At 73.4% G+C, this 46,110-nt stretch carries 40 protein-coding genes and 1 riboswitch; of the genes, 25 read left to right on the top strand and 15 right to left on the bottom strand.

Translation table 11 applies throughout. The features are described 5' to 3' along the window. Positions 1 to 528: 528 nt before the first annotated feature. Complete coding sequence (locus tag ACH0A8_RS10180; RefSeq protein ID WP_066653656.1) at positions 529 to 1,851, bottom strand: MFS transporter; 1,323 nt, start codon at positions 1,849 to 1,851, stop codon at positions 529 to 531. 141 nt (positions 1,852 to 1,992) lie between these two features. Here ACH0A8_RS10180 and ACH0A8_RS10175 point away from each other — a divergent pair, with 141 nt between their 5' ends. Further along, complete coding sequence (locus tag ACH0A8_RS10175; RefSeq protein WP_311205268.1) at positions 1,993 to 2,850, top strand: LysR substrate-binding domain-containing protein; 858 nt, start codon at positions 1,993 to 1,995, stop codon at positions 2,848 to 2,850. 3 nt (positions 2,851 to 2,853) lie between these two features. Here the strand turns inward: ACH0A8_RS10175 and ACH0A8_RS10170 are convergent, their stop codons facing one another. Then, a complete protein-coding gene (locus ACH0A8_RS10170) occupies positions 2,854 to 4,116 on the bottom strand; it encodes a hypothetical protein (RefSeq protein WP_406907120.1) in 1,263 nt (420 codons plus the stop codon). 174 nt (positions 4,117 to 4,290) lie between these two features. Then, a complete protein-coding gene (locus ACH0A8_RS10165) occupies positions 4,291 to 5,040 on the bottom strand; it encodes an NADPH-dependent F420 reductase (protein ID WP_406907119.1) in 750 nt (249 codons plus the stop codon). Here ACH0A8_RS10165 and ACH0A8_RS10160 point away from each other — a divergent pair. From ACH0A8_RS10160 to ACH0A8_RS10145, 4 genes are all read left to right on the top strand, one after another. Next, entirely contained in the window at positions 5,039 to 5,335 is a 297-nt protein-coding gene (locus ACH0A8_RS10160) for a GNAT family N-acetyltransferase (protein ID WP_066653669.1), read from the top strand. The two genes, ACH0A8_RS10165 and ACH0A8_RS10160, sit on opposite strands and share 2 nt — an antisense overlap. A 56-nt stretch (positions 5,336 to 5,391) precedes the next feature. Then, a complete protein-coding gene (locus tag ACH0A8_RS10155; RefSeq protein WP_066653671.1) occupies positions 5,392 to 5,853 on the top strand; it encodes a VOC family protein in 462 nt (153 codons plus the stop codon). 87 nt (positions 5,854 to 5,940) lie between these two features. Continuing rightward, on the top strand, positions 5,941 to 6,477 hold the full coding sequence (locus tag ACH0A8_RS10150) for a MarR family winged helix-turn-helix transcriptional regulator (protein ID WP_066653673.1): 537 nt from the start codon (positions 5,941 to 5,943) through the stop codon (positions 6,475 to 6,477). Further along, complete coding sequence (locus tag ACH0A8_RS10145; RefSeq protein WP_066653676.1) at positions 6,474 to 6,983, top strand: metallophosphoesterase; 510 nt, start codon at positions 6,474 to 6,476, stop codon at positions 6,981 to 6,983. Before ACH0A8_RS10150 ends, ACH0A8_RS10145 begins: the two co-directional genes overlap by 4 nt. A 124-nt stretch (positions 6,984 to 7,107) precedes the next feature. Here ACH0A8_RS10145 and thiD read toward each other — a convergent pair whose 3' ends face one another. From thiD to thiM, 3 genes are all read right to left on the bottom strand, one after another. Further along, on the bottom strand, positions 7,108 to 8,715 hold the full coding sequence (gene thiD, locus ACH0A8_RS10140; protein ID WP_406907118.1) for a bifunctional hydroxymethylpyrimidine kinase/phosphomethylpyrimidine kinase: 1,608 nt from the start codon (positions 8,713 to 8,715) through the stop codon (positions 7,108 to 7,110). Continuing rightward, the gene (gene thiE / locus ACH0A8_RS10135; protein WP_251160140.1) at positions 8,712 to 9,380 is read right to left on the bottom strand and encodes a thiamine phosphate synthase; all 669 of its coding nucleotides are present in this window, start codon (positions 9,378 to 9,380) and stop codon (positions 8,712 to 8,714) included. The genes thiD and thiE overlap by 4 nt, the downstream gene beginning before the upstream one ends. After that, a complete protein-coding gene (gene thiM / locus ACH0A8_RS10130; RefSeq protein WP_406907117.1) occupies positions 9,377 to 10,285 on the bottom strand; it encodes a hydroxyethylthiazole kinase in 909 nt (302 codons plus the stop codon). The genes thiE and thiM overlap by 4 nt, the downstream gene beginning before the upstream one ends. Continuing rightward, a riboswitch (TPP riboswitch) is annotated at positions 10,274 to 10,369 on the bottom strand. It overlaps the preceding gene by 12 nt. A gap of 68 nt (positions 10,370 to 10,437) precedes the next feature. Here thiM and ACH0A8_RS10125 point away from each other — a divergent pair. After that, entirely contained in the window at positions 10,438 to 11,382 is a 945-nt protein-coding gene (locus tag ACH0A8_RS10125; protein WP_251160138.1) for an NUDIX domain-containing protein, read from the top strand. Positions 11,383 to 11,477: 95 nt separating this feature from the next. On the opposite strand, the gene ACH0A8_RS10120 is transcribed toward ACH0A8_RS10125, so the two are convergent. Together ACH0A8_RS10120 and ACH0A8_RS10115 are read right to left on the bottom strand one after the other, a co-directional pair. Continuing rightward, positions 11,478 to 12,731 carry an MFS transporter gene (locus ACH0A8_RS10120; protein WP_200884138.1) on the bottom strand — a complete coding sequence of 418 codons (1,254 nt, stop codon included), beginning with the start codon at positions 12,729 to 12,731 and terminating at the stop codon, positions 11,478 to 11,480. Further along, positions 12,728 to 13,369 carry a GntR family transcriptional regulator gene (locus ACH0A8_RS10115; RefSeq protein WP_066653683.1) on the bottom strand — a complete coding sequence of 214 codons (642 nt, stop codon included), beginning with the start codon at positions 13,367 to 13,369 and terminating at the stop codon, positions 12,728 to 12,730. The genes ACH0A8_RS10120 and ACH0A8_RS10115 overlap by 4 nt, the downstream gene beginning before the upstream one ends. Before the next feature lie 213 nt (positions 13,370 to 13,582). Between ACH0A8_RS10115 and ACH0A8_RS10110 the strand changes: the two genes are divergently transcribed. Then, on the top strand, positions 13,583 to 14,272 hold the full coding sequence (locus ACH0A8_RS10110) for an aminoglycoside phosphotransferase family protein (RefSeq protein ID WP_066653685.1): 690 nt from the start codon (positions 13,583 to 13,585) through the stop codon (positions 14,270 to 14,272). 447 nt (positions 14,273 to 14,719) lie between these two features. Next, entirely contained in the window at positions 14,720 to 15,661 is a 942-nt protein-coding gene (locus ACH0A8_RS10105) for a J domain-containing protein (RefSeq protein WP_400337747.1), read from the top strand. 23 nt (positions 15,662 to 15,684) lie between these two features. Here ACH0A8_RS10105 and ACH0A8_RS10100 read toward each other — a convergent pair whose 3' ends face one another. Then, a complete protein-coding gene (locus ACH0A8_RS10100) occupies positions 15,685 to 16,047 on the bottom strand; it encodes an RNA-binding S4 domain-containing protein (RefSeq protein WP_066653687.1) in 363 nt (120 codons plus the stop codon). 97 nt (positions 16,048 to 16,144) lie between these two features. Here ACH0A8_RS10100 and ACH0A8_RS10095 point away from each other — a divergent pair, with 97 nt between their 5' ends. Next, entirely contained in the window at positions 16,145 to 16,435 is a 291-nt protein-coding gene (locus tag ACH0A8_RS10095; protein WP_235426549.1) for a hypothetical protein, read from the top strand. Positions 16,436 to 16,648: 213 nt separating this feature from the next. Continuing rightward, entirely contained in the window at positions 16,649 to 17,806 is a 1,158-nt protein-coding gene (locus ACH0A8_RS10090) for a hypothetical protein (protein ID WP_406907116.1), read from the top strand. Positions 17,807 to 17,882: 76 nt separating this feature from the next. Here ACH0A8_RS10090 and ACH0A8_RS10085 read toward each other — a convergent pair whose 3' ends face one another. Next, on the bottom strand, positions 17,883 to 19,403 hold the full coding sequence (locus tag ACH0A8_RS10085; protein ID WP_406907115.1) for a S1C family serine protease: 1,521 nt from the start codon (positions 19,401 to 19,403) through the stop codon (positions 17,883 to 17,885). Between the two features lie 189 nt (positions 19,404 to 19,592). Between ACH0A8_RS10085 and ACH0A8_RS10080 the strand changes: the two genes are divergently transcribed. The 7 genes from ACH0A8_RS10080 to ACH0A8_RS10050 all read left to right on the top strand — a co-directional run bounded on the left by ACH0A8_RS10080 (position 19,593) and on the right by ACH0A8_RS10050 (position 28,380). Beyond that, entirely contained in the window at positions 19,593 to 20,645 is a 1,053-nt protein-coding gene (locus ACH0A8_RS10080) for an iron ABC transporter permease (RefSeq protein WP_209683112.1), read from the top strand. Further along, positions 20,642 to 21,622, top strand: coding sequence for an iron chelate uptake ABC transporter family permease subunit (locus ACH0A8_RS10075; protein ID WP_251154921.1), 981 nt, complete (start codon positions 20,642 to 20,644; stop codon positions 21,620 to 21,622). Before ACH0A8_RS10080 ends, ACH0A8_RS10075 begins: the two co-directional genes overlap by 4 nt. A gap of 590 nt (positions 21,623 to 22,212) precedes the next feature. After that, positions 22,213 to 24,648, top strand: coding sequence for a glycosyltransferase family 2 protein (locus tag ACH0A8_RS10070; protein WP_251160133.1), 2,436 nt, complete (start codon positions 22,213 to 22,215; stop codon positions 24,646 to 24,648). Continuing rightward, positions 24,648 to 26,246, top strand: coding sequence for a chitinase (locus ACH0A8_RS10065; RefSeq protein ID WP_406907114.1), 1,599 nt, complete (start codon positions 24,648 to 24,650; stop codon positions 26,244 to 26,246). The genes ACH0A8_RS10070 and ACH0A8_RS10065 overlap by 1 nt, the downstream gene beginning before the upstream one ends. A 190-nt stretch (positions 26,247 to 26,436) precedes the next feature. Then, positions 26,437 to 26,916, top strand: a complete 480-nt coding sequence (locus ACH0A8_RS10060) for an FHA domain-containing protein (protein WP_406907113.1) — start codon at positions 26,437 to 26,439, stop codon at positions 26,914 to 26,916. Next, complete coding sequence (locus tag ACH0A8_RS10055; RefSeq protein WP_066653699.1) at positions 26,916 to 27,620, top strand: MerR family transcriptional regulator; 705 nt, start codon at positions 26,916 to 26,918, stop codon at positions 27,618 to 27,620. The genes ACH0A8_RS10060 and ACH0A8_RS10055 overlap by 1 nt, the downstream gene beginning before the upstream one ends. 199 nt (positions 27,621 to 27,819) lie before the next feature. Beyond that, complete coding sequence (locus tag ACH0A8_RS10050; RefSeq protein WP_066658032.1) at positions 27,820 to 28,380, top strand: MerR family transcriptional regulator; 561 nt, start codon at positions 27,820 to 27,822, stop codon at positions 28,378 to 28,380. Between the two features lie 783 nt (positions 28,381 to 29,163). Here the strand turns inward: ACH0A8_RS10050 and ACH0A8_RS10045 are convergent. Further along, on the bottom strand, positions 29,164 to 29,976 hold the full coding sequence (locus ACH0A8_RS10045; protein WP_058729211.1) for a ParA family protein: 813 nt from the start codon (positions 29,974 to 29,976) through the stop codon (positions 29,164 to 29,166). 60 nt (positions 29,977 to 30,036) lie between these two features. Between ACH0A8_RS10045 and ACH0A8_RS10040 the strand changes: the two genes are divergently transcribed. The 3 genes from ACH0A8_RS10040 (at position 30,037) to ACH0A8_RS10030 (ending at position 34,267) form a co-directional block, all read left to right on the top strand. Beyond that, a complete protein-coding gene (locus ACH0A8_RS10040) occupies positions 30,037 to 33,447 on the top strand; it encodes a pyruvate carboxylase (RefSeq protein ID WP_406907112.1) in 3,411 nt (1,136 codons plus the stop codon). 1 nt (position 33,448) lies between these two features. Further along, positions 33,449 to 33,952, top strand: coding sequence for a peptide deformylase (locus ACH0A8_RS10035; protein ID WP_209683100.1), 504 nt, complete (start codon positions 33,449 to 33,451; stop codon positions 33,950 to 33,952). A 189-nt stretch (positions 33,953 to 34,141) separates the two neighbouring features. Beyond that, positions 34,142 to 34,267: a hypothetical protein gene (locus ACH0A8_RS10030; protein ID WP_268746771.1), complete on the top strand. Its 126-nt coding sequence runs from the start codon at positions 34,142 to 34,144 to the stop codon at positions 34,265 to 34,267. A 112-nt stretch (positions 34,268 to 34,379) separates the two neighbouring features. Here ACH0A8_RS10030 and ACH0A8_RS10025 read toward each other — a convergent pair whose 3' ends face one another. Next, the gene (locus ACH0A8_RS10025) at positions 34,380 to 36,227 is read right to left on the bottom strand and encodes a long-chain fatty acid--CoA ligase (RefSeq protein ID WP_066653704.1); all 1,848 of its coding nucleotides are present in this window, start codon (positions 36,225 to 36,227) and stop codon (positions 34,380 to 34,382) included. 233 nt (positions 36,228 to 36,460) lie between these two features. On the opposite strand from ACH0A8_RS10025, the gene ACH0A8_RS10020 reads away from it, so the two are divergent. From ACH0A8_RS10020 to ACH0A8_RS10010, 3 genes are all read left to right on the top strand, one after another. After that, positions 36,461 to 37,414: an ROK family glucokinase gene (locus ACH0A8_RS10020; RefSeq protein ID WP_066653706.1), complete on the top strand. Its 954-nt coding sequence runs from the start codon at positions 36,461 to 36,463 to the stop codon at positions 37,412 to 37,414. Between the two features lie 41 nt (positions 37,415 to 37,455). After that, on the top strand, positions 37,456 to 38,178 hold the full coding sequence (locus ACH0A8_RS10015) for a 1-acyl-sn-glycerol-3-phosphate acyltransferase (RefSeq protein ID WP_066653708.1): 723 nt from the start codon (positions 37,456 to 37,458) through the stop codon (positions 38,176 to 38,178). A 187-nt stretch (positions 38,179 to 38,365) separates the two neighbouring features. After that, positions 38,366 to 39,709, top strand: coding sequence for a class II 3-deoxy-7-phosphoheptulonate synthase (locus ACH0A8_RS10010; protein ID WP_406907175.1), 1,344 nt, complete (start codon positions 38,366 to 38,368; stop codon positions 39,707 to 39,709). Positions 39,710 to 39,947: 238 nt separating this feature from the next. On the opposite strand, the gene pknB is transcribed toward ACH0A8_RS10010, so the two are convergent. After that, positions 39,948 to 41,990 (bottom strand): Stk1 family PASTA domain-containing Ser/Thr kinase, encoded by a 2,043-nt coding sequence (gene pknB, locus ACH0A8_RS10005; protein WP_251160130.1) that lies wholly within the window; start codon positions 41,988 to 41,990, stop codon positions 39,948 to 39,950. 112 nt (positions 41,991 to 42,102) lie between these two features. Beyond that, on the bottom strand, positions 42,103 to 43,368 hold the full coding sequence (locus ACH0A8_RS10000; protein WP_406907111.1) for a LysM peptidoglycan-binding domain-containing protein: 1,266 nt from the start codon (positions 43,366 to 43,368) through the stop codon (positions 42,103 to 42,105). A gap of 171 nt (positions 43,369 to 43,539) precedes the next feature. Between ACH0A8_RS10000 and ACH0A8_RS09995 the strand changes: the two genes are divergently transcribed. Continuing rightward, positions 43,540 to 43,896: an Rv2175c family DNA-binding protein gene (locus ACH0A8_RS09995; protein WP_251160128.1), complete on the top strand. Its 357-nt coding sequence runs from the start codon at positions 43,540 to 43,542 to the stop codon at positions 43,894 to 43,896. A 153-nt stretch (positions 43,897 to 44,049) separates the two neighbouring features. On the opposite strand, the gene ACH0A8_RS09990 is transcribed toward ACH0A8_RS09995, so the two are convergent. Further along, complete coding sequence (locus ACH0A8_RS09990; protein ID WP_406907110.1) at positions 44,050 to 45,168, bottom strand: polyprenyl synthetase family protein; 1,119 nt, start codon at positions 45,166 to 45,168, stop codon at positions 44,050 to 44,052. Positions 45,169 to 45,293: 125 nt separating this feature from the next. Here ACH0A8_RS09990 and ACH0A8_RS09985 point away from each other — a divergent pair, with 125 nt between their 5' ends. Beyond that, positions 45,294 to 45,695, top strand: coding sequence for a DUF3040 domain-containing protein (locus tag ACH0A8_RS09985; protein ID WP_066653735.1), 402 nt, complete (start codon positions 45,294 to 45,296; stop codon positions 45,693 to 45,695). The last annotated feature ends 415 nt before the right edge of the window (positions 45,696 to 46,110 follow it).

Genomic DNA, 46,110 nt, shown 5'->3' with positions numbered 1-46,110 from the left:
CGTGGCGCGACGTGCTTTCGGTTGTGCCGCGCCCCTGCGCGTGTTCCGTTGCCGGACGGGAGGCGCGGTGCGGGGTCGGCCCGTGCCTCCCGTCCGCTACGTGGTGCGGCGTGCTCCTGCACAACGGAACGCACGTCGCGCCGTGTGTTTCCGTGGCGCGACGTGCTTTCGGTTGTGCCGCGCCCCTGCGCGTGTTCCGTTGCCGGACGGGAGGCGCGGTGCGGGGTCTGCCCGTGCCTCCCGTCCGTTGCGTGGTGCGGCGTGCTCCTGCACAACGGAACGCACGTCGCGCCGTGTGTTTCCGTGGCGCGACGTTCGCTCGGTTGTGCCGCGCCCCTGCGCGTGTTCCGTCGCCGGACGGGAGGCGCGGTGCGAGGTGGCACCGTGCCTCCCGTCCGCCTCGTGGTGCCGCGTGCTCCTGCACAACGGAAAGCACGTCGTGCCACGTGATCCCGTGGCGCGACGTGCTTCCGGTTGTGCTCCAGCCCCGCGCCCCGCAGCCGCGCCCCGCGCGCCCCGCGCCGCGCGCTACCGCGCCTCGATCGCGGGCAGCGGCACGTGGTGCCGCATCCGCACCGCCAGGTGCAGCCCGCCCCGCCGTGCGAGCACGACGCCGGCGACGACCGCCGCCACCGCGGGGACGCCCCCGGCGACCACCATGCCGACGTGCGCGCCGAAGTGGTCGACGACCTGCCCCATGACCGGCCCGCCCACGGCCTGGCCGCCGAGCAGCACGAGCACGTAGAGCGACATCACCCGGCCTCGGATCGCGACGTTCGACGACAGCTGCACGAGCGAGTTCGACGCCGTCATGAACAGCAGTTGTGACATCCCGACCGCGACGAGCGCCACGGTGAACGGCGCGATCACCGGGATCGAGCCGCTCACGACGAGCAGCACGCCCGTCCAGAACACCCCGCCGACGATCGTCCGCAGCCGCACGGTCGCGCGCCTGGTCGAGAGCAGCGCCCCGGCCAGGGCTCCGACCGCGACCGCGGAGTTGAACACCCCGTAGCCGCCCGCGCCCACGTCGTAGACCTCCGACGCGAAGGCCGAGAGCAGCACCGGCATCGTCAGGGCGAACACCGAGAAGAACGCCATGAGCACGACCGGCACCAGGATCGTCGGCTTCCGGACGGCGTAGCGCAGGCCCTCGACGAGCTGTCCCTTGGCGCGCGGCATCGGCGGGGTCCGGTGGAGCTCCGAGGTCCGGAGGAACCCGAGCGTCACGACCACGGCGACGCAGGCGATCGCGTTCACCCCGAACGACCACCCCGCCCCGACGGCGACGAGCAGCGCTCCGGACAGCGCGGGCCCGATCATCCCGCCGAGCTGGAACACGCTCGAGTTGACGCTGATCGCGTTCCGCAGGTGCTGGTGCCCGACGATCTCGGTGACGAAGACCTGCCGCGCGGGGTTGTCGATGACGGTGACCATCCCGACCAGGAACGCGATGACCCAGATGTGCCACGCCTCGACCACGCCGGTGAGGGTCAGGACGGCGAGCAGTGCGGAGAGCACCGCGAAGGCGCCCTGGGTGAGCATCATGAGCGCGCGCTTCGAGAACCGGTCGACGAGCACCCCGCCCCAGAGCCCGAAGAACAGCATCGGCGCGAACTGGCACGCGACGGTGATGCCGACCTGCGCGACGGAGCCGGTGAGCTGCAGGACGAGCCAGTCCTGCGCGATCCGCTGCATCCAGCCCGCGGTCATCGCCACGAGGTTGGTTGCGGTGAACAGCCGGAAGTTGGGGACCGACAGGGCGATGAGGGTGTGCCGCCACGGTGGACGCTCGGCCTGGATCGGGAGTGGTTCGGTGGGTGGAGGGAGGGTCGTCGATGACGCACTCACGGTGGTGGGGCTCCGGATCGTCGGGGGTGGAGTCGGTACCCGTTCGAAACTACGTGGCGCCGGGCCATTCGACACCCCTATGGTGGCTATCACTCCATTGCGATGTCGAATGGCGGCGGCCCGTCCGCCGGAGGAGGTCACGTGCTCGACCCGGTGCTGCTCCGCACGTTCCTCGCCGTCGCCGAGACCGGCAGCTTCACGCTCGCCGGGCAGCGCCTCGGCATCAGCCAGCCGACCGTCTCGCAGCACGTGCGTCGGCTCGAGACCGCGGTGGCGAGGACCCTCGTGGCCCGGGACACCCGCGGGGTGGCGCTCACCGACAACGGCGACGCGATGGCCGGGTTCGCCCGCTCGATCCTCGCCGCGCACGCGACCGCCGACGCCTACTTCTCCGGGGCCGCGACCCGCGGCCGGCTCCGCTTCGGTGCGGCGGACGACCTCGCGATCACGCAGCTGCCGCGCATCCTGCGGGACTTCCGCCGGCTGCACCCGCAGGTGAACCTCGAGCTGACGGTGAACCAGTCCGCGCCGCTCCTCCGCCGGGTGCACGCGGGTCAGCTCGACCTCGTGTTCATCAAGCAGACCGCGGGGGAGTCCGCCGAGGGCACCCGCGTCGCGACCGACCAGATGGTGTGGATGGCGCAGGACGGCTTCGCGCTCGAAGCCGACGAGCCCGTCCCGCTGATCGCGTACCAGGCGCCGAGCATCAGCCGGCAGATGGCGATCGACGCCCTCGAGTCCGCCGGGCGCACCTGGCGGATCACCTGCAACACCCGTGACGTGAACGGCGTGCTCGCGGCGGTCCGGGCGGGCATCGGGGTCGCGGTGTTCCCGCACTCGCTGATCCCGGCCGACCTCGTGAAGGTGTCGCAGCGGCTCTCGCTGCCCGACCTGCCCGCCGTCGACTACGTGCTCATCGCGAACCCGACCGTGCAGCGCGAGCCGATCGACGCCCTGACGAGCGCGATCCTGTCCCGCGGGGTCGTCCGCGCCGTCTGAGCGCTACGGTGCGAGGGTCGGCGTCGTCCCCGTGCCGGTGAGGTCGGGCAGCGTCACGCCGGCGGGTGCCAGCAGCGCCGCGGCGACCGCCCAGAGGAGCACGAGCGTGCCGACACCGCCGAGCACCGCCCCGAGGAGCGCCACCGGTCGCTGCCACGTCGCCGCGGGGGTCCGGAGGGCCGTCACCGACAGCGCGAGTGCGAGCACTCCGAGGACCAGTCCGGTCGCGTGCACCGTCGCCGGCGCCGTGAACCACGAGGCGGCGAGGGCGAGGGCGGCGACACCGGTCACCGCGCCGAGCACGGCTGCCGGGGTCGCCCCGATCGCGGTGCGGCTGCGGTCGCGGGACGCCCGACGGTCGGCCTGGAGGCCCTGCTCACCGTCGTCGTGTCCGCCCACCTCGGCGTCGGTGCCGGTGCGAGCCGCGGCCGGTCCCGACCGGCGACCCCGCCGGTAGGGCGCGGACACACCGCCGGCGACCGGGGCACCGGCTGCCGACGGCCCGGCCACTGCCGTGGGTGCGGCAGCCGCTGCCGTGGGCACGGCGGCCGCCGGCGTCGACGCGGCGGCGGGTCCGCCCGGGAAGACCGACGGTGCCTGGACGGTGGGCGCGGCGGGCGCTGCGATGACGGCGTCGAAGCCGGACGGCGCAGGGTCGACGACGGTCGGCCGCGGTGCCTGCTGCCGGGCGAAGCGCGCCGGCGTGCGGTACCCGATCGGTCCGGAGGGCTCGGGTTCCGCGCCCTCGACCAGGACGTGCTCGAGTCCGGGGACCGAGAAGCGGGGCTGTCCGACGACGGGGGCGGCGGGAGCGGGGGGCTCCACCGGTGCCGGGGCGTGGGCGCTGTGCGTCGGGTCGACCGGCGGAGTGAGGGGGCCGCCCGACTCGGCGGCGTCGACGGGGGACACCGGCAGCGGTGCGGTGTCGAACGGCGGCACCTGCACCGCGGGCGAGGTCGGGGCCGGCGGGAGCAGGTGCTCCTGCGGCGGGTAGTCGGGCACGACGACGTCGACGGCGGGCAGCACGTCGGTCGGGTCCTGCGGCAGCGTCGGACCTGCCGCACCCGGCGTGCCGGAGGTGACCACGGGGACGGCCGCGACCGCGTCGAGGACGGGTGCCTGCGGAGCGGGGGCGCGTGGTGCCTCCCGGCCGACGGCGGTGTCCTCGGGGGGTGCGACGACCCACGCAGGGACCGCTCGACGCGGCCGGTCTCGGTCCGGCATGCGGTGCGACGCCACTCGTGCTCCCTCGCTCTTCTGATCCATCGTCATTTCTATCCGCGTGCATGGACCGCTGCGCAGCCCCAGTTCCGGGGTCGCGCAGTCCACTTCGCGCAGGACACCTCGCGGCCGGGGCTCGCGAGACGCAACGAAGGCGGCTCCGCGCCGAGCTGTACCGCTGCGGGGAACCGCCTTCGTGGCCTGTTGCGGAGGTGGGGGCTACATGTCGCGGTAGCGCTCCGCCTCGGCGAGCTTCGCCCGGAGTTCGTCGGCGGTGTACCGCGTGACGTACCCGGGGGTGTCGCGCTGGATGCGCCAGCCCTCGGCGAGGGGGCCCGCGTCGACCACGTCGAACCCGAACTCGTCGATCAGGTCGGCGACGACCCGCTTGGCGTCGGCGTCGTCGCCCGCGACCACCAGGGCGCGGCGGTCAGGGGTGCCGGCGGGGGTGGCCTCGTCGGTCAGCGCCGTGGCTGCGATGTGGTTGAACGCCTTGACGACCCGGGCACCGCGCAGGTGGTCCTGCAGGAGCTCGGCGGTGGTCGTCGTCTCCTCGTCGAGGGACGCGATGTGGCCGTCGCGCTGCGGGTAGTAGTTGTTGGTGTCGATGACGACCTTGCCGACCAGGGGCTCGACCGGGATCGTCTCGATCGCCGCGAGCGGGGTGGTCACGACGACGATGTCGCCCGCTGCTGCCGCGTCGTCGCGGGTGGCCGCGCGGGCGTGCTCGCCGAGCTCCGAGACCAGGTCCTGCAGGGTCTCGGGGCCGCGCGAGTTGGCGATCACGACCTCGTGGCCGTGCTGCACGGCGAGGCGCGCGAGCTGAGATCCGATGTTGCCTGCTCCGATGATGCCGATCGTTGTCATGCGGTCGTGCAACGCGGCGCCGAGCAGTGCATTCCCACCGGCGGTCGCCCCGGGCCGTCGTCGCCGTGCGGCCGCTGCCCGTCGGGTGCATGATGGCGCCATGGCCCACGAGTTCCGCGACGAAGCCGACCGCGACCGCTACGCGATGTACGTCGACGGCGAGCTCGTGAGCGTGCTCGACTACCGGGCCGCGGAGGACGCCGTGTCGTTCCCGCACACGTACACGGTCCCGAGCCACCGCGGGCACGGCTACGCGGCGGAGCTCGTCGCGCACGCCGTCGCCGACGTCGAGGCGAGGACCACGAAGCGCATCGTGCCGATGTGCTGGTTCGTCGGCAAGTGGTTCGACGAACACCCCGAGAAGGCCGACCTGCTCAGCCGCGGCACCGCGGACTGACCCACCCCACGCTCCGGCCGCAGCGTCGCGGCCGCACCCGAGCACCCGGAGGCACCGTGCCCACGATCACCCCGTTCCTCTGGTTCGACGACCAGGCCGAACAGGCCGCCACGACCTACACGTCGCTCTTCCCGGACAGTCGGGTCGACAGCGTCGCCCGGACGCCGGACGGCACCGCCCTCGTCGTCGAGTTCACGCTCCTCGGACAGCCCTACCGGGCGATGAACGGTGGCCCGGGGCACCCGCACACCGACGCCGTGTCCTTCCAGGTCGACGTCGACACGCAGGACGAGCTCGACCGGGTGTGGGACGCGCTCCTCGCCGACGGCGGCCGACCGCTCGCGTGCGGGTGGCTGCACGACCGCTGGGGCCTGACGTGGCAGGTGACCCCGTCGATGATGGGCGACCTGATGACCGGCGGCGGTGACCCCGAGGCCAACGCCCGGGTGTTCAAGGCGATGCAGGACATGGTCAAGCTCGACATCCCCGCGCTGCAGGCCGCAGCCGCCGGTCACTGAGGGGGAGCAGCCCGTGACCGCCGGTAGGGTGGCGGCACCCACCAGCGCCGAGCACCCGGCGCACGCAGTGACAGGCTGGAGAACGCGATGAGCAGCCCGAGCTCGGCGGTCCGTGACGGCGGACGCCCCGACGACGAGGTCCGCAACGGCGACATCGGACGCGCCTACACCGAACTCGCCCGCATCACGCGACGTGCGAGCATCCGGGCGCGCGGCGACGACCTCGTGCTCAGCGTCGTCGACCAGTCCCTCGTCGACTTCGTCGTGCAGCACCCCGGGTGCATGGCGATCGACATCGCCCGGTACCTGCGGCTCAACCGCTCGACGATCTCGCGGCAGCTGTCCGGCCTGCTCGCGGCGGGGCTCGTGCGGACCACCGACGGCGGCTCCGGCAACGCGAAGCCCCTCGAGGCGACCGACGCCGGCCGTGCCGCCCTCGACCGCTCGGTGCGCCTGCACCGCGACGCGCTCGAGGAACGGCTCGCCGACTGGTCGGACGACGACATCGCGCTCCTCGCCGGGCTGCTCGAACGACTCGGCGCCGCCGACGAGGCCGGCCTGCCGATGCCCGCCCGCGCGACGCCGGACGGCCACGCCGGTACGGACGGTCCCGACGCCCCGTGACCACCTCGTTCGTCCTGCTCTCCGACACCCACCTGCCGAAGCGCGCGAAGGACCTGCCGGCGGGGCTCTGGGCGGACGTCGACGCGGCGGACCTCGTCGTGCACGCGGGGGACTGGGTCGACCTCGCCACCCTCGATGCCGTGCAGGGTCGGTCCCGTCGGTTCGAGGGCGTCCGCGGCAACAACGACGGCCCCGAGTTCGACGACCGGCTGCCGCTGGTGGCCCGCTTCACGGTGGAGGACCTCCGCTTCGCCCTGGTGCACGAGACCGGTGCGGCGACGGGTCGCGAGCGCCGGGCGGACGCCGCGTACCCGGACACCGACGTGCTCGTGTTCGGGCACTCGCACATCCCGTGGGACTCGGTCGCGCCGTCGGGGATGCGCCTGCTCAACCCCGGGTCGCCGACGGACCGCCGCAGGCAGCCCGACTTCACGTGGATGCGGGGCACGGTGGACGGGCGTGCGCTGACGGTCGAGACGGTCCGGCTGCCGCCGGCGGCGCGCTGACGCGACCGCACGACCACCGGACGGGCGAGTCGGCAGACGGAGGATGCACCGGCCGGGACGCACGGCTCGGGTCCGCCCCGAGCCTCCCGTCCGTCCCGTGCCGCGTGCGACGGCCGTGGTCCGGTCAGTCGCGCTGCGCCGGCGGGTCCGCCGGGGCCGACGGGTCCTCCAGGATCGCCGGTTCCGGCGGGTCCGCCGCGTCCGCGGGGTCAACCCGAGCCGACGGGTCCACCTGTCCCGTCGGCATCCGGAAGAACGCGAGCTCCCACTCGGTCGACCGTCGGTGCGCCCGCGCCATCCGCCCCCGCTCGGACGGGTCCGCGGCGGCCGCGAGCGCCTCGACGCGCGCGGTCGCCTCGGCGCTCGCCGCAGCGAACGCCGGGTCGCCGTACGCGCCGAGCCAGTCCGCGAAGGGGTGTCCCTCCGGGGCGCGGCCGAGCTGCGTGCCGACCCAGGCGTAGACCCGGAAGCACGGCAGCACGGCGGCGGCGAGCACCCCGACCGACCCGCTGTCGGCCGCGGCCTGCAGGTGGGCGAGGTACCCGGCGCACGTCGGGTGGACCGGGTCGTCGGCGTGCGTGCCCGCCAGGCGGCGGTGGTGCAGGTCGCGCGCCTCGTCGGCGCAGCCCGCGGCGGCCGAGGCCCAGAACGCCGCGGCGTCGCCGTCCGTGGTGGCGGCCAGCCGTCGCAGGTGCTGCTCGTAGGCCCGCAGGTAGTGGACGTCCTGCGCGAGGTACCGGGCGAACACGTCCCCGTCGAGCGTGCCGTCACGCAGGCCCTCCAGGAAGGAGCACGAGAGCGTCCGGTCGAGGGTCTCGGCGACGTCCGCCCACCACCGGTCCGTCCAGGTCGTCGCGGGGAGCGCGGCACGGGTGAGCGCACCGTGGTCGACCGGTCCGTTGCCCGTCCCGACCCGGAGCGCGTCGGCGCCACGGAGTGCGGCGGTGAGCCACGTCTTCGCCCCGCCGACCGCGAGCTCCCAGTCGCCGTCCCGTGCGGCGAGCGTCGCGATCGCGCTCGACAGGGAGCACCCCGTGCCGTGCGTGTTGGTCGTCGCGATGCGCGGGCCCCGGAAGGTGCGGGCGGAGCCGTCGGGCCGGACGAGCACGTCGTCGGCGGTCGGCCCCGTGTCGTGCCCGCCCTTCGCGAGCACCAGGACGTCCCACCGACGGGCCACGAGCCGTGCGGCCTCGAGGGGCGTCGGTGCGGTGCCCCCGGCGAGCGCGACGAGGTCGGTCAGCTCCGCGCGGTTCGGGGTCACGAGGTCGGCGAGCGCGAGCAGGTCGCCCATCGCGGCGGTCGCCTGCCGGTCGAGCAGCCGGTCGCCGCTCGTGGCCACCATCACCGGGTCCACGACGACCACGGGCGGGCGGTGTTCGCGGAGCCAGTCCGTGACCGTGCGGACGACCTCGACGGTGCCGAGCATCCCGACCTTGACGGCGTCGACCACCACGTCGTCCGACACGGCGTCGAGCTGCTCGCGGAGGAACCCGACGTCGGGGACGTGCACCGACCGCACGCCGTGGGTGTTCTGCGCGACCAGGGCCGTGACGACGCCCATGCCGTAGCCGTCGTGCGCCGTGATCGCCTTGAGGTCCGCGTGGAGTCCGGCGCCGCCCGTCGGGTCGGTGCCCGCGATGCTGAGGACCCGCGGCACGTGCGGCCGCCCCGGCACCGGCACCGGCGGCACCGGCGGCGACGTCGAGCCCACGGCGGGCTCGGCGGCGGTCACGACCCGCTCCAGGCGCGGAGGTACGCCGCCGCTGCCGCGTGCGGGTCGGCGGCGGCGCAGATCCCGGACACCACCGCGACACCGGCGACACCGGCCGCACGCAGCGGCGCGACGTCGTCCAGGGTCACGCCGCCGATCGCGACGCACGGGACCCCGAGCGGGCGCGCCGCACCGGTGATCCGGGCGACGCCGTCCACGCCGAGCGCCGGCGGGTGGTCCGGCTTCGTCGAGGTCGGGTGGACGACACCGACGCCGAGCAGGTCGACGGTGCCGCGGGGCAGCTCCGCGAGGGCCGCCAGGTGGGCCGGGGTGTTCGCGGTGAGCCCCACGTGGGCGTCCGGCCCGAGGAGCGCGCGGGCGGCCGCGACGGGCAGGTCCGACTGGCCGAGGTGCACGCCCGCGACCCGGTGTCCGGCACGTCGGGCGGCGAGCGCGACGTCCGTCCGGTCGTCCACCACGACGGTCGCGCGGTCCCCGACGGCGTCGGCCACCGCGGCGGTGAGGGCGAGGAGGTCGCGGACCGGTGCCTGCTTGTCGCGCACCTGCACGAGCCGCACCCCGGCGTCGACCGCGGCACGGACGACGCCGAGCACGCCCCTGCCGTGCCGGTCGACGAGCACCGGGTCGGTGACCAAGTAGACGCCCAGGTCCGTCGGGGCGCTCACGGTCGGACCACCGTCGGCGCTGCAGCGGACCCCGGGATCGTCGGTGGTGCGGACTCCGTGGTGATGCGCGCCACCCGGAGGACGTCCTCGGGGGTCAGCGTCGCCAGCCGGTCGAGGAACAGCGGCTGGAAGGTCCCCGGGCCGCCGGCGTCACGCGCGGCGAGCTCGGCGGCGACCGTGTGCACCACCGTCCCGGCGACGGCTGCTGCGCCCGGGTCGTCCGGGACCACCGCCGCGAAGGCGGCGACCACCGCGCCGAGCGCGCACCCGCCCCCGGTGATGCGGGTCAGCAGCGGCGACCCGTTCGCGACCCGCACCACGCCGGTACCCGGCGCGACCAGCAGGTCGACGGGACCGGACACGGCCACGGCGCCCACGAGCCTCCCGTCCGACGCCCGGAGCGCTGCCGCCCGCGCCTCGTCCGTTCCGGCGGTGCTGTCGACCCCGCGGCCGCCGTCGGCGTCGCCGAGCAGGGCGAGGACCTCCGACGCGTTCCCGCGCAGCACGGTCGGCCGGAGCGCGAGGAGCTCGCGGGCGAGGGCGGTGCGGACTGGCAGCGCGCCGACCGCGACGGGGTCCAGGACCCACGGTGTGCCGACGTCGACGGCCGCGGATGCCGCCTCGACCGACGCCGCGCGCGGCTCCGGGTGCGGGGTGCCGGTGTTGACGAGCAGGGCGTCGGCGACGCGGGCGAACGGACCGGCCTCGGTGGTGACGTCGACCATCGCCGCGGAGGCGCCGAGGGCGAGCAGGACGTTCGCCGTGACGTTCTGCACCACGGTGTTCGTGATGCACTGCACCAGGGGGCTGCGGGCGCGCACCTCCTCGAGCAGCGAGGCGGTGCGGTCGGCCCAGTCCGGGGACGGGGAGCCGGCGGGTCCGGGTACGGGCGCAGCAGTGTGCATGGACGATCCCTTCGCGAGTACGAGCTCGAGCAGGTTCGACGGGTGTGATCTCAGCCGCTCGGTGCGGCACCCCGTGTCTCGGACGACACCGTACACGACGTCCGACGACCTCCTCCGGGCACTCCGGGGGTGCGGTGTGCCAGTGTTGACGGGTGCCTGACGTGACCCCTCCCGGACCGCCGCCCGGACCCCGCGACCCCGGCGACGCGTGGGCCGTCGGACCGGACGGCACCAAGGCCTGGGGACGCTTCGGCGCGGCCGGCCTGCTCGTCGACGACGGTGCCGGACGGGTGCTCCTGCAGCACCGCGTGGAGTGGAGCCACCACGGCGGCACGTGGGGGATCCCCGGTGGTGCACGCCACCAGGACGAGGACGCCGTCACCGCCGCGCTCCGGGAGTCCGCGGAGGAGGCCGGGGTGCCCGAGGACGGCATCGACCTGCGGCACGCCGCCGTGCTCGACCTGGGCTTCTGGACCTACACGACCGTCGTCGGTCGCGCCCGCCGCCCGTTCGAGCCGGTGATCGCGGACCGCGAGAGCCTCGCGCTGTCGTGGGTCCCCGTCGCCGAGGTCGACGCGCTGCCGCTGCACCCGGGCTTCGGAGCCTCGTGGCCGGCGCTGCGCGGCGCGATCGAGACGGTGCCGCACGTGGTGGTGGACGCGGCGAACGTCGTCGGCAGCGTCCCGGACGGCTGGTGGAAGGACCGTGCGGGCGCGGCGGAACGGCTGCTGTCGTCCGTGGCGGCGCTCGCCGGACGGGGCGTGGGCGCGGGGGAGCTCGGGTTGCCCTTCGCCCGCTGGTGGCCGCGGTGGACGGTGGTGCTCGAGGGCGAGGCACGGGCGGCCGGCGCGGGTGCCGGTGCTGCGGGCACGGCGGCGGGTGCCGTCGGTGCCGGCGACCTCGGCGGTGCGGCCGACTCGGTCGGGGTCGTCCGCGCCGAGGGCTCCGGCGACGACGCGATCGTCGAGGCTGCCCGGTCGGCGCTCGGCGACGGACACGCACCGGTCGTCGTCGTCACGGCGGACCGGGAGCTCCGCACCCGGGTCGAGGCCCTGGGCGCCGAGGTCCGCGGCCCCGGCTGGTTCCGCGAGCAGTAGCCCGCCGCCGCTGCATCGGTCCGCTGCTGCGTCGGCCCACCGCAGCGCCGGTCCGCTGCGGCGGCGGTGCACCGCAGCGCCGGTCCGCTGCGGCGTCAGCCCTCCGGCACGTACCGCTTCGACGACACCAGCAGCGCCACCCACGACACCACCCCGAGCCCGACCACGACGGCCAGGATCACCGACACCGGGACCCCGGCACCGCCCGCGATCGCCGCGATGACCGCCGGCGCCAGGAACCCGCTGTACGCCACCGCGTAGAACGCTCCCGTCAGGCCGGCGAGGTCGCGCGACCCGGCGATCCGCTGGACCTCGAGCAACGAGGACACGAGCGCGGTCCCCATCCCGACGCCGATCACCACGTTCGCCGCGAGCCCGACCCACACCGACTGCAGCTCCACCGCCAGGAGCACGACCCCGATCCCGACGGTCATCACGGCGACGGCGGTGACGAGCCCGCGCGCCGAGGACACCGAGTGCACGCGCTTGGCGAGCGGCTGCACCGCGCTCGAGACCCCGAGGGCGACGACGGTCGCGGCGGTCGCGAACACCAGGCCCCACGGACCGGTCGCTCCCGCGAGCCGGGTCGGCAGGTACCCGTAGCCGATCGCAGCGGACCCGAAGATCCACGGTGCCGCGACGACGACCACCCGCGTGAAGCGTCGGTGCCCGGCACTCGGGATCGCGAGCTGCCGCCACCACGGACCGGCGAGGCCACCGTTCACCGCGGTCTCCGGCGCTCGCCACACGACGAGGGCGAACGGTGCCGCGACGCAGATGTGCACGAGGAACGGCAGGACCTCGGGCACCGGCCCCCACTGCGCGATCCCACCGGCGACGAGGGCACCGATCCCGGATCCCAGCGTGAAGGCCAGCGACGCGCGCCGTGCCCCGGAGCCGGCATCGGCCGAGGGGTCGTGGCGGCCCTGCGAGAGCTCCTTCACCCAGCTGTTGCCGACCGCCATCGCGACGCCGACCGTGATGCCGGAGAACAGCCGGCCGGCCGCGAGGAAGCCGGGTCCGAACGGCCCGAGTGCCAGGAGTCCGCTGCCGACGACGGCCGCGGCGATGCCGACGAGCATGAGTGGCTTCCGCCCGTGCCGGTCCGAGAGCGACCCGGCGACGAGCAGCGCGGGTGCGAGCCCGAGGACGTAGACCCCGAGGAAGACGTTGACGAGCACGGACGAGTAGTGCGCCCGCTCCTCGTACATGAGCAGCAGCGGCGAGAACTGGTTGCCGCCCCACGAGCACACGAAGACCGCGCCCCAGACCATCGCCCACGGGGCGACCCGGCTGACCGGCACCGGCACGGAGCCGGTGGTCGGGATGCTCCCGGTCGCGCCGCTCACAGCGCGCCCCGGTGGGACGCGACGTGCGCTCGGAGGACCGCCGCGTACCGCTCGGCGTCCCCGTCGTCGAGGGCCGCGGCGAGCGCCCGGTGCTCGTCGAGCGACGCCTGCAACTGCTCCGGTCGAACGCGCATCAGCTGGTGCCGCAGCCGCTGCTGCCGGTCGCCGAGCGTCCGCGCGAAGCGGACGGCGATCGCGTTCCGCGACGCCGCGACGACGGCGCCGTGGAACGCCGCGTCCCGCTCGACGAAGCGGTCGACGTCCCCGGCGGCCACCGCCGCCTCCTGCTCCGCCAGCTCGGCCTGGAGGAGCGGTGCCAGTTCCGGCACGCGGCCGTCGGTGACGACGCGGGTCGCCGCGGTCGACTCGATCGCCTCACGCACCTCGAGCACGTCCGCCGCCTCGTTCGGGGACATCGGGCGCACGACGGCGCCCCGGCGGGCGCCGAGCAGGATGAGGTCCTCGGCCGCCAGGCGCAGGAACGCCTCGTGCACGGGTGTCCGCGAGACGCCGATCTCCCGGCAGAGCACGTTCTCGCTGATCGCCGTGCCGCCCGGCAGGTCGCCGCGGATGATCGCCCGCTTGACGTGCTCGTACGCCCGTCCTGCGGCGGAGACCTCGGTGCTGGTGTCGCTCACGGCAGCCGATCCTACGCCTTGCATGCAAGCTTGCACACGTTGTGGAGCGAGATCGTCACGCGGCCGTCGTGACCGGATCGAGACATCGCCCACCCGGCGTCGCTACGCTGACCCTCACGTCAACGGAGACGTACCGATCAGGAGGTCACGATGGAGCGTGTCACCAGAGCCGACGACCGTGTGCACCGCCCTGCGGGGCCTTGGACACCGACGGTGCACCGGCTGCTCGCGCACCTGCACGAGCAGGGCTTCGTCGCGGCACCCGAACCGATCGCCGTCGGGGACGCCCTCGAGACGGTGAGCTTCGTGCCGGGCACGGCGGGCAACTACCCCTGGAGCACCGAGATCGCGAGCGAGGCGGCCCTCGTCACGTCCGCGCGACTGCTGCGCCAGTACCACGACGTCGCGGCGACCTACCCGCGCGACGACGCGGTCGACGTCTGGTCGCAGGCAGAACGGCTGCCGGTCGAGACGATCGTGCACGGTGACTTCGCGCCGTACAACTGCGTGTACGACGGCATCGCCGCGGTCGGGCTCATCGACTTCGACACCGCGCACCCCGGGCCGCGCGTCTGGGACGTCGCGAGCGCGGTCTACCGCTTCGCGCCGTTCACCACCGGTCTCGTCGAGGGCAGCTCGGCGCCGGGACTCGACGAGCGCCTCGACCGCGCGGCGGAGTTCTGCCGCGCCTACGGGCTCGACGACCGTTCCCGCGGGGTGCTCGTCGAGACGATCACGGCCTCGCTCGTCGCCCTCGTCACGACGATGGAGACCGAGGCCGCCGCGGGGAACCCGAAGTTCCTCAGCGACCTCGAGCACGGGCACGCCGACCTGTACCGGGCCGACGTGGCGTGGATCGAGTCCCACGCGGACCTCATCCGCGCGGCCGTCACCGCCGACTGACGTCCGCGCGGACGGGCTGCGCGGGGCACCCGCGTCGGTGCGGGACGCCGCCGTGCGCGTGAGACGCCGGCCTCGGTGCGAGACGCCGCTGTGCACGCGAGACGCCGGCGTCGGTGCCGGACGCCGCAGAGCCGTCGAGACGAAGGCGTCGGTGCCGGACGCCGCAGAGCCGTCGAGACGCCGCCGGATCCCGCGGCGTCTCGACCGGCGGACGGCGTCTCGCACCGACGCCGTCGTCTCGCCGGTGTGGGGCGCGCGTCGGACCACGGCGTCCGGCGCAGACGCCGTCGTCTCGCCGGTGTGGGACGCGCGTCGGACCGCGGCGTCCCGCGCAGACGCCGGCGTCTCGGGGCGCGACGCGCGCGTCGGACGTGCACCGGGCCTCCCGGCAGCTCCCAGCCCGCACGCGGCGGACTCCGATGCTCCAGCGGGTAGTGTCGCAGGGCCATGACCGACAGCCCGGCCGACGCCACCCCGTACGAGGTCCTCGGCGTACCCGCGACCGCCGACGACGACGCGCTCCGCCGTGCGTACCGTCGTGCCGCCCGCGAGACCCACCCCGACCTCGGTGGTGACGCCCGGCGCTTCCGCCAGGTGCAGATCGCGTGGGAGCGCATCGGGACCCCGGCTGCCCGCCGGGCGTACGACGCGGGCTCCCGCACGTCGACCCCCAGCGCGGCGTCCGGTCCGTCCGGGTCCTCGGTCTGGTCGCACGACGGCGAGGGGTTCGCGCCCCCGACGGCTCGGCGCGACTCCCGGCCGCGGGCGCGCTCGTACGGGCACCCGGGTGGTCGTTCCCGCGAGGTCTTCCTGCAGGCCGAACGCGAGTGGGTCGGTCTCGGCGACCCCGTCGAGGACCCGTACGACCCGGCGCTGGTCCGCTCCGCGCCGCGGCACATCCGCCGACTGCTCGCCGAGGCCCTCGCGGAGGAGGCGACGGCGTCGATCATCGCGGGGATGGGCATCGGTGTGACCGTGTGGCACGACCTCGACGCCGGTGCCGAGGGCAAGCTCGACCACGCCGTGCTGACCCCGAGCGGACTCTGGGCCGTCGAGTCGATCGACTGGGGCGCTCCCGTGCGCATCGAGCACGGTGACATCGCCGGCGAGACCCTGGCGCCGGGCGAGCGTCCGGTCAAGGAGCTCGTGCGGGCGGCCCGAGCGGTACAGAAGCAGACCCGCGTGAAGTTCACCGGACGGCTGATGGTCGTGCCGGACTCCGCCGTCGACGAGGACGTCCAGGTCGTCGGGTCGGCGCGCAAGCCCACCGCGCTCGTGGTCCGTCGCAGTGCGCTCGGTCAGGTCCTGAACGGGGTGTTCTCCCCGGAGGGCTCGGTCGACGTGTTCGACGTCCGCGACCGCCTGCAGCAGACCGTCCGCTTCGTCTGACGGCGGCGCGACGCCCGGTCGCGTCAGTGGCCGCGGAGCTTCTCGAGGTCGCGGCGCTCCCGCTTGCTCGGACGACCGGCGCCTCGGTCCCGGGTCGGGACGAACCCGGCCTCCTCGCGGGGGAGCCGGGGCGGGGTCCGGTCCTCGAAGTGCTTCGCCGCCTCGGTCGCGCTCGTCCGCTTGAGGATGATGCCCGTCACGACGACGATGCGGTCGAACCCGTGCTGACGGACCCGCACCTCGTCCCCGGGGGCGATCGGCTGCGCCGGCTTCGCACGTTCCCCGTTCACCCGGACGTGGCCGGCCTTGCACGCACTGGTCGCGGCGGACCGGGTCTTCGTGATCCGCACCGCCCAGATCCAGCTGTCGACGCGCGCCTTCTCCATCCCACCACCCTAGGCGGCGCAGCCCTGCGAGCAGCCCGCGCCGGGGAGCCGAGCGGGCCGACACCCGAGCCGTGCGACCGGGCCGTACGCTCGACGGGTGCAGGAACCGCGGCAGCAGGACCCGGACGGCCGGGCTCCGAGCGAGCAGGATGCCCTCGCCCGGGCGCTGGCGCTCGGCGTCCTGCGTGCGGCGTCCCCCGGCGACCGGCTCGTCGTGCGGGCACGGGTCGGGGACGGCGCTCGCGACGCCCTCGGCACCCTGTCCGCACGGACCGTCGACACGGTCACGATCGAGACGCGACGGGGGCACGTCGACGTCCCGCTCGCCGACGTGGTCGCGGCGAAGCACGTGCCCCCGCCGCCGACACCGCGGACGCGCCGCCCCTGAAGGGCCAGGGGACGCAGCCGCGCGACGCAGCCCGGCAACGCAGCCCGCGACGCGGCCGGCAACGCAGCCCGCGACGCGGCCGGCAACGCAGCCTCGCGACGCAGCCCGCGACGCAGCTCCACCCACCTCGCCCGACGGCGAGCAGGCTCCGCCCGCGCGGCGCACCGGCGAGCCGTCGCCGTCCCCGCAGCCGTCGCCACGTAGCCTCGACCCATGGCCGTCCCCGTCCCGCTCGGTACCGAGGACCGAACCTCCCGCCTGACGCTCCGCCGCCCCGACCGCTGGCGCCGCGAGGACTCCCCGCAGGCCGACCTCCGGCTGACCGGTGACGACGTCGTCCTGACCGTCCGGTCCCGCCCCTCGGAGCGCACCGTCGCCGAGGAGCACACCAGCCTGCTCGAACGCCTGCCCGGGTCGGTCGAGGGCCTGCGGCTCATCGGCTGCGACCCGTGGACGACCGCGGGCGCCCCGGCACGCCTGGTCGAGTACGTCCGCCCCGACGAGGACGGCGACGTCGCGGGCGCCCACCTGCTCTTCGTGACCGGTCGGCACCGGGTCGACCTGACCGTCGAGCGGCCGCTCACCCGGATGCTCGCGACCGACGACCTGGTCTCGACCGTGCTCGAGTCGGTCCGTGCCACCGAGCCCGCACCCGCCCGCCCGCAGCGCGAGCTCGAGGCCCTGCCGGTCGCGGCGCCGGTCCCGCAGCTCGACGGGACGCACCTCGGGCCCGACGCGCTCACGACCCTGCGCAGCCTGGCAGGACGCCGGTGGGACCCGATGCTCCTGCGCTCGCCCGCCGGTCGCGAGCTCGTGCAGACGGGGCTCGTCGGCCGCCTCGGGACGCTCCCCGAGACCACCCAGGAGCTCCTCGCGCCGTGGGCCGACGACACCCGGCCGGTCACCCTCGAACAGCGCCTGCCCGACGGGCGGACCACGCGCCTCCAGGCCTGGTCGGAGACCGTCGTGGACGGGACTGACGAGACGGGCGGCACCGTGGCCCGGCTGCCGGTCGAGCGCGTGGTCGGGCTGGCGGCCGGGAGGCTCGGCATCCGCCCGTCGTGGACCTTCCCCTTCCGCACGGGGTCGCTCCACGCGGACCTGCTGGCCCGCAGGACGGGTGCGGCCGACACCGCGCCGGACCTGCCGGTGGCCGTCGCCGAGGCCGACCCGCGGCTCGCGCGCTTCTGGGCCGCGCCGTGGACGGTCTCGTCGATCCGTCGACCGGGTCGACCGGCCCCTGTCGTCGTCGTGCACGCCGAGGGCATCGGGTTCGCCCGGGTCGGACGCACGGAGGCCGGGGAGACGGCCTTCCGGTCCGACTCCCCGGCGAACGTGTACCGGTCCGTGGTGCGCGCGCTGCTCGGCTGAGGCCGCTGCTGCCGCTGCTGCTGCCGCTGCTGCCGCTGCCGCTGCTGCTGCCGCTGGCGCTCGCGCGGCGCCCTCGCTAGGCGGCGGGGCCTGCGGTCAGGGTCACCGTCACGGTGTGCGCCGTGCCCGATGCATCGGTGTAGCCGACCTGCACCCGGTCACCGACGGCGTGCGAGCGGATCGCGGACGTCAGTGCGTCGTTGCTCGTGACCGCCGTGCCGTCGAGGCTCGTGATGGTGTCGCCGGCGACCAGTCCCGCTGCTGCGGCGCCCGAACCGTCGACGGTCCCGGCGACCGGCACACCCGCGGTGGTCTGCGTCGTCGCGGTCGAGCCGACCTCGACGCCGAGGAACGCCGGCAGGCCGATCGTGACGGTGTCCGAGGACTCCCCGGCGAGGATCTTGTCCGCGATGGCCTTCGCGGTCGTGATCGGGATCGCGTACCCGGTGACCTCGGCGGAGCCCGACGACGCCGCGGTGGCCATGCCGACCACCTCGCCCTCGCTGTCCAGGACCGGACCGCCGGAGTCGCCCGGGACGATCTGCGCGGCGACCTCGATCAGGCCCTGCAACGACTCCGTGCCCGTGCCGGACTCGCTCTGCACCTGGATGTCCTGGTCGAGGGCGGTGACCGTGCCCGCGGCGGCGACGAGGTTGCCCGTGCCCTCCGCGTTGCCGACGTCCGTCACCGCGTCACCCGTCGACGGTTCGCCGTCGTCGTCGAGCGTCACCGTGGACAGGCCGGACGCGTCCTGCAGCTTGAGCACGGCCACGTCGTGCGTGGCATCGGTGCCGACGACCTCGGCCCGGTACTGCTTGCCGGTCGTCTCGTCGGTGACCGCGATGCTCGTGGCGCCCTGCACCACGTGGTTGTTCGTCAGGACGAAGCCGTCCGAGGTGAGGACCATGCCGGTGCCCGCGGCCTGCGACGAGGTGTCGTAGTTCATCACGGTGTCGATCGTCACGACGCCCTTCGTCTGGGCCGCGGTCGCCGGGGTCGCGGCGGTCTGCGTGCCCGTGCCCGTGCCGGTACCGCTGCCGCTGCCGCTGCTGCCGTCGCTGCCCGAGCCGTTCCCGTACCCGGGCACGGTGAAACCGTTCGTCCCACCGCTCGTGCCGGAGCCACCGCCCGGCAGCGTCGTGGTGCCCTGCGACTGGCTCGACGTGGTCGTGGTGCCCTGCGAGGACAGGCCGAGCGCCGTCCCGCCGGCCGCGCCGATGATCGCCAGCGCCGCGACGCCCGAGCCGATGACGAGTCCGAGCCGCCGGGGGCGCTTCGCGCCGGGGTGGTTCGCTGCCGCCGCGCCCGAGGTCCAGCCCCAGGGGGTGCTGCCGGCCGTCGCGCCTGCTGCCGCCGTGCTCGTGCTCGCGGTACCGGGACGCGGGTCCGTGGGACCGCCGAGGGCCGCGCTGCCGAGCAGGTACGGGCCGCGACCGTCCGGGGTGTAGGCGTACGGCCCCGAGCCGTCGGTGCCGTACAGCCACGGGCCGCTGCCGTCGAAGGCGTACGCCGGGCGGAGGGTGTCGCGGTCGGCGTGCGGGGCCTCCCAGCCGGGACGGTCGGTCGCGCGCTGGTCGTCGGCGGGGTTCTCGTTCATGGGTGCTCTCCGGTCGTCCCTCGACCACCCGAGGGGTGGCGGTTCGTTCCTCGACGACCCGGTCGGGCGTCGACGGAGACCAGTACAGGAGCCGAACCCATGACGACCCTATGAACGGACCCTGTGCCGGCTCCGGGCTTCCTCGGGGGCCGCCGAACGAGGGGCGGGATTAGGCTTGCCGCACCTCCCATGCGCGCGTCCTCACCCGTCACCCCTGCAGTCCGGCCCCGCCCGGCACCCGCCTCGCGGTCCCGTCTCGTCGGGGCAGCGCTGCTCGCCGTCGCCGTCCTCGTGGTGGCCGTCGCGCTCTCCGTGGCGTTCGGCTCGCGCCCGATCCCGCTCGGCACCGTCCTCGACGTCGTCCTGCACCCGCACCGGGACGACGAGGTGGGACTCATCGTGCTCGGCAACCGCGTCCCGCGCACCGTCGTGGGGCTGCTCGCCGGCGCCGCGCTCGGGGTGGCCGGTGCCGTGATGCAGGGCGTGACCCGGAACCCGCTGGCCGACCCGAGCATCCTCGGCATCAACGCCGGAGCAGCCCTCGCCGTGGTCGTCGGGATCGCGGTGTTCGGCATCAGCGGGACCGCCGCGTACCTGCCCTTCGCCTTCGTCGGGGCCGGGCTCGCGGCGCTGCTCGTCTACGGCATCGCTGCCGTCGCCCGGCGGGGCCTGTCGCCGGTGGGCCTCGCGCTCGCCGGAGCGGTCGTCGCCGCCGCCCTGTCGTCGGTCACCACGGCGGTCCTCGTGTCGAGCCAGAGCCTGCTCGACCAGCTGCGCTTCTGGCAGGTCGGAGCGCTCGCCGGCAAGGACCTCGGCACCGCCGGCGTCGTGGCCGTCCCCGTCCTCGTCGGACTCGTCGTGGCCGCCGGGCTGGGACGCTCCCTGAACACCCTCGCGCTCGGGGACGAGCTCGCCGCGTCGCTCGGCCAGCGGGTCGTGCTCGTCCGCATCGTCGGCGGTCTCGTGACGGTCCTGCTCGCGGGGTCCGCGGTGGCAGCCGCCGGACCGATCGCGTTCGTCGGCCTCGCCGTCCCGCACGCTGTCCGCCGACTGAGCGGGCCCGACCAGCGCTGGACGATCCTCCTGTCCGCCCTCGTCGCACCCGCGCTCCTGCTCGTCGCCGACGTGATCGGGCGGGTCGTCGCGTACCCGGGGGAGCTGCAGGTCGGCATCGTGACCGCGCTCATCGGTGCCCCGGTGTTCATCTGGCTCGTCCGGTCGCGGGTGGTGACCGGCCTGTGACCGCGGTCCGTCGCGAGCTCGCCGTCCTCGGCGCGGTGGTCGTGCTCCTGGTCGCCCTCGTGCTCGTCGGGCTCGGGGTGGGGGAGATCCCGCTCTCGCCGCTGCAGGTCGCCGGCGCCCTGGTCGGACACGGCGACACCGTCTCGGACTTCGTGGTCGGGCAGCTCCGCGGCCCCCGGGTCGCCGGTGCCGTGCTGGTCGGTGCCGCGCTGGGCGCCGCCGGCGGCATCGTGCAGAGCGTCGTCCGCAACCCGATCGCGAGCCCCGACGTCATCGGCATCACGTCGGGCGCGAGTGCCTCGGGGCTGACGGCGATCGTGCTCTTCGGGGCGAGCGGCGGTGTGCTCTTCGGGTCCGTCGTCGTCGGCGCCCTGCTCGTGTCGGTCGTCATCGCCGCGCTCTCCTGGCGTCGGGGGATCACCGGCAACCGCGTCGTCCTGGTCGGCATCGGGGTGGCGGCGATCTGCCTCAGCATCACCGGCTGGATGCTGACCGCGGGCACCGTCCAGCAGGCGGGCACCGCGCTCCTCTGGCTCTCGGGCAGCCTGAACGCGGTGGACCGCACCCTCGTCGGCATCCTCGCGGTCGCCGTCGTCCTGCTCCTGGCCGCTGCGCTCGCGCAGTCCCGCCGGCTGACGGTCCTCGCGCTCGGGGACGAGGTGGCCGCCGCCCTCGGACTCCGGCCCGACCGCGCGAAGTCGCTCCTGCTCCTCACCGCCGTCGGCCTCACCGCGGGAGCGGTCGCGACGGCGGGCCCGGTCGCCTTCGTCGCGCTGATGGCGGCACCCATCGGACGCCGTCTCGTCGGCAACGGGCGGGTCGCGCTCGGCGTCGTCGCGGCCGTCGGCGCGGTCGTCACGCTCGCGAGCGACCTGCTGGCGCAGTTCGCGATCCCCGGCAACGCCCTGCCGGTCGGTGTGGTCACGGGCGTGGTCGGGGCGCCGTACCTGCTCTGGCTCCTCGCACGCGGGCGGTAGGCGCGGTACCCGGCCCTGCCGGGCGTGCCTGGTCGTGCCGGGCGTACCTGGTCGTTCCGGGCGTACCCGGCCCTGCGAGGCGTACCTGGTCGTTCCGGGCGTACCTGGTCGTTCCGGGCGTACCTGGTCGTCCTGGTCCACCAGGTACGCCCGTTCCCGCAAGGCATCCCACCCGTTCTGGGAAGGAACGGGCGCACGGAACGGGTGTCGGCGATCGACGCACGCATGCACGGACGGACGGGAGGCGCGGTGCGGGCCGGCACCGCGCCTCCCGTCCGTCGCATGGTCGCGCTGGCGGCCCTGGCGGCCCTCGCGGCCCTGGCGGCCCTGGTGGCCCTGGCGGCGCTGGTTGCGCTGGTGACGCGGGGCGGTGCCGGCCGAAGCAGCGGGGCGTGCCCCCCCCCGTGCGGGAAACCGCGCGCGGTCCCGCGATGCCGCACTGCGCTGCGTGATGCCGCACACAACCGCCCGGACCCCCCGTTCGGGTGTCGGCGGCCTGCGGGATCTCTCGTACCGTCGTCCCGACCGACCGGACCCCCGACAGCGCCCGACCCGACGGAGTGCTGGTCCGGAAGGAACGAAGGACTGCCATGCCCGATCCGTCTGCCGGCGCACCGACGCGCCGTCGCCAGTGGGGTGCCGAGCGCCGGACCCGTCCGCTCGACACCCTGCACGCACGCCCCTCCGACCGGAAGCTCGTCTCCGGTCGCGTGGCGATCATCCTGACCGTCGCCTTCTGGCTGGCGTACGTCGTCTACACCGTGATCCGCCAGTTCCTCGACTACGGCACCGAGAGCTTCCGCTTCACCACCGAGGCGATCTCGTACCTCGTCGTCGTCACCTTCCTGACCTTCTCCGCGCTCATGCACCTGGTGGCCCGCCAGGGTGCGATGGAGCGGTTCGCGAGCCACGTGCGGGTCCCGCGCGCCGAGCTCGACCGACACTTCGCCTCCGGCCACGAGGCGCCGATGACCGTCCTCGTCCCGAGCTACGCCGAGGAGCCGGACGTCGTCGCGACCACGCTCTGGTCGGCAGCGCTCCAGGAGTACCCGTCCCTGCGCGTCGTCCTGCTCGTCGACGACGCGCCGTTCCCGACCGACCCGGCGACGCTCGACAAGCTGGAGCGCACGCGCGCGGTCGCGGACCGCATCCAGGCGCAGCTCGAGGTCCCCTCGCGCCGGTTCCAGGAAGCGCTCTTCTCGGCCGAGGTCGAGGCGGACGCTGCACCGTTCGCCAGCACGCACGCGCTCCGGACCCTCGTCGAGCACCACCGCTGGGCCGACGCGTGGCTCCGCCGGAACGCCCGGGAGCACGAGGTCGCCGACCACGTCGACCGGTTCTTCCACGACCAGGTGCTCGTCGGGCTCGCCGACGAGTTCCGGCTGACCGCCGAGGCCCTCGAAGCGGCCATCGCCGACGCCGTCGCCCTCGGTCAGGACTTCAGCGAGGTGACCTCGGCGCGGGCGCTCGAGCTGCAGCGCCGTCTCGCCTGGACCTTCACGGCGGAACTGACCACGTTCGAGCGGAAGCGGTACGTGAACCTCTCCGACGAGGCCAACAAGGCGATGAACCTCAACGCCTACATCGGACTCATGGGCGGGGCGTACGCGTTCGACGAGACCGCGTCCGGGACCGTCCTGCGCACCGTGGACGACGCCGGCGCGGCCGACCTCGTGGTCCCGGCGTCGGACTACCTCCTGACGCTCGATGCCGACTCCGTCCTGCTCCGCGACTACTGCCTGCGCCTGGTCTACTTCCTCGAGCAGCCGGAGAACGCCCGGGTCGCCGTGACGCAGACCCCGTACTCGTCCTTCCGCGGCGCTGCCACGCGCATCGAGCGGCTCGCGGGGGCCACCACCGACATCCAGCACATCCTCCACCAGGGGATGTCCCGGTACGACGCGACGTTCTGGGTCGGGGCGAACGCCGTCATCCGCACCCAGGCGCTCCGTGACATCGAGGAGGTCGAGACCGTCGGCGGCTTCGAGGTGAAGCGCTACGTCCAGGACCGCACCGTGATCGAGGACACCGAGTCGAGCGTCGACCTCGGCATGCACGGCTGGACGCTCGTCAACTACCCGGAGCGGCTCTCGTACAGTGCCACGCCGCCGGACTTCGGGTCGCTCGTCGTCCAGCGCCGCCGCTGGGCGAACGGCGGCCTCCTCATCCTGCCGAAGTACGTCCGCCAGGTCCGTGAGCGCCGGGCACGAGGCGAGCGGGTCGGTCTTGTCGAGATGGCGCTGCGCGTCAACTACATGGCGTCGATCACCTGGGCGTCGTTCGGGCTCGTCTTCCTGCTCGCGTACCCGTACGACTCGCGGCTGCTCAGCCCGATGGTGCTGCTCGCGGCGCTGCCCTACTTCTGGCTGCTGTCGAGCGACCTGCGGTACTGCGGCTACAAGCGCACGGACGTCTTCCGCATCTACGGCTTCAACCTCATCCTCACGCCGGTGAACGTCGCGGGCGTGCTCAAGAGCATCCAGCAGGCCCTCACGGCGAAGAAGATCCCGTTCGCGCGGACGCCCAAGGTGCGGGACCGCACGGCCTCGCCGGCGCTCTACGTCCTCGCGCCCTACGCGATCGTCGCCTTCTCGGTCTTCACCTTCGTCCGCGACTACGGCGCGCAGAACTGGGGGAACGCGGTCTTCGCCGCCTTCAACGCGCTCCTCGCCACCTACGCGATCGTCGCCTACATCGGCGTGTGGAACTCCGTGGTCGACGTCTGGCTGTGGGCCACGCGCTGGATGTACTACGACCCGTCGGCGCGCGCAGCCCGTCGTGCCGCTCGTCGTACCGCTCGTGCGGCCGCCCGTGCCGACCGTCGGCGCGGACGTCGTCGCGGCGGCGTCCGCCCGGTCCCGGAGCCCGTCCTCGAGGACTGGCACGCGGTCCTGTACTTCGGACACGGCGGCGGCAACCTCCCGGTCCGGCACGACGCCGACGTCGTCGGGGCGGCGGGCGCAGGTGGCACCGCGTCCGCCCAGGCCGACGCGACCGGCCCGCGCCAGGAACGGAGCGCAGCCTGATGTCGACGACGAGACGACTCTCCCCGGTCCGGGTCACCATCGCGGTCGTGGTCGCCGCCGCCGTCGCCGTCGCCGGGTACGCCGGCTTCGACCGCTGGCACTCGGCGCAGGCGACCGAACGGCAACCATCGTGGTTCGCCGCCTACACCGACGTCACCGCGACCCCGGTCTTCGCGTTCGAGGACGTCAAGTCGGCCAAGGGACGCAACGTCATGCTGTCCTTCGTCGTCGCCGACCACGACGACGCCTGCTCGCCGACCTGGGGCTCGTACTACTCGCTGCAGGGTGCGGCGGACCAGCTCGACCTCGACCGCCGTGTCGCCCGTCTGCAGCAGCAGCACGGCGAGGTCGGGGTGTCGTTCGGCGGCCTGGCGAACGACGAGCTCGCCACCACCTGCACGAAGGCGTCCGCCCTGCTGGGTGCCTACCGGCAGGTCGTGCAGCGTTACGAACTGTCGACCGTCGACTTCGACGTCGAGGGCGACGACCTCACGAACCGCGCTGCGGGGGAACGGCGTGCCAAGGCGGTGGCGGCGCTCCAGGACGAGCGTCGGGCCGCCGGTCACCCGCTCGCGGTGTGGCTCACCCTGCCGGCCGCGCCCTCGGGGCTGACGTCCGACGGGACCACCGCGGTCGCGCAGTTCCTCGCCGCCGGCGTGGACCTCGCCGGGGTGAACGCGATGACGATGGACTACGGCGAGGCCAAGGGGTCGAGCCAGAGCATGTACTCGGCATCGGTGCAGGCGCTGCAGGAGGTCCAGCGACAGCTCGGTGTCCTGTACCAGCGCGCGGGCACGCCCCTCGGTGACGGCACCCTCTGGCACAAGGTCGGGGCGACGCCCATGATCGGGCAGAACGACGTCCGTGACGAGGTGTTCTCGCTCAGCGATGCCCGGAAGCTCAACGCCTGGGCGCGCGACCGCGGGCTGGGGCGCATGTCGATGTGGTCGCTCAACCGTGACACCACGTGTGGGTCGAACTACGTGAACCTGTCGACCGTCTCGAACTCGTGCTCCGGCGTCGACCAGGACGGACTGCTCTTCGCCGACGTGCTCGGCAAGGGGTTCGGCGGCGGGATCGTCGCGGCGGCCTCCGACGTCACGGAGGCCGAGCCCTCCGCCACCGAGCAGCCCACCGACGACCCGAAGACCAGTCCCTACCCGGTCTGGGACCAGGACGCGTCCTACCTCGAGGGCACGAAGGTGGTGTGGCACCGCAACGTCTACGAGGCGAAGTGGTGGACGTCGGGCGACCTGCCGGACGATCCGGTGCTCAGCGCGTACGAGACGCCGTGGCAGATCATCGGCCCGGTCCTGCCGGGGGAGAAGCCCGTGGAACCGCTGACCCTGCCCGACGGGACCTACGCCGCGTGGTCGGGGACGAAGCAGTACGACACGGGCGCCCGCGTCCTGTTCCACGGCATCCCGTACCAGTCGAAGTGGTGGAACACCGGCGACAGCCCCGAGGCGTCCACGAGCGACCCGGACGGGTCGCCCTGGGTCCGTCTGAAGGATGCCGAGGTGCGTCGGATCCTCGACGGGCTCGCCTCGGGCGAGCCGGCGCCGACCGCCACCGCGACGGCGACGCCGGCTCCGTGACGACGCACCTCGTGATCCGGTCCGGCCTGGAGGCACGGTGCGGGTCCGCCCCGTGCCTCCCGTCCGTCGGCTGGATCACGGCGGTGTGTTCGCTGTGCGCGTGCTCCTGAGTTCTCCCCAGCCCCGTTCGGGGCTCCCGCGAGGTCACCCGTTTCCGATACGCTGGTGCGCCAAGAGGAGGAGGTCCACGATGCCAGAGCCAGTGGTCCCGCAGCCGGGTGGTCAGAAGACTCCGGAACAGCGGCTGGTCGACACGACCCTGACCTTCAGCATGGACATGGGAGCGGCCCTGACGGCCGAGTCCGGTGTCTCGACCGAGGAGCGCGAGGCGATCAACGCCCTGCCCTCGGGTTCGGCGTTGCTGGTGGTCCGGCGTGGTCCGAACGTCGGCGCGCGGTTCCTCCTCGACTCCGACGTCACGACGGCCGGTCGGCACCCCGCTGCCGACATCTTCCTCGACGATGTGACGGTGTCGCGGAAGCACGCGCAGTTCCTCCGCCACGGCACGGCCTTCAGCGTCAAGGACAACGGGTCGCTGAACGGCACCTACTTCGACGGCGTGCGCATCGACGAGGCACTCCTGATTGACGGTGCCGAGGTGCAGGTCGGCAAGTTCCGCCTGACGTTCTACGCATCCCGGGTCGACCTGGCGCGCCTGGCGACCGCGTAGTGGCTGCGCGGTCCGCCGCAGCCCGGGCCGGTGCTGCGGTACCGGACCTGCTCACCATCGGGCAGGTCATCGCCCGGTTGAAGCCCGACTTCCCCGACCTGTCGAGCTCGAAGCTCCGCTTCCTCGAGGAACGCGAGCTCGTCACGCCGATCCGCACCGCCAGCGGGTACCGGAAGTTCTCGGCGGCCGACGTCGAGCGGCTCCGGATCGTGCTCGGTCTGCAGCGTGACCACTACCTGCCGCTCAAGGTCATCAAGGACTACCTCGCCGATCTCGACGCGGGGCGCGAGCCCGTCCTGCCCGGCGGCGGTGACGCCCCGAGACCGTCGATCCTCGGCCGCGAGCGTCGGTACACGCGGGACGAGACCGTCCGCGCTGCAGGTGCCTCGCCGATGCTGCTGACCGACGCGGTCTCGGCGTCGCTGCTGCCCGCGGCCGACACCTACGGCGACGACGCCGTGGCGGTGCTCAAGGCCCTCGTCGAACTGCAGCGCACCGGCATCGAGCCGCGGCACCTGCGTACCATGCGCGGTGTCGTCGAGCGCGAGGTCGGCCTGATCGAGTCGGCCCTCATGCCGGTGTCCCGCCGGGGCGACGCCACCTCGCGGGCCAAGGCGACGGAGCTCGCGCGCGAGATCGCCGGGCAGCTCGAGGTCGTCCGGTCGAACCTGATCCGCACGGCGATCGGCCGACTCGACGCATGACCGGCGACCGGTCGGCGTCCGGACCGGGGCTGCGCCCTGTCGACCGTCGGTGGTCGGGGCGTATCCTCGACACGCCGGACGCGCCGGTGCGGATGTGCCGGGCAGACCGTGTCCGAGTCGCTACCGTGGACCTCGGAACAACTCTCAACCCGTCGTTGAACCTTCTGGTGGGAGCTCGAACGTCGTGGAAGGCATGCACATGAGTGGGACTGACACCCCCGGTACCGAGTCCGAGATGACTCGGTACGACCTCGGCCTGCTCTTCACCGACGGCCTCCCCGAGCACGACGAGCAGAACGGCTACCGCGGCACCGTCGCCGCACGCGCGGCCGGCATCTCGTACCGACAGCTCGACTACTGGGCCCGCACCGAGCTCGTGCAGCCGACCATCCGCGGCGCTGCCGGGTCGGGGTCGCAGCGGCTCTACGGCTTCCGGGACATCCTCGTGCTCAAGCTCGTCAAGCGACTCCTCGACACCGGGATCTCGCTGCAGCAGATCCGCACCGCCGTGAACCAGCTCCGCGAGTCCGGCGTGTCCGACCTCGCCCAGACGACGCTGATGTCCGACGGGGCGTCGGTCTACCTGTGCACCTCGGACGACGAGGTCATCGACCTGGTGTCCCGCGGCCAGGGCGTGTTCGGCATCGCGGTCGGCAAGGTCCTGCGCGAGGTCGAGAGCTCCCTGGTCGAGCTCGACGCCACCCCTGCTGCGGACCCCGCCGACGAGCTCGCCGCCCGCCGGGCGAACCGCGCGTCCTAGCCGTTCCTCGCCCTCCCGCTCGTCCGGCTCCGCCGGACAGTCGTCGGTGCGTCGTCCGGTGCCCTCGACCGGGCCAGATCTGTCACGCTCGCGCCGTCCGACGACGTCCCCGACCCACTCGGCGTCCCACCGGCGGCGTGTCGTGCCCACTCGGCACCCGGCAGAGCCCGCCCGGCGGCCGACGACCCGCGTGTCCTGCTCACTCGGCGTTCGAGCACCGACCTTCGGCTGCTGAGACCCGAGCCCCGACCCCCGGGACGCGAGCCCCGACCCCCGGGACGCGAGCCCCGACCGCGAGCCCCGACCCCCGGGACGCGAGCCCCGACCCCGAGCCCCGACTTCCCGCGCGGGTGGTTCCGGTCGCGCGAACTGCCGCGAGTGTCCGTCTCGGTCGGACGACTTGCCGCTCAGCTCCCGTGCGGACGGCATGTCGTGCGACCAGGACCGTCGACGATTGCATCGAATCGAGCGTGCGACATCTCGGCCGTTCAGCGGATGACGGGCCCGAACGGTCGAGGACTCGCCTCGGTGCGCAGCGGCTTCAGTGGGCGCCGATCCGAGCGAGCACGACATGCCGCGGGGTCGTCACGGCGCGGGCGGGATCCGTCGTCCGGGGACCTCGACCGTGACAGATGTTGCGCGCTCGACGGTCAGCCCAGCGCGAAGCCGGTCCGGGGACCTCGACCGTGACAGATGTTGCACGCTCGACGGCCGGCCCAGCGAGGAGCCGGCCGGGGAGCAGCCGGTCCGGGGGAGGAAGCCGGCCCGGAGAGGCGGCAGCGCCTAGGCGGCGCCGCCCTCGGCGTACGGACCGATCTTGCCCGTGCGCATGATGCGCTCGAGCAGCTGGTCGAAATTCTTCGCCATCTCCTGCGCCGACTCGCCGGGCCACACGTGCAGGGGCTTCGCCGCGCCCTGCGCCTGCTGCAGCGACGTGCGCTCCGGCAGCTGCGGCGAGAGCACGAGCGGGCCGAACATGTCCCGGAGTTCCTTGATGCGGAACTGGTGCTCGAGCGACTGCACGCGCGCCCGGTTCACGATGATGCCGAGCGGCTGCAGGCGGGGGGAGAGCCCGCGGCGGATCTCCTCGATCGCACGGAGCGCGCGGTCCGCGGCGGCGACGGAGAACAGGCCCGGCTCGGTGACCACGGTCACGCGGTCCGAGGCAGCCCAGGCGGTGCGGGTCAGGGCGTTGAGCGACGGGGCGCAGTCGATGAGGACCAGCTCGTAGTCCTGCTCGACGTTCGCCAGTGCCTCCTCCAGCTTCCAGATGTCCCGGATGGAGGGGTGGGGACCGTCGAAGTTGATGGCGGACGGCGACCCGACGAGCACGTCGACCTTGCCCTGCGAGCCCTTCGTCCACCCGGACGGGGCGATCGCCTGGCGGACGATCTTCTCCTTCGGGTTCTCGAGGACGTCGGCGACGTTGAGGTGGCCGGAGATGTCGATGTCGAGGCCGGTCGAGACGTCGGACTGCGGGTCGAGGTCCACCACCAGCGTGCGCAGTCCCTTGGCGAACGCGGCCGATGTCAGGCCGAGCGTCACCGTCGTCTTGCCGACACCACCCTTGAGGGAGCTCACGCTGAGTACATGCACGGTGAGCCACGTTACCGCCAGTAAGGTTGTGACACCTCAACCCGGGCTGAAAGGGACGTCGTGTTCAGCAAGATCCTCGTGGCGAACCGTGGCGAGATCGCCATCCGCGCGTTCCGTGCCGCGTACGAGCTGGGGGCCCGGACGGTGGCCGTCTACCCGTACGAGGACCGCGGATCCCTGCACCGGCTGAAGGCCGACGAGGCCTACGTCATCGGCGAGCCGGGGCACCCGGTCCGTGCCTACCTGAACGTCTCCGAGATCATCCGTGTCGCCCGCGAGTCGGGTGCCGACGCGATCTACCCGGGGTACGGCTTCCTCTCCGAGAACCCGGAGCTGGCCGCCGCTGCCGCCGGTGCGGGGATCACGTTCATCGGGCCGGGCGAGCACGTCCTCGAGATGGCCGGCAACAAGGTCACCGCGAAGGAGCACGCGATCGCCGCCGGTGTCCCGGTCCTCGCGAGCACCCCACCGAGCCGCGACGTCGACGAGTTGCTCGCGGGCGCCGACGCCGTCGGGTTCCCGGTCTTCGCGAAGGCGGTCGCCGGCGGCGGTGGGCGCGGGATGCGCCGCGTGGAGACGAAGGCCGAGCTCCGCGAGGCGCTCGAGGCCGCGATGCGCGAGGCCGACAGCGCGTTCGGCGACCCGACGATGTTCCTCGAGCAGGCCGTCCTGCGTCCGCGGCACATCGAGGTGCAGATCCTCGCGGACGCCACGGGCACGGACGACGGCACGATCCACCTCTTCGAGCGCGACTGCTCGGTGCAGCGCCGCCACCAGAAGGTGGTGGAGATCGCACCGGCGCCCGACCTCGATCCGGCGATCGCCGCCGCGCTCCACCGTGACGCCGTCGCCTTCGCCCGGTCGATCGGCTACGTCAACGCCGGCACCGTCGAGTTCCTCCTCGACACCGAGGGCGAGCGTGCCGGTCAGCACGTCTTCATCGAGATGAACCCGCGCATCCAGGTCGAGCACACCGTGACGGAGGAGGTGACGGACGTCGACCTCGTGCAGTCGCAGATGCGCATCGCCGCGGGGGAGACCCTCGCCGACCTCGGGCTCGCGCAGGACACCGTCGCCGTGCACGGTGCGGCGCTGCAGACCCGCATCACGACCGAGGACCCGACGCAGGGCTTCCGTCCGGACACCGGACGCATCACGACCTACCGCAGCCCGGGTGGCGCGGGGGTCCGGCTCGACGGCGGCACGGTCGCGACGGGTGCGCAGATCAGCCCGCACTTCGACTCGATGCTCGCGAAGATGACCTGTCGTGGGCGGGACTTCCCGGCGGCGGTCGCCCGGGCGAAGCGTGCCCTGGCCGAGTTCCGCATCCGCGGCGTGAGCACGAACATCCCGTTCCTGCAGGCCGTGCTCGACGACCCGGACTTCGCCCGTGGTGACGTCTCGACGCAGTTCATCGAGGAGCGCCCGCAGCTCTTCGGCGGCCACGTGTCGAAGGACCGCGGCACGAAGGTGCTCGGGTGGCTCGCCGACGTGACGGTGAACAAGCCGAACGGCGAGCGTCGCCCGCAGACCGTCGAACCGGTCGAGAAGCTCCCGGCCGTCGACCTGTCCGCCGCGCCGCCGTCCGGGCAGCGCGACCTGCTGCTGCAGGTCGGCCCCGCCGAGTGGGCGCGACGGCTCCGCGCCCAGACCGCGCTCGCGGTCACCGAGACGACGATGCGTGACGCCCACCAGTCGCTGCTCGCCACGCGCGTCCGGACGAAGGACCTGGTCGCCGTGGCGCCGCACGTGGCCCGGCTCACCCCGCAGCTGCTGAGCGTCGAGGCCTGGGGCGGAGCGACCTACGACGTCGCCCTGCGCTTCCTTGGCGAGGACCCGTGGGAGCGCCTGGCGGCACTCCGCGGGGCGATCCCGAACATCCCGGTGCAGATGCTGCTGCGCGGGCGCAACACGGTCGGCTACACCCCGTACCCGACCGAGGTCACCGACGCCTTCGTCGCCGAGGCCGCCGCGAGCGGCGTCGACGTCTTCCGTGTGTTCGACGCGCTGAACGACGTCAGCCAGCTGCGTCCCGCCCTGGAGGCCGTGCTCGCGACCGGCACGGCCGTTGCCGAGGCGGCGCTCTGCTACTCCGGCGACCTCCTCGACCCGGCAGAGGACCTCTACACGCTCGACTACTACCTGCGGCTCGCCGAGCAGATGGTGGAGGCCGGCGCGCACGTCATCGGCATCAAGGACATGGCCGGTCTGCTCCGTGCGGGAGCGGCCGAGCGGCTCGTGGGCGCGCTGCGCGAGCGGTTCGACCAGCCCGTGCACGTGCACACGCACGACACCGCCGGCGGGCAGCTCGCGACGCTCCTGGCGGCCAGCCGGGCCGGCGCCGACGCGGTCGACGTCGCGGCGGCGCCGATGGCCGGGACGACGAGCCAGCCGAGCATGTCCGCGCTCGTGGCGGCGCTGGCGCACACCGAGCGCGACACCGGCCTCGACCTGACCGCGGTCGGCGCGCTCGAGCCCTACTGGGAGGCGGTCCGTCGCGCGTACGCCCCGTTCGAGTCCGGCCTGCCCGGTCCGACCGGCCGCGTGTACCAGCACGAGATCCCCGGCGGGCAGTTGTCGAACCTCCGGCAGCAGGCCATCGCCCTGGGACTCGGCGACCGCTTCGAGCAGGTCGAGGACTGGTACGCCGCGGCGAACCGCATCCTCGGCCGCCCGACCAAGGTCACGCCGTCCTCGAAGGTCGTCGGCGACCTGGCGCTGCAGCTGGCCGCGGTCGGCGCCGACCCCGACGACTTCGAGCAGAACCCGCAGCAGTACGACATCCCCGACTCGGTGATCGGCTTCATGGCCGGCGAGCTCGGCGACCTGCCCGGCGGGTGGCCGGAGCCGTTCCGGTCGAAGGTGCTCGAGGGCCGCGAGGTGCACGTCGGGACGACCCCCGTGCCGGAGTCGGAGCGCGCCGCGCTCGCGACCGCCGGACCCGAGCGGCAGCAGGCCCTCAACCGACTGCTCTTCCCGCAGCCGACCCGGCAGTTCGCCGCGGTGCGGGAGCAGTACGGCGACCTCTCGGTGCTGCCGACCCTCGACTACCTCTACGGTCTGCGTCCCGGGCAGGAGCACGTCGTACCGCTCGGGCGCGGCGTGGAGCTGCTCGTCGGGCTCGAGGCGATCGGCGAGGTCGACGAGCGGGGCATGCGCACGGTCATGACGACGCTGAACGGGCAGCTCCGCCCGGTCGCCGTCCGTGACCGCTCGGTCGAGGTCGCGACGAAGGTCGCCGAGCAGGCGGACCCGTCCGACCCGAAGCACGTCGCCGCACCGTTCTCCGGTGTGGTGACGCTCAAGGTCGCCGTCGGTGACGTCGTCCGGGCTGGTCAGCCCGTGGCGAGCATCGAGGCGATGAAGATGGAAGCGGCCATCACGGCGCCCGTGTCGGGCACCGTCGGCCGTCTCGCGATCCCGGTGACCCAGCAGGTGGACGCCGGCGACCTCCTGGTGGTGCTGCAGTAACGTGACCGTCCGTCCCATCCGCCTGTTCGGCGACCCCGTCCTCCGTTCCCCCGCGGACCCGATCGCACCGGACTCCCTCGGTTCGCCGGGCGTGCGCGACCTCGTGCATGACCTCCTGGACACCGTGCGCGAGCCCGGTCGTGCCGGCGTGGCCGCTCCGCAGATCGGTGTCGGCCTGCGCGCGTTCTCGTACAACGTCGACGGCGAGGTCGGGTACGTGCTCAACCCCGAGGTCGTCGAGGTGCGCGGCGAGGTCGAGCTCATGGACGAGGGCTGCCTGTCCGTCCCCGGGCTCTCCTACCCGACCCCACGCCACCCGTGGGCCAGGGTCCGCGGCGTCGACGTCGACGGCGCCGAGGTCGTCCTCGAGGGCACCGGGCTGATGGCGGAGGCGCTGCAGCACGAGGTCGACCACCTCGACGGCACCGTCTACGTGATGACCCTCGCCCCGGAGGTCCGTCGCGCCGCACTGCGTGACGTCCGCGCCCAGTCCTGGTTCCACTGACCGCGTCCCGAGCACGCGGGCGACCGCGCCCCGGCCGCTCCCGCGATCGACGGCGCACGCGGTCGGGCCGCTTCCGGCGACCAGGGCGTGACACCCCTTCGCGGGATTGTCCGAACGTCCCGGTCGCGAGGTACCGTGTCCGCGTCGGCTTCCCACCGACACGGCTCCCACACCCTCAGGACACCCAGCATGACCGTTCAGAACGACGAGCTCAGCTCGCACCGCACCCGCACCAACCGCCGCCCCGACCCCGCGCCGACGACGTCGTCGGTCGCCGTCCTCGACGCGCCGGAGGTGCAGGCCCCGGAGGCCTGATCCGGAAGCGCGTCCGCGGACCCGGCGACGGGTCGCGCCCCGCGCGCAGACGACACACGGGAGGCCCGGTGTCGGTCCGTCGGACCGGCACCGGGCCTCCCGTCCGTCGTCCCTACGCGCGGCCCCGTCGTCGGGACGCGACCACGGGGGTGGCCGTGGTCTGGACCTTCGACCCCGAGTAGATGTGCTCGACGTCCGCGGCGAAGTCCCGCAGCACGACGGCGCGCTTGATCGTCAGCTTCGGGGTGAGGTGGCCGGAGGCCTCCGTCAGCTCGGTGTCGACGATGGTGAAGGACCGCACGGACTCGGCCCGGGACACCCGCTGGTTCGCGGTGTCCACGGCCTCCTGCACGGCGACGTGCACGCGCTCGTCGTAGGCGGCCTCGCGCGGCGTGAGCGCGGGGGTGATGCCGCGGGCCTCGCACCAGCCGGGGAGCATCTCCCGGTCGAGCGTGACGAGCGCGGCGACGAAGGGCTTGCCCTCGCCGACGACCACCACCTGCCCGACCAGCGGGTGCTCGCGGATGCCGTCCTCGAGCGGCGCCGGCGCGACGTTCTTGCCGCTCGCGGTGACGATGAGCTCCTTCGCCCGACCGGTCACCGTGAGCACCCCGTCGGCGTCGAGCCGCCCGAGGTCGCCCGTGCGGAACCAGCCGTCGCTGAAGGCCTTCGCGGTCGCCTCGTCGTTGTGCCAGTAGCGGTCGAACACGTCGACGCCGCGGATCAGGATCTCGCCGTCCTCGGCGATCCGTACCTCGACGCCCGGGAGTGCTCGACCGACCGTGCCGATGCGGAGCTCGCGCGCCCGGTTCACGGTCGCCGGCGCGGTCGTCTCGGTCAGGCCGTAGCCCTCGAGGATGTGCACGCCGATCGAGCGGAAGAAGTGCGACAGGCGGGGGGAGAGCGGAGCGGAGCCGCTGATCGCGTACTGCACGCGTCCACCGATCGCGTCGCGCAGCTTGGCGTAGACCAGCTTGTCGAACAGCGCGAACCGCAGCTTCAGGCCGAGGGGAACCCGTCCCGCGGCCACCGCCTCGGAGTGCGCGACCGCGACGTCGGCCGCGGCACGGAAGATCCGACCCTTGCCGCCGAGGTCGGCCTTCTGCTCGGCCGAGTTGTAGATCTTCTCGAAGACGCGCGGCACCGCCAGCAGGAAGGTCGGCTTGAAGGTCGACACGGCGCGCATGAGGTCGCGGGTGTCCGGCTCGTGGCCGACGAGCACCCCGGTCGAGATCGACATGACCGCGATGAAGCGGGCGAAGACGTGGGCCATCGGGATGAACAGCAGCGTGGAGGACCCGTCGGCGACGACCTCGGGCATCGCCTCGGTGGCGCCCTCGACCGTCCCGGTGAAGTTGTCGTGCCGCAGGACGCACCCCTTCGGGCGTCCGGTGGTGCCCGACGTGTAGATGATCGTCGCGTCGTCGTGCCCGTGCACGTCCGCCGTGCGGGCGTCGAGCTCGGCGTCGGTGACCGTCTCGCCGAGGCGGACCAGGTCGTCGAGACCGCCGCCGTCGATCGTCCAGTGCTGTCCGAGGTGCGGCAGGTCGGGGGCGATCGACGCCACCCGGCGTGCGTGCTCCTCCTGCTCGACCACGATCGCCACGGTCTCCGAGTCGGAGAGGATCCAGCGCACCTGGTCGGGGGAGCTCGTCTCGTAGACCGGCACGGACACGAGCCCCGCGGTCCAGACGGCGAAGTCGACGAGCGTCCACTCCATGCGGGTGCGGGAGAGGACGGCGACGTGCGCGCCCGGGGCGAGCCCGGCGGCGACGAAGCCCTTCGCGATCCCGCGGACGCGCGCGAGGGTGTCCGCGGCGCTGACGGTCGTCCAGGTGTCGCCGTGCCGCTGGGCGAGGATCGGCCGGTCGGGCGTCCGACGCGCCCGGTCGGAGAGCAGTCGGGCGGCGGAGCCGTGGTCGGGTGCGGAGTTGGGTGCGGGCTGCCGCTGATCGTTCACGGTTGACTCCCTTGTCGGCCGGTGCGATACGAGGACGCCTCGACGATGAGACGTCACCGCCAGCATACGGGCGGAGCGGGACCGGACGGACGGGCTCCGGTGCGGTTCGCAGCACCTCGTCAGCCGTCGGGCGTCGTCGGCCGGCTCCGTGCGGGCAAGCGGTGCCCGGCGCCCACCTCGGTCGCGTTGCCGGCGTTCGGCGTCGCCACGCGGAGACGGTAGGCTCGACCCTCGTGCATGCCATCGGAATCGACATCGGGGGCACCAAGATCGCGGGAGCGGTCGTCTCGGAGCTCGGCGAGATCCTCGCCGAGGACCGCGTCGCCACCAACGCGGCGGACCCGGACGCCATGCTCGACGACGTCGTGACGATGGTCACCCGTCTGCGGGCCGCCCACGACGTGGGAGCGGTCGGTGTCGCGGCACCGGGCTTCATCGACGCGTCGCAGTCGATCGTCTACTACACGCCGAACATCCGCTGGCGGAACGAGCCCCTCCGGCAGAAGCTCCAGGAGCGCCTCGGCGACCTGCACATCACCGTCGACAACGACGCGAACGCCGCCGGCTGGGCGGAGTTCCGCTTCGGTGCCGGTCGCCTCGTGTCCGACATGACGATGCTCACGATCGGGACCGGTGTCGGTGGCGCGATCGTGACCGAGGACCGGCTCTTCCGCGGCGGCTTCGGCACCGGCGGCGAGATCGGTCACCTGCGGATCGTCCCGAACGGCCTGCCCTGCGGCTGCGGCGCCCGCGGCTGCATCGAGCAGTACGGCTCCGGCCGTGCCCTGCAGCGCATGGCGAACGACGTCGCCGACGCCGGCGGCATCGGTTCGGCACTCGCCGACGCGCGCGAGCAGAACGGCGGGCAGCTCGACGGCGCGATCGTCGGCGACCTGATCCTGGCCGACGACCCGGGCGCCCTCGCCGCGCTCCGTCGCCTCGGCCGGCACCTCGGCGAGGCCTGCGCGTCGCTGTCCGCGGTGCTCGACCCGCAGCTGTTCGTCTTCGGCGGCGGTGTCGCGAGCGCCGGCGACCGTCTGCTCGAGCCGATCAAGCAGGCCTACCTCAACAACCTGCCGGCGCGCGGGTACCACCCGGAGCCCGACTTCGTGATCGCCGAGCTCGTGAACGACGCCGGCGTCGTCGGCGCGGCCGACCTCGCCCGCATCCACGCCCGCACGGCGTAGGGTCACCCCGACGGTACGCGCGTCCCGAACTGGAGTCGACGATGACCTACTGGCTGCTCAAGAACTTCCTGCTCGGCCCGCTCATCCTGACGCTCTTCCGACCCTGGGTCGTCGGCCGTGAGCACGTGCCCGCGAAGGGCCCGGTGATCTTCGCGTCGAACCACATCTCGTTCATCGACTCGGTGATCCTGCCGGCGGTGCTCGACCGGCGGATCTCCTTCCTGGCGAAGAGCGACTACTTCACCGGTCGGGGCCTCAAGGGCTGGGCGACGAAGACCTTCTTCAACGCCATCGGGCAGCTGCCCATCGACCGCTCCGGCGGCAAGGCGTCCGAGGCGTCGCTCCACACCGGGCTCCAGGTCCTGGCACGCGGCGAGCAGCTCGGCATCTACCCCGAGGGCACCCGCAGCCCGGACGGCAAGCTCTACCGCGGCCGCACCGGCATCGCCCGGATGATCCTCGAGGGCCGGGTGACCGTCGTGCCGGTCGCGATGGTCGGCACGCGCGAGGTGCAGCAGATCGGCCAGAAGTTCCCCAAGTTCAAGCGCGTCGGCGTCGTCTTCGGCAGGCCGCTCGACTTCTCGCGCTTCGAGGGCTTCGAGACCGACCGGTTCATCCTGCGCAGCGTCACCGACGAGGTCATGCACGAACTCGCCGGACTGAGCCGCCAGGAGTACGTCGACGTCTACGCGACGAGCGTCAAGGAGCGTGCCAGCAGCGCTCGTGAGCAGGTCATGAAGGACCGCCGCACGCCGACCGCCTGACGGGCGACCGCCGTCGTCGCCCCCGCGTCACGCGGGAGCGGTGGGTCGGGCGCGGACGGTAGGATCTGAGGACTCCGGCCCCGGCCGGACCGGCCTGCGCGCAGGCCTCCCGCTCCCGCCCGACCCAGAACACCGAGGTACCGCCTTGATCGAGTCGACCGACGTCGTCGCCCTGCAGGATCCGGACGTGATCGAGGGTCTCGACCACTGGCGCACCCTGCCGATCAAGCAGCAGCCGACCTGGCCCGACCGCGCCGCGGCCGAGGCGGCGTCGGCCGAGATCGCGACGCTGCCGCCGCTCGTCTTCGCGGGCGAGGTCGACAAGCTCCGTGACCGGCTCGCCGCAGCGGCGCAGGGCAAGGCGTTCCTGCTGCAGGGCGGCGACTGCGCCGAGACCTTCGCCGGAGCCACGGCGGACTCGATCCGTGACCGTGTGAAGACCATCCTCCAGATGGCCGTCGTGCTCACCTACGGTGCCTCGACACCGGTGATCAAGATGGGACGCATGGCGGGGCAGTTCGCCAAGCCGCGGTCGAGCGACTTCGAGACGCGCGGCGACGTGACGCTGCCGGCGTATCGCGGCGACATCGTGAACGGCTACGACTTCACCCCGGAGAGCCGGCAGGCCGACCCCCGCCGTCTGGTGCAGGGATACCACACGGCCGCGTCGACGCTGAACCTGGTCCGTGCCTTCACGCAGGGCGGGTTCGCCGACCTGCGGCAGGTGCACTCGTGGAACAAGGGCTTCGCGTCGAACCCGGCGAACGCCCGCTACGAGCACCTCGCGAAGGAGATCGACCGCGCGATCCGTTTCATGGACGCCTGCGGAGCCGACTTCGAGGCGCTGAAGCACACCGAGTTCTACGCCTCGCACGAGGGGCTCCTCATGGACTACGAGCGGCCGATGACCCGCATCGACTCGCGCTCCGGTCTCGCCTACGACACCTCCGGCCACTTCATCTGGATCGGCGAGCGGACCCGCGACCTCGACGGCGCCCACGTCGACTTCCTGTCCCGCGTGCGGAACCCGATCGGTGTGAAGCTCGGCCCGACGACGACCATGGACGACATGAAGGCCCTGGTCGACACGCTCGACCCGGAGCGCGAGCCCGGTCGTCTGACGTTCATCACCCGGATGGGTGCGGGCAGGATCCGCGACGAGCTGCCGAAGCTGCTCGAGGCGATCAAGGGCATGGACGCGAACCCGCTCTGGGTGACCGACCCGATGCACGGCAACGGCCTGACGACCCCGACGGGCTACAAGACCCGTCGCTTCGACGACGTCGTGGACGAGGTCCTCGGCTTCTTCGAGGCGCACCGCCAGGTCGGCACCTACCCGGGCGGCATGCACGTCGAGCTCACCGGTGACGACGTCACCGAGTGCCTGGGCGGCTCCGAGCAGATCGACGAGGCGACCCTGGCGACGCGCTACGAGTCGCTGTGCGACCCGCGGCTCAACCACATGCAGTCGCTCGAGCTCGCCTTCCTGGTGGCGGAGGAGCTGAGCGCCCACCCCTACCAGCGGCCGTAGTCGCGACCGCACGCCGGACGGGAGGCGCGGTGCCAGCCGGCACCGCGCCTCCCGTCCCTCCGCTCGTCGCCCGCCCGTCCTGCCCGGCTCCGGTCGCCCGTCCTGCCCGGTTCCGGTCGCACGACCTGCCGCTCACGTTCCGCGCGGACGGCACGTCGTGCGACCGCAGCGACCGCCGACGGCACGTCGTGCGACCGGAACCGGCGAGCGGTCGAGCAGCCGAGCGGCCGCCTGGCGGCTACTGCTCGTAGGAGAGCGTGATCGTGTCGCCGCGGTACACCGTGGAACCCTGGACCGGGTCCGTCGCGGTGACCGGGAGCGCCGACTTCCAGTCGTAGAAGCGGCAGAGCACGTTCGTGCAGTCGGGCACCTTCACGTCGAGGCCGAGGTTCTCGAGCGTGGAGGTCGCCTCGTCGATGGTCTTGCCGGCGACGTCGGGCAGCGTGATCGGCGTCGGGCCCTTCGAGAGCACGAGGTCGACGGCAGAGCCCTGCACGGCGGGGGAGTCCTCGACGCTGGACGAGATGACCTGCCCCTTCGGCACGTCGTCGCTGTAGCGCTCCTGCTGCGCCCCGACGACCAGACCGACGGCGTCGAGCGCGGCGGTCGCGCCGTCGAGGGTCTTCCCCGTGACGTCCGGGACGGCGCCGAGCGAGACCGTGAGCGTGACCGGCCCGCGTTCGGCGTACTCGCCGACGGAGGACAGGTCGACCGTCTGCCCGTCGGTGCCCAGGCCCTTCGCCGCGATCACGGTGTCCTCCGGAGCGTCGGCCGAGAACTCGTACTGGTCGTCCTGCAGCTGGAAGTCGTCGTCCAGTGCGGCCGTCACGGTCGAGAGCGGTTGCCCGACGATCGCGGGCAGGGCGATCATCCGCGGGCCGTCCGACACGACGATCCGCACCGGGGTGCCCTTGCGGACCTCGCGTTCGGCCGCCGGCTTGGTCGTCGACACCTGCCCCTTCGCCACGACGGCGTCGTACCGGCTGTCGGTCTCGGCGGTGGGCTGGAGCCCCTGTGCCTGGAGCAGCTGCCGGGCCTGTGCCACGGACTTCCCGGCGACCTCGGGGATGCGGACGTTGCCCCAGGGTCCCGGACCGAGGGCCCAGCCGACGACGCCGGCGATGATCGCGAGGACCACGACGACCGCGAGCAGGATCCACCCGCGCTTCCGACGCTTGACGGACTTGTCGGCGAGGCGTTGCGCCGCCGGGGAGAGCGTCCCGGGCTGGGCTCCCGTGCGTCGGGGGCCGGGCGCACCGCGGCGGGCCGGAGCAGCGGGCGCACCGCCCGTCGTGTCGGCGATCACCCGGGTGGCGTCGTCCTGCTCGGGGCCGTCCCACCGTCCGGACGCATCGGCCGAGGAGGGCGACGCGCTGCCGGCCGGCAGGATCGCGGTGGCGTTCTCCGGACGCAGCACCGCGGTGCGGTACTGGCCGGTCGCGCGCTGCTGGTTGCCCGACATGTGGTCGAGCATCTCGCGGGCGTCGCGCGGACGGTCTGCGGGGTCGCGGGCGGTGGCCCAGGCGACCAGGTCGTCGAGCTCCGGCGGGACGCCCGGCTCCGCGGCGCTCGGCACCGGGACCGTGTCGTTGGCGTGCTGGTAGGCGATCTGCATCGGCTGGTCGCCCTTGTAGGGCTGCTCGCCGGTGAGCATCTCGTAGAGCATGATGCCGAGTGCGTAGATGTCGCTGCGCGAGTCGGCGGCGCCGCGCGTCACGAGCTCGGGGGACAGGTACGCGATCGTGCCGAGCAGGGCTGCTCCGGTGGCCGTGTTCGCCGTGGTCGCCCGCGCCAGGCCGAAGTCGCCGAGCTTGATGCGCCCGTCGTCGGCGAGCAGGACGTTCTCGGGCTTGAGGTCGCGGTGCACGATGCCGGCCCGGTGCGCCGACGCGAGGCCGGCGAGCACGGCGCGCAGGATGTCGGTGGCCTGCTCCGGGGTGAGCGCCCGGTGCTCCTGCAGCAGGTCGCGCAGGGTGATGCCCGGGATGTACTCCATGACGATGTACGCCGTGTCGTCCTCGGCACCCTGGTCGTACACCCCGACGAGGTTCGGGTGGGAGAGCCGGGCCGCCGAGCGGGCCTCCTGGATGAAGCGCTCACGGAAGGCCTGGTCGTCGGCCAGGTGCCCGTGCATGATCTTGATCGCGACGCGACGCTCGAGCCGGACGTCGGTGGCGAGGTACACCGTCGCCATGCCCCCGCGCGCGATGCGCGAGCGCACGCGGTACCGCTGGTCGATCATGCGACCGATCATCGGGTCCGTTGCGGCGTTCGTGGTCATCGGCGGCATTCTACGAAGGGCTGCCGGTACGGTCCGACCTGACGCACCGACCGTGACCCAATCTCGATCTCGAGGATGAGTCGGCTGTCCGGCCGACCAGACGGGCGGGACCTCAGAGCGAGGCCAGCAGGGCGCGCGCGGTCTGCTCCCACTTCGCGTACTCGTTCGGGTACGCGGAGACCTGGACCGCCTGGGCGGCGTCGGTCAGGGCCATCGATGACCACCCACGCACGCCGAGCAGGCCGCGGGTCTTGCCGGGGTTGCCCACGAAGAACAGTTCGGCGGCGGTGGCCGGGTCCTGCAGTGCTGCCGACGTGCCCCAGCCCTGGCTCGGACGCTGCTGGAACAGGCCGACGGAGTCGCGGTCGCCGTGCGACAGGTTGCGCAGGCTCGACTCCTGCAGAGCCGCTGCGAGGGCGATCACGATGCCGCGGTCGGGGACGCCGAGGGTCCGGCCGACGCTGACGATGGTGGCCGCGTTGCGCCGCTGCTCACCGGTCAGCTCGACGCCGTTGACGCTGCCGACGGCAGTGGTCACGGCACCCCCGGTCGGGGTGGTCGTCGGCTTCGAGGTCGCAGCGGGCAGCACGAGGGTCTTCCCCGCGTAGATCGTGCTCGTGTAGCTGAGGCCGTTCGCCGCGAGGAGGGCCTTCACCGACACCCCGTGCTTCGCCGCGATCGCCCCGATGGTGTCGCCGGCGACGATCTTCACGCTCGACGCCCGGGCGGGTGCGGCCGGCGCGGTGCTCACGGCAGGCGCCGGCTTCGCGGCGGGTGCCGTCCCGGCGCGGGGGATGGTCAGGGTCTGGCCCGGGTAGATCAGCGAGCGCTGCGAGAGGTTGTTCGCGGCGAGGATCGCCGAGGTCGACACGCCGACGCGGGCGGCGATGCCGGACACGGTGTCGCCCGACTTCACGTGGTAGCTGCCGCTCGTGCTCGACGACGCGGGTGCTGCTGCGGGGGCGGCGGGTGTCGAGGACAGGTGCAGCGTCTGCCCGGGGTGGATGATCGTGTTCCAGCCGAGGCCGTTGCGGACCAGGACCTCCTGCGCCGAGAGCCCGAAGCGCGCGGCGATGCCCGAGACGGTGTCGCCCTGACGCACCGTGTAGGTGGTGGGGGCCTTCGACACCGCGGCGACCGTGGTGACGGTGGTGGTCGACGGGCGGGCGACGGCGGTGCCGAACACCGGGCGCTGGCCCACGTTCCGGTCCTCGTCCACGTGCCGCTTCTTCGCGGCGTCGTCGTGCCGGGGCTCGGCGTGCGCCACCGGGCCGGTGAGGCCGGCGGTCACGGCGATCGTGCCCGCGAGGACGATGGGCATGGTGGCGAACCGGGCGGATCGAGCGCGCCGGGCGGCGTCGCCTGCAGCGTTGTCCACGGGTTGTCTCCTGTCCTGGGTGAGCCGTGCGCGGGAGCGGGTACTCACAGGTGGTTCCACGCTGACATGGCGTGATTCCCAAGTCAACCAGAGAGCCGCGTGTTGCGCGTGTGACTCGTGTGATCAGCGTGACGGCACGACGCAGGCCGGTGCTCTGGCAACATGGGGCGGGTGAGCGATGGACCCACCGACGACACGACCCTCTCCGAGCGCTGGCTGACGGTGCCCGACCTCGTGGACCTGCTCGGGGTGAGCCCCGGGCGCATCCACCGCCTGTTCGAGCAGAAGACGCTGCTGGCTGCCCGCGTGGGCGGCGTGCTGCGGGTGCCGAGCGAGTTCCTCGACGGCTCCGAGCCGATGCCGGAGCTGCGCGGCACGCTGATCGTCCTCGGTGACAACGGGTTCTCCGACGACGAGGCGGTCCGCTGGATGCTCTCCGAGGAGCCCGCACTCCGCACCTCGCCGATCGCCGCGCTGCGCGCCGGCCGCAAGGCCGAGGTGCGCCGCGTCGCACAGTCCCTGCTCTGAGCCCGGGAGCCGACCCGGCGCCCTGGACCGGAGACCCGTCCCGGCGGGCTGGCCCGCGCAGCAGGAGCCGCCCCGGTGAGGACGATCTGGTGACGGACGGGAGGCCCGTGGCGGTGTCGCCACGGGCCTCCCGTCCGTCGTCGTGGTCGGCGTCTAGGCGACGCGGCTGCTGACCGTGTCGGCCAGCGACAGCAGCTGGTCGCGCGCCGACGGCGTCAACGGCGCGGCCTCGAGCGCTGCCTTCGCGCGCTGCACGTGCCGGTCGATCGAGCGCTCGACGGCGGCGACCGCCCCGGACTCGGTGAGCGTGGCGCGCAGCATCTGCACCTGCTCCTCGTCGAGGTCGGGGTCGCCGAGCAGCTCGTCGAGCAGTTGCCTGGGGCCGGGCGGGAGCGCCTTGCGGGCCGAGGCGATGAGGACGGTGCGCTTGCCCTCGCGGAGGTCGTCGCCGGCGGGCTTGCCGGTGACCTCGGGGTCGCCGAACACACCGAGCACGTCGTCGCGGAGCTGGTACGCGACGCCGAGCGGCAGGCCGAAGGACCGCAGGCCCTCGAGCTGCGCCTCCGAGGCGCCGGCGACCAGGGCGCCGATGACGAGGGGTGCCTCGATCGAGTACTTCGCCGACTTGAAGACGATGACCCGCTGTGCCCGCACCAGGTGCTCGGTCTCGTCGATCGTCGGCCAGGCGGTCTCCTCGTGCACGTCGAGGTACTGCCCCGCGGTCACGTCGAGCCGCATCGTGTGGAACTCCTGGCGGACGATGCGTGCGCGCGCCGGGTCGAGGAGCGCGAGCCCCTCGTCGAAGACGGAGTCGCTCAACGAGAGCAGGATGTCCCCGAGCAGCAGCGCCGAGTTCGTGCCGTACAGCGAGCGGTCGCCGACCCAGCCGGACTCCTCGTGCAGGGACTCGAAGCGCCGGTGCGCGGCCGGACGACCACGACGGGTGTCGGAGCGGTCCATGATGTCGTCGTGCACCAGGGCGGCGGCGTGGAAGATCTCGAGCGCGGCGGCCACCGTGACGACGGCCTCGGCCGTGGTCTGGCGGGAGCCCTCGGCGAGGGGGTCGAAGGACCCCGAGCGGCCCGCCACGGACTGCCATCCCCAGTAGCAGAACAGCGCTCGGAAGCGCTTGCCGCCGGACAGCAGGTCACGGGCGTACCGGTCGAACGGCGCGAGGTCCGGGCTGATCGCGAGGAGCCGATCACGCTGCTCGTCGAGTGCCCGTCCGACCCGTGCCGAAACGAGGTCCACTAATCGCGTACTCTCAGCCACGACTCCTACCCTAGTGGAGCGGTCGAGTCATAGAATCGGTCCACTTCAGCGATGCCACAACCCGGCGGCAGCGCGGCACACCAGCGGTCGTCAGACAGCATCCCCAGGAACAAGAGGGAAACGAGATGCCACTCTCGGAGCAAGAGCAGCGACTCCTCGAAGAGATGGAGCGGAGCCTCTACCAGAACGACTCCGACTTCGTGGCGCGTGTCACGCGCCGCCAGGGACGCGCGAGTTACACGTCCATCACGATCGGTGTGCTCGGTGCCCTCGTGGGGATCGCCATCGTCATCGTGGCGCTCGTCGTGAAGCAGCCGTGGCTCGGGCTGCCGGGCTTCGTGGTGATGCTCGCCGGCGTGCTCTACGCACTGCGCCCGGGGATGCGGATGTCGAAGTCCGGGGCGAAGGCGCCGCGGGCGAAGGGGCAGTCCGCGGGTCGGCCGTCGCGCCCGTCCTCCTCCGGTGGCTCCTTCATGGACCGCATGAACGAGCGCTGGGACAAGCGCAACGACCCGGGGCAGCAGTAGCCGCACCGCACGCCCTCCACACGCCTCCACGGGGCCGGTCCTTCGGGACCGGCCCCGTCGTCGTGTCCGGGGTCGCGGTCGTGCTCGTGGCCGCTGCTCCGCGCCGTCCGCCCGCCAGTGACACCCGCCCGTGGCACCCGTGCCCGCCCTCGCACCCCGTGCTCCTGCCGCTGTCCCTGGCGAATCCGGGCGTGCCTGGTCGAACCGGGCGTAGTGGGTGGAACCGGGCGTAGTGGGTGGAATCGGGCGTAGCGGGTGGAACCGGGGGTAGCGGGTGGAACCGGGCGTACCGGGTCGAACGGAACCATCAGGTACGCCCGGTTCCGCCTGCCATCGCGGGTGTGATGGGAAGGAACGGGCGCGACGGCGCGACGGGCGCGACGGCGCGACGGCGCGACGCGCGCGACGGCGCGAC

This window comes from Curtobacterium sp. 179-B 9B NHS (assembly GCF_045370965.1).
In the GTDB taxonomy this organism is placed as follows: Bacteria; Actinomycetota; Actinomycetes; order Actinomycetales; family Microbacteriaceae; genus Curtobacterium.
This window is presented reverse-complemented; position numbering and strand designations above follow the sequence as displayed.

Bases quoted from the DNA above. Each gene is read 5' to 3' on its own strand.
- ACH0A8_RS10085 (WP_406907115.1), bottom strand. From the start codon at position 19,403: ATGAACGAGAACCCCGCCGACGACCAGCGCGCGACCGACCGTCCCGGC.
- pknB (WP_251160130.1), bottom strand. From the start codon at position 41,990: ATGACCACGAACGCCGCAACGGACCCGATGATCGGTCGCATGATCGAC.
- ACH0A8_RS10030 (WP_268746771.1), top strand. From the start codon at position 34,142: ATGACCGTTCAGAACGACGAGCTCAGCTCGCACCGCACCCGCACCAAC.
- ACH0A8_RS10170 (WP_406907120.1), bottom strand. From the start codon at position 4,116: ATGGATCAGAAGAGCGAGGGAGCACGAGTGGCGTCGCACCGCATGCCG.
- ACH0A8_RS10100 (WP_066653687.1), bottom strand. From the start codon at position 16,047: ATGGAGAAGGCGCGCGTCGACAGCTGGATCTGGGCGGTGCGGATCACG.
- ACH0A8_RS10070 (WP_251160133.1), top strand. From the start codon at position 22,213: ATGCCCGATCCGTCTGCCGGCGCACCGACGCGCCGTCGCCAGTGGGGT.
- ACH0A8_RS10015 (WP_066653708.1), top strand. From the start codon at position 37,456: ATGACCTACTGGCTGCTCAAGAACTTCCTGCTCGGCCCGCTCATCCTG.
- ACH0A8_RS10160 (WP_066653669.1), top strand. From the start codon at position 5,039: ATGGCCCACGAGTTCCGCGACGAAGCCGACCGCGACCGCTACGCGATG.
- ACH0A8_RS10150 (WP_066653673.1), top strand. From the start codon at position 5,941: ATGAGCAGCCCGAGCTCGGCGGTCCGTGACGGCGGACGCCCCGACGAC.
- thiM (WP_406907117.1), bottom strand. From the start codon at position 10,285: ATGCACACTGCTGCGCCCGTACCCGGACCCGCCGGCTCCCCGTCCCCG.
- ACH0A8_RS10105 (WP_400337747.1), top strand. From the start codon at position 14,720: ATGACCGACAGCCCGGCCGACGCCACCCCGTACGAGGTCCTCGGCGTA.
- ACH0A8_RS10090 (WP_406907116.1), top strand. From the start codon at position 16,649: ATGGCCGTCCCCGTCCCGCTCGGTACCGAGGACCGAACCTCCCGCCTG.
- ACH0A8_RS10050 (WP_066658032.1), top strand. From the start codon at position 27,820: ATGAGTGGGACTGACACCCCCGGTACCGAGTCCGAGATGACTCGGTAC.
- ACH0A8_RS10065 (WP_406907114.1), top strand. From the start codon at position 24,648: ATGTCGACGACGAGACGACTCTCCCCGGTCCGGGTCACCATCGCGGTC.
- ACH0A8_RS10080 (WP_209683112.1), top strand. From the start codon at position 19,593: ATGCGCGCGTCCTCACCCGTCACCCCTGCAGTCCGGCCCCGCCCGGCA.
- ACH0A8_RS09985 (WP_066653735.1), top strand. From the start codon at position 45,294: ATGCCACTCTCGGAGCAAGAGCAGCGACTCCTCGAAGAGATGGAGCGG.
- ACH0A8_RS10060 (WP_406907113.1), top strand. From the start codon at position 26,437: ATGCCAGAGCCAGTGGTCCCGCAGCCGGGTGGTCAGAAGACTCCGGAA.
- ACH0A8_RS10165 (WP_406907119.1), bottom strand. From the start codon at position 5,040: ATGGCGCCATCATGCACCCGACGGGCAGCGGCCGCACGGCGACGACGG.